The following is a 55,809-nucleotide window of genomic DNA, read 5'->3' as shown; positions in this document are numbered from 1 at the left end:
CGACGCTGGTGCGGCGTCTGATGGCGACCGACGGGGTGAGCGTCGAGACCTCCGGGTCCGGCGAGCTCACCGTCGAAGGCCGCACCGCCGCCGAGATCGGAGACCTGGCCCACCACTGCCGGGTCCGGTTGCACCGGCTGAGCGACGTCCGCGTCTCGCTGGAGCAGGCGTATATGGACCTGACCGCACGCAGCGTCGAGTACACGACGGGGGGCAGCGCAGCGGATTCGAGGGGCAGCAGCACCGCGGACACGGCTGCCGCGCTCGCGGCGTCGAATGAAGGGGGACGACCGTGACCATCCCGACGACACCCGTCAGGCCCGCGGACCTGCCGCACACCGGCCCTGGGACTCCGGGGCGGGGCGCACCCGGTGGATTCACCGGGGCCGTCGCCGCCGAGTGGACCAAACTGTGGTCCGTCCGAGCCGCCTGGCTCTGTCTTCTGACGGGCCTCGCGATCACCGGTGTCTTCACCTACTACTACGCTTCGATCGCCCGTATCAACGAGCATCCGGTGCAGCCCGTCGGGAACGCGGCGGCCTCCTCCGCCGTCCTCGTCCAGTTCGCCGTCGTCGTCCTGGCCACGGTCGCGGTCACCTCCGAGTACGCGACGGGGAGCGTGCGCGCTTCCCTCTTGTCGGTTCCTCGGCGGCACCGGGTCCACGCCGCGAAGGCCCTGGTGGCGGCCGTGGTGGCGTTCGTCGCCGGCACAGCGTTCGCCGTCGTGGGCACGGCGGTGGCCTGGGTGGGGTTCGACGGGCGGGCCTCCTTCGCGGCCGGCCCGGTCCTCGGACAGGTCCTCGCGGTCGGTCTCTACGAGGCGTTGGTCGCTGTGCTCAGCGTCGGGGTGGCGTTCGCCACGCGTCATCCGGCCGGCGCGCTCTCGATCCTCGTCACGCTCCTGTGGGCGCTGCCCAGCATCCTCCTGGGCCTAGGAGGCCCGGCGCTCGCGGACCTCAACGACCTGCTGCCGCACGGCGCGGGGGACCGCTTCATGCACCCCGCCGCCGAGGGACCGTACGGGCCGGTGACGGGGGTCCTGATCGTGGCGGCGTGGGCCGCGGCCGGGCACCTGACCGGCCTGTACGTGCTGCGTCGACGGGACGCCTGACTCCGGCGCCGGTGGCGGCCCGAGGTCCTCGCCGGGCCCACTCCCCTGCCGGGCGTCCGGGCCCGTCCCACAGAATCGACCTGGAAGGGTGAGGACATGCACCAGAAGGACGGTCGACACACCATGCCGTACACACACAGGCCCCCGGTCGGAGTCGTGTGCGGTGATGTGGCCCTGTGGAGCGTGCTCGCCGCTGCCACCGGCTACGGGTTCAGGGACGCGGGCGCGGCGGCCTCGCCGGTCGAGGACCTGTGGCTCCCGCTGGCCGTCCTGGCGGTGGCCGTGCCGCTGTCCCGCCGTCGGCCGGGGACGGCGGTCGTCCTGGTCAACGCACTGTGCGCGCTGGGCATGGCCGATCCGGCGACCCCCGCCAACGCCCATGTCCTCTCGCTGGCCGCCCTGAGCTGTCTGCTGGGGGCCCGGGTCGCCGAGGCACGACGCCCGCTCCTGGTACTGGCCGGCTGCCTCGCCCTCGATCTCGCGATGTGCGCGGTGCTGCGGACGCCGGCCGTGTGGTGGTTCTACGCACTGACCGTGCTGCCCGCCGCTCTCCTGCTGCCCTGGCTGGCCGGACGGCACTGGCGCGGGCGACGCGAGCTGGTGCGGGAGGGCTGGCGGCTGGCCCGGAGCCTGGAGGAGCGTCAGCACCTGGTCGCGGAGCGGGCGCGGCTGACCGAGCGCGCGGACATCGCGGCCGACATGCACGACTCCCTCGGGCACGTGCTGAGCCTGGTCGCGCTGCGTGCCGGTGCTCTGGAACTCTCGCCCGACCTCACCGACCGCGACCGCACCGATCTCGCCGAGCTGCGCGGGACGATAGCGGATGCCGTGGAGCAACTGCGCGAGACCGTCGCGGTTCTGCACGACCCGGCCGGAACGGAACCGGGTGCGGGTCTGCCCGTCACCGACACCGTCGAGGACCTCCTCGGGCGGGCGGTCGCCTCCGGGGTGCCGGTGCGCTGGGAGCGGCACGGGGCGATTCCTGTGCTGTCCTCCCTGGTCCAGCGGGGCCTGTACCGGGCGGTGCAGGAGGCACTCACCAACGCGGTGAAGCACGCGCCCGACGGTGAGATCCGGGTGCGGATCGCACACGGGGCCGACCGTACCCGCGTGAGCGTCGTGAACGCCGCTCCGCCGGCCGGCCGATCGGAGTTCGCGCCCGAAGGCCCGACGGGCGGCGCCGGTGGCAGGGGTCTGACGGGGCTCAGGGAGCGGGTGGCGGTACTCGGCGGCTCCTTGTGGACCGGCCCGTACCAGGGCGGATTCCGTGTCACCGCGGTCCTCCCCCACCAGGTCGCGGCCTGCCCGGGGATGCCGACGCCGCGACCGGAGGCGTCGCCCGCACTCCGCAGGCCGCACGCGGGGGCCGCTCACCCGGCCCCCGGTACGGACACCGCCGCACCGGAGTCCGTCACACGGCTCGCCTCCGTACGGAATGCCGCCCGCCGCCGCTCCGTCGCCGCCTTCGCGGCTCCTGTCGTCGCAGCCGCCTTCTTCGTACCCGCAGCCGTCTACCTGGCCTGGCAGTTGACGACCAGCGTGCTGCCGCCGTCGCGGTTCGACGAGCTGACCATCGGTCGCCCGCGCGCCGAACTCGCTCCCCTGCTGCCGGACCACGCCTACCCGTACCCGCCCGACCACGCCCGTTCCGCACCCCGACCACCCGGCACCCGCTGCGAGTTCTACCGGTCCGGCCGCGACCTGTTGACCGAGGTCGACCTCTACCGGCTCTGCTGGTCGGACAACACGCTGGCGACGAAGGACACCGTGCCCGCGAGCCGGCCGACGGCCTCGTGGCCGCCTTCCGGACCGTCGAGGAGGAGCTGAACCGCGGCGATCCAGGACCGGTGGAGGTCAATGCCGACCAGCAGGTCGAGCTGCGTCGAGCGAGAGGAAGAGAACCACGTGGATGTGTACGAAGCCGTGGACGGCCGCCGGGCCGTGCGGGCGTTCAGCGACGAACCGGTGTCCCGAGAGGTCCTCGAACGCGTGCTGACCGCGGCGACGCGGGCCCCGTCGAGCGGGAACCTCCAGCCGTGGCGTGCCTATGTCGTGGCCGGCGAGCCGCTGGCCGAACTGAAGAGGCGCGCGACGGCCAGGGCGTTGGCGGGCGACCCGGGCGACGAGCGGGAGTATCCGATGTACCCGGCCGAACTGGTCTCGCCGTATCTGGACCGCTTCGCCGCCGCTGCCGCCCAGCGGTACGAAGCGTTGGGCATCGAGCGCGACGACCCCGACCGGCCCAGGAAGATCGCCGCGTTGAACTCGGAGGCGTTCGGGGCGCCGGTCGTGCTGTTCTGCTACCTCGACCGGACGATGGGACCCGGGCAGTGGGCGGACGCGGGGATGTACGTGCAGACGGTCATGCTCCTGCTGAGGGCGGAAGGGCTGCACAGCTGCCCCCAGGTGATGTGGACGGTGTACCGCGAGACCGTCGGCCAGATGGTCGGGGCCGACGACGGGCTCGTGCTGCTCTGCGGTGTCTCGGTGGGATTCGAGAAGGAGGGCGCGCCACCGCTGCGCACTGGGCGAGCGGCCATGGCGGAAACAGTGAGCTTCATCGGAATGTGACGATCAGACGGTCAAGACCCGCAGGATCAGCAAGCGCGACCCCTTCCATGTCCTCGTACTCGCCGACCGGGATCAGTAGCACGTCGGCCCTCTCAAGGTTCGGAGCAATGACAACACCTCCTCCTCTCAGCGCCTTCGACTCACTCCGCCTCGACGCCGTGCCCGACCAGGAGACCCTGCGTCGGGTCTACGATCTCCCCAGCGACGCGGCCGTACGTAAGCAGATGACCGAACTCACCGACCAGACAAGGCGGTTGATCGGCTGTTCCTCGCTGGTCCTGGTCGCCAGCGCGGACACCGAGGGCAACTGCGACGTCTCCCCGCGCGGCGGCCCCGCCGGGTTCGTCTCCGTCCTGGACGCGCGGACGGTGGCGATACCGGACGCGACCGGCAACAAGCGTCTGGACACCCTGCGGAACGTGATCGCCACCGGGCGGGCCGGGCTGCTGTTCGTCATTCCGGGGCGCACCACGACGCTCAGGGTGAACGGCCGGGCCTGCGTCTCCACCCGCCCGGAGCTGCTGTCGCAGCTGACCGCCGTGGGCAGGCCGCCGGCCAGTGCGCTGGTGGTGGGGATCGAGGAGGTCTACCCGCACTGTCCGAAGTCGCTCCTGCGCAGCGGGGCCTGGAAGCCGGAGCAGTGGCTGCCGGCGGACGCCCAGCCGACCTCGGCGGAGGTGACGCTGGCGCAGCTGCGGATGCCGGAGCTGACGATCGCCGACATCGAGCAGGCGGAGGCGGACTCGCTGAAGTACCGGTACGAGTGACCGGCCGGCCGACGTCGGCACGCGGTGGGCCCGGCGCCGCCGAAGGTCCTCCGCCCCCGAACAGGACACCAGGGGATCAATGGATAAAATCACCCTGTGTACGACAGCCCTCGTGATCCCTATGTCCGTGTCCGCGGTGCCCGTGAGCACAACCTCGCCGGGGTGGACGTCGACATCCCCCGCGACGCGCTCGTCGCCTTCACCGGCGTGTCCGGCTCCGGCAAGTCGTCGCTGGCCTTCGGCACGATCTACGCGGAGGCCCAGCGGCGCTACTTCGAGTCGGTCGCGCCGTACGCGCGGCGGCTGATCCACCAGGTGGGTGCGCCCGCCGTCGGAGAGATCAGCGGGCTGCCGCCGGCGGTCTCCCTGGAGCAGCGACGGTCCTCGCCGAACGCCCGCTCCTCCGTCGGCACGGTGACGACGCTCTCCAACTCGCTCCGCATGCTCTTCTCGCGCGCCGGCAGCTATCCGCAGGGCTCGCCGCGCCTCGACTCCGACGCCTTCTCCCCCAACACGACGACGGGCGCGTGTCCTTCGTGTCACGGCATCGGACGGATCCACGAGACGAGTGAGGAACTCCTCGTACCCGACCCGGAGCTGTCGATCCGTCAGGGCGCCATCGCCGCCTGGCCCGGCGCCTGGCAGGGGAAGAACCTGCGGGACGTACTGGACACCCTCGGGTACGACGTCGACCGGCCGTGGCGCGAGCTGGCCGCGAAGGACCGGGAGTGGATCCTCTTCACGGAGGAGCAGCCGGTGGTCACCGTGCATCCGGTGCGGGAGGCGGGGCGCATCCAACGCCCCTACCAGGGAACGTACATGAGCGCCCGGCGGTATGTGATGCGGACGTTCGCGGACTCGAAGAGCGCGACGTTGCGGGCGAAGGCGGAGCGGTTCCTGACGAGTGCGCCCTGCCCGGTGTGCGGCGGCAGCCGGCTGCGGCCCGAGGCGCTCGCGGTGACCTTCGGGGGCCGGACGATCGCCGAGCTGGCCTCGCTTCCGCTGACGGTCCTGGCCGGGCTCCTGTCGGCGACGCCGACGGACGGCGCGGAGACGGCGCGTGTCCTCACCGAGGATCTCGTCGCCCGGATCGGGACGGTCACCGAACTGGGTCTCGGCTATCTCAGTCTGGACCGGGCCACGCCCACCCTCTCCAACGGCGAGCTCCAGCGGCTGCGGCTCGCCACCCAGCTGCGCTCGGGGCTCTTCGGCGTCGTGTACGTGCTCGACGAGCCTTCCGCCGGTCTGCACCCGGCGGACACCGAGGCGCTGCTGGTGGTCCTCGACCGGCTGAAGGCGGCCGGGAACTCGGTCTTCGTCGTCGAGCACCACCTCGACGTGGTCCGGCATGCCGACTGGCTCGTGGACGTCGGCCCGGGTGCCGGGGTCCACGGCGGCCGGGTGCTCCACAGCGGGCCGCCGGGCGGGCTGGCCGCCGTGGCGGCGTCCGCGACCCGGCGCTTCCTCTTCGACCGGGTGCCCGCACCCGCACGGGAGGTACGGGCCCCGGCTGGGTGGCTGCGGACGGGGCCGGTCACCCGCCACAACCTGAGGGAGGTCGACGCGGCCTTCCCGGTCGGCGTCCTGACCGCCGTCACGGGCGTGTCCGGCTCCGGGAAGTCGACGCTCGTGGGCGCGCTGACCGCCGAACTCCCGGGTGCGGGGCGCCTGGTGACGGTGGACCAGCGGCCCATCGGCCGCACTCCGCGCTCCAACCTGGCCACGTACACCGGTCTCTTCGACGTCGTGCGAAAGCTGTTCGCGGAGACGGAGGAGGCACGGGAGCGCGGCTACAAGGTGGGCCGCTTCTCCTTCAACGTGCCCGGCGGGCGCTGCGAGACCTGTCAGGGCGAGGGCTTCGTCTCGGTGGAGCTCCTCTTCCTCCCGAGCACCTACGCGCCCTGCCCCGACTGCCACGGCGCCCGGTACAACCCCGAGACGCTCCAGGTGAGGCTGGACGGGCTGACGATCGCCGAAGTCCTGGACCTCACCGTCGAGTCGGCGGCGGAGTTCTTCGAGGACACCCCGGCCGCCGCCCGGAGCCTCGGGACCCTGCTGGACGTGGGCCTCGGCTATCTGCGGCTCGGGCAGCCGGCGACGGAACTGTCCGGCGGCGAGGCGCAGCGCATCAAGCTGGCCTCCGAGCTCCAGCGTCCGCGCCGCTCCCCCACCCTGTACGTGCTCGACGAGCCGACGACCGGTCTGCACCCGGCGGATGTCGAGGTGCTGATGCGTCAGCTCCACGGTCTGGTGGACGCGGGCCACTCCGTGGTCGTCGTCGAGCACGACATGGACGTGGTCGCCACCGCCGACTGGGTGGTCGACCTCGGTCCGGGCGGGGGTGACGAGGGCGGCCGGGTGGTGGCGGCCGGGCCGCCGTCCGAGGTGGCCGCCTCGCCCGTGAGCCGTACGGCTCCGTACCTTGCGCGGGCGCTCGCGGGCGGCTGACCGGCCTGGACGGGACGGCCCCCGGCGGTCGACCGCCCCGTCCGCATCCCCGCTGCTACCCCTTCACCTTCCGCCGCGCCCGCAGCCACTCCTTGTTCATCGCCGCGATCGACGGCAGCGGGATGCCCTTCGGGCAGGCCGTCGCGCACTCGCCGGTCAGGGTGCAGCCTCCGAAGCCCTCCGCGTCCATCTGGGCGACCATGTCGAGGACCCGGGTCTCGCGCTCCGGCGAGCCCTGGGGCAGCACGTTGAGGTGGTTGACCTTGGCCGAGGTGAAGAGCATCGCGGAGCCGTTGGGGCAGGCCGCGACGCAGGCCCCGCAGCCGATGCACTCGGCGTGCTCGAAGGCGGAGTCGGCGTCGGCCTTGGGGACCGGGGTCGCGTGCGCCTCGGGGGCCGAGCCGGTGGGAGCGGAGACGTAGCCGCCGGCCTGGATGACCCGGTCGAAGGCGGAACGGTCGACGACGAGGTCCTTGACGACGGGGAAGGCGGACGCCCGCCAGGGTTCGACGTCGATCGTGTCGCCGTCGCGGAAGGACCGCATGTGGAGCTGGCAGGTGGTGGTCCGCTCGGGACCGTGGGCGTCACCGTTGATGACGAGGCTGCACGCGCCGCAGATGCCCTCGCGGCAGTCGTGGTCGAAGGCCACGGGGTCCTCGCCGCGCAGGATGAGGTCCTCGTTGAGGGTGTCGAGCATCTCCAGGAAGGACATGTCGTCGGAGACGCCGTCCACGTCGTAGGTGGACATGGCGCCGGGGGCGTCGGCGTTCTTCTGGCGCCAGACGCGCAGGGTGAGCCTCATGCGTAGCTCCGCTGGGTGGGGTGGACGTACTCGAAGGTGAGGTCCTCCTTGTGGAGGACGGGAGCCGCACCGGTTCCGCCGAACTCCCAGGCCGCCGCGTAGGCGAACTCCTCGTCGCGGCGGGCGGCTTCGCCGTCGGGGGTCTGGGACTCCTCGCGGAAGTGGCCGCCGCAGGACTCGGCGCGGTGGAGCGCGTCGAGGCACATCAGCTCGGCGAGTTCCAGGTAGTCGACGATCCGGTTGGCCTTCTCCAGCGACTGGTTGAACTCCTGGCCGGTGCCGGGGACCTTGATGCGGCTCCAGAACTCCTCGCGGATCTTCGGGATCCGGTCGAGGGCGGTGCGCAGACCGCTCTCGGTGCGGGCCATCCCGCAGTACTCCCACATGAGTTCGCCGAGTTCGCGGTGGAAGGAGTCGGGGGTGCGGTCGCCGTCGACGGAGAGGAGGAGGTGGAGCCGGTCCTCGGTCTCCGCGAGCACCTCGCGGACGGCGGGGTGTTCGTCCGTGACCGGTTCGGCGTGGGGGTGGCGGGCCAGATAGTCGTTGATGGTGGCGGGGAGGACGAAGTAGCCGTCGGCGAGGCCCTGCATGAGGGCGGAGGCGCCGAGCCGGTTGGCCCCGTGGTCGGAGAAGTTGGCCTCGCCGACGGCGAACAGGCCGGGGACGGTGGTCTGGAGGTCGTAGTCGACCCAGAGTCCGCCCATCGTGTAGTGGACGGCGGGGTAGATCCGCATCGGGACCTCGTACGGGTTCTCGGCGGTGATCCGCTCGTACATGTCGAAGAGGTTGCCGTACTTCTCCTCGACGGCCGCCCGGCCCATCCGGCCGATCGCGTCGGCGAAGTCGAGGTACACGCCCTGCCCGCCCGGACCGACGCCGCGCCCCTCGTCGCAGACGTTCTTCGCGGCGCGGGAGGCGATGTCGCGGGGGACGAGGTTGCCGAAGGAGGGGTAGACGCGCTCCAGGTAGTAGTCGCGCTCGTCCTCGGGGATGTCGGCGGCGGACCGGGTGTCGCCCTTGGCCTTCGGCACCCAGATGCGGCCGTCGTTGCGCAGCGACTCGCTCATCAGGGTCAGCTTGGACTGGTGGTCGCCGGTGCGCGGGATGCAGGTGGGGTGGATCTGGGTGAAGCAGGGGTTGGCGAAGTACGCGCCGCGCCGGTGGGCCCGCCAGACGGCGGTGGCGTTGGAGTTCATCGCGTTGGTGGAGAGGTAGAAGACGTTCCCGTAGCCGCCGCTGGCGAGGACGACGGCGTCGGCGTAGTGGGTGGAGATCTCGCCCGTGATCAGGTCGCGGGCGACGATGCCCCGGGCCCGCCCGTCGACGACGACGAGGTCCAGCATCTCCGTACGGGCGTGCATCTCGACGTTCCCGGCGGCGATCTGCCGGGACAGCGCCTGGTAGGCGCCGAGGAGGAGCTGCTGCCCGGTCTGGCCGCGCGCGTAGAAGGTGCGGGAGACCTGGACGCCGCCGAAGGAACGGGTGTCGAGGAGTCCGCCGTACTCGCGGGCGAAGGGGACGCCCTGGGCGACGCACTGGTCGATGATCTCGACGGAGATCTGGGCGAGGCGGTGGACGTTGGACTCACGGGCGCGGAAGTCGCCGCCCTTGACCGTGTCGTAGAAGAGGCGGTGGATGGAGTCGCCGTCGTTGCGGTAGTTCTTGGCGGCGTTGATGCCGCCCTGCGCGGCGATGGAGTGGGCGCGGCGCGGGGAGTCCTGGAAGCAGAACTGGACGACGTGGTAGCCCTGTTCGGCGAGGGTGGCGCCTGCGGAGCCGCCGGCGAGGCCGGTGCCGACGACGATGATCCGGTGCTTTCGGCGGTTGGCGGGGTTGACCAGCTTCGCCTGGAAGCGGCGGGTGTCCCAGCGCTCGGCGATGGGGCCGGCGGGGGCCGTGTGATCGACGACCGGCTCACCGGTCGCGAAGTCGAGGAAGCTCATGTCAGCTCACCACTCCGGTCATGACGGCTACGGGTACGGAGATGAAGCCCGCGGTCAGGACGAGCGCGAGGGTGTTGGCGGTGGCCCTGAGGAGGCGTTCGCGGCGGGCGTTGCCGACGCCGAGGGTCTGGGCGGCGCTCCAGAAGCCGTGGCGGACGTGGAGGCCGACGGCGAGCATGGCGACGATGTAGATGACGTTGCCGTACCAGGTCGAGAAGGTGTCGACGATGTTCTGGTAGGGCTTGCCCTCCTCGAAGCCGCCGGGGTGGACGGTGCCGGTGGTGAGGTCGAGGACGTGCCAGACGATGAAGAGGGCGAGGATGATCCCGCCCCAGCGCATGGTGCGGGTCGCGTAGGACGAGCCCTTGCGGCGGTGGACGTACGCCGTGGGGCGGGCCTTCACGTCGCGGCGGCTGAGCTGGTACGCGGACACGGCGTGGCCGGCTACGGCGGCGAGGAGCACGATCCGGACGAGCCAGAGGGCCCACTCGTGGTGGAGGACGGGGGCGCCCATGACCCGCAGCCAGTGGGCGTAGGCGTTGAACTCCTCGGGGCCGAAGAAGACCTTCAGGTTGCCTGCGACATGGGCGACGAGATAGCCGAGCATGATCAGCCCGCTGACGGCCATGACCGTCTTCTTGCCGAGGGTCGATGACAGGAATCCGCGTGACGGTGTGGGGGACGGCGGGCGGCCCGTCGTCCGGTCCCTCGTGGGTGCCAGAGCCATGCTCATGACGCTAGGGCCGAAGGGCCCGAGAGGTCCAAGACATGGTCCGGCTGATCTCGATAGGCGGCGCCTATTCATGTCCCCTACCCTGGGACCATGCAGTTCCAGCAGCTCCTCTACTTCGTCGCCGTGGCCGAGACCCGTCACTTCACTCGGGCCGCCGAGCGCGTCCATGTCTCTCAGCCCTCCCTCTCCCAGCAGATCAAGGCGCTCGAACAGGAGCTGGGCGCCGAGCTGTTCAGCCGCGCCCGGGGCAACATCACGCTGACCGACGCGGGCGAGGCCCTGCTGCCGCTCGCGCGCCGGATCCTCGCGGACACCGAGACGGCCCGGATCGAGGTGCAGGAGCTGGCCCAGCTGAAGCGGGGCCGGGTGCGGCTCGGCGCGACCCCGAGCCTGTGCACGGGCCTCCTCCCGGACGTCCTGCGGGTCTTCCACGACCTCCATCCGGGGATCGAGCTGCTCATCGAGGAGGGCGGCTCGCACGACCTCGTACGGGAGCTGGCGCGCGGCGCCCTCGACCTGGCGCTGGTGGTGCTCCCGCTGCCGACCCCGTCACCGGCGCTGACGACCGTGGAGCTGCTGCGGGAGGACCTGGTGGTGGTCTCCGCCGCCTCGGCGCCCGGGCCACGCCGACCCGTGCGGATCAAGGACCTGCGCGACCAGCCGCTCGTGATGTTCCGGCACGGCTACGACCTGCGGGAACTGACCGTGGCGGCGTGCCGGGCGGAGGGCTTCGAGCCCACCTTCACGGTCGAGGGCGGCGAGCTGGACGCCGTCCTCGGTTTCGTACGGGCCGGCCTCGGGCTCGCGGTCGTCCCCGCGATGGTGGCGGCGCGCGGCGGCCGGGACCTCCGGGTGACCGCCCTGGCCCGGCCGGGCCTGCGCCGGACCATCGCGCTGGCGCACCGGAGCGATGTGGCTCCGCCGAGGGCGGCGCGGGAGCTCCAGCGGATCCTGCTGGCCTCGCGGCGCGTCGGCCCGGAGGGACCGGAGGGACCGAGCGGGCCGGAGAGGCCGGGCGGGCCGGGCGGGCCAGCGGTCGCCGGCTGAGGCACATCGCCCGGTGGTCGGCCGGTTCGCCCGTCGGCCGCACCCGCCCCCGGGCTGCGAAATCCGCGTGCGGCCGGCAGTGCGCGGCTGCGAGCATGCCCCCATGGTCCACGCTCTCGAACATCTGGTCGTCCGGCACTCCCTCCGTCTCCCCGTCCCCACCGGCCCCGCCGGGGACGGGACCGCCGCCGCGCGCCGGTTCGACGCGGCCCTGATGACCGCCGGGTTCAAGCTGTCGGCCGAGCTGATCGAGCGCCTCTCGGGCCTGGCCGGGCCCACGGTCGTCGAGACCGCCGTCCGCACCCTCGCCACGGTCCGCGGACTCCTCGGCGACCAGGTGCGGCACAACGTCCACTTCGTCGACTTCCCGGCCAACGTGCCGGACACGCTCGACTTCTGGATGGCCTGCGTGGCCGAGGCCATCGAGGACGGCGCCGTCGGCACCGGGGTGCTCGACCGGCTGCGCGCTGGCGTCCTCGATCTGCTGACCCTCCCGTCGTACGGACGCTACCGGCACACGTACGAGGAGATGCTCGCCGCCCACGACGAGCTGATCGCGGCGGCGGGTGACCGGCTGACCGTGCTGCATCTCGGCGGGGACGCGGAGGCCGAGGTTTCGGGGCTCTATCTGGCCCTGGCCGGCAGTACGACCCCGCTCGGCGAGGAGCACCTGCGGGACCTGGCCGTGCTCGCCGAGCACTGCGCGGACGGCCCCCAGCCCGAGACGATCACCGTCCGGGAGAATCGCGCCGTGGTCAACCGCGCCCGGCTGCGGGTGGCCGCCGCGCCGCTGCTCGACACCGTGACCGACGTCCTGCGGCTGGCCTGCGCTCTCGCGGAGGGCGATGTCACCCTGCGCGAGCCGACCCGTTTCCGCGCGCTGTCCCGCCCGTACCGCCGCGCCCTGCTCACGGGGCTCGACGCGGTGGTGGCCGCGTCCCCTGCCAAGCTCGCGGACGTGTCCGCGCACGCGGAGGCGTGGAAGCGGCTCGGGGAGCGGCTGCACCCCCACGAGTACCCCCATCTGCCGCACGCCGCCGAGGTGTTCGCCGTCGCCAGGGGCGAGCGGAAGGTTCCGTCGGTCGACAGCCGGGTGGAGGAGCTGCTCGTACGGGGTGATGTCACGGGCGCGGCGGAGTTGCTGGCCTCGGCGGCCCCGGGGCGCCTGTTCCGCGCCCTCGACCGGCTCCTTCGCGGCGCCGCGGAGGGCAAGGAGCAGGATGCTGTACTCGCCGCCGCCGAGCGGGCCGCGCCGGAGGTCTCGGGCCGGGTCGTCCTGTCGGTGCGCGAGCACGTCCAGAACCGCGCGGGCGGGAGTCCCGAGCGCCGTGTGTTCGTGAACCGGGAGGGCAAGGCCTGGGTCACCGCCGACACGCGCGCACCGCTGGGGGACGCCGTCCGCGAGCGGCTCGTCGAGATGCTCGACGCGGAGACCCGACGCCGGCTGCCGGACCCCGGACACCTCCTGATCGATCCCGAAGTCCTTGGCGTCGCGCTGCCGTTGAGCGGCCGGGCCGCCACGGCGGGGTTCGGTGTCCTGCCGCGCGGCTCGGTCTCACCGGTCGAGGGCGAGCTGCTGCGCTTCTTCACGTACTGGAGGGAGGCCGGGCGCACCACCGACCACGATCTGTCGGCGCTCGTCCTGGACGAGAACCACGCGACGGTCACCTGGCTCTCGTACACGGCGCTCACCGACGTCGAGGGCAAGCACTCCGGTGACATCACCTCGGCGCCCGACGGGGCTTCCGAGTTCATCGATCTGCGGCTCGGCGCGGTGCGCGGCACCTTCATCGTTCCGCAGGTGCACGTCTTCTCGGGCGAGGGCTTCGACGAGGCGGCCGAGTGCTTCTTCGGCTTCATGCTGCGTGAGTCCGCGCAGGCGGGCCGGCCGTTCGAGCCGCGGACCGTCCGGATGAAGTCGGATCTGCGGGGGCCGGGCCGGGTGGCGCTGCCGCTCGCGTTCCGGCGGGACGACGAGGGCCGCTGGCACGCCCACTGGCTGCATCTGTACCTGCGGGGCACACCGTCGGCGAACCGGGTCGAGGAGCACCGGGTGTCGATCGCGGTCCTGCTGCGCGGTCTGCTCGGCCGGACTCCGCTGACGGTTCGTCATCTGGTCGCGCTGATGCGGGAGTCGGGGACGCCGGTGACCCTGTGGGACGGTCGTGCGCTGCCGGACGCCCCGGTCACGTACATCGGTCTGGAGCGTCCGGACGGCCTCGCTCCGGGCTCGCGCGTGCTCACCCCGGAAAATCTGCGCGACCTGCTGCCCGCCTGAGTGCTACGGTCGTTCCGGGGCGAGGCCATGGAGAGGCTTCCTTCTCACACTCCATGAATTAGCCTCTCCGCTTTCCTCCCCCGTACCTCTTCCCGGCCTCCCCGCTTCGTGCGGGGAGGCCGGTGTCGTAGGCCCGGCTTCGTGGGGGGAGGCCGGTCCCGTACGCGTACGCCCGGGTCTCAGACCGCGTCCGCCAGCAGCAGCGAGTGGATCCGGTCCGGGGCGCCGGGGCGGGCGTAGTACCAGCCCTGAGCGGTGTCGCAGCCGAGGTCCCGCAGCTGCCGGGCCTGCGCTCCGGTCTCCACGCCCTCGACGGTGACGGCGAGTTCCAGGCTGTGGGCCAGCGAGACGATCCCCTCGACGATCTTGAGGTCGACCGGGTCCACCGGGTGCTGCTGCATCCCCCGGGTGAAGGAGCGGTCGAGCTTGAGGACGCTGACCGGGAGCCGGCGCAGATTGGCCAGGTTCGAGTAGCCGGTGCCGAAGTCGTCGAGCGCGATGTCCACGCCCATCTCGGCGAGCTGCCGCAGCGGCTTCAGCAGGTCCTCGTCGGCGCCGATGAGCGCCGATTCGGTGACTTCGAGGCAGAGCGCGCCCGGTTCGAGCCCCGACCTTTCCAGGACGTCGACGGTGTCGGCGACCAGGCGCGGGTGGTGGAGCTGGGTCGGGGAGAGGTTCACGTTGATCCGCAGCGGGCCGCCGTCGGAGTGCCGGGTCTGCCAGAACCGGGCCTGGCGGACGGCTTCCTGGAGCACCCAGCGGCCGAGCGGCACGATGAGCCCGGTGTCCTCGGCGAGCGGGATGAATCGGTCGGGGCCGAGCACCCCGTGCTGCGGGTGGCACCAGCGGACGAGCGCCTCCGCGCCGTGCACGCTGCCGTCGTCGAGGTGGACGAGCGGCTGGTACTCGATGAAGAACTCGCCGCGTTCGAGCGCGGTCGGCAGGGCCGTGGTGAGTCCGTGCCGGGTGATGGCGCGGGCGTCGGCCTCCGGGTCGGCGAGCTCGAAGCGGTTGCCGCCCGCGGACTTGGCCCGGTACATGGTGATGTCGGCGCTCCGCAGCACCTCGGCCGCGGTCCGCTCCCCCGCCGGGCCCTCGACCACACCGAGGCTGCCGCGCACGGTGAGTTCGCGGCCGTCGATGCGGAGGGGGGTGGCGAGCGCGGCGAGGATGCGGTCGGCCAGTTCCGTGACGTCCCGCTCGCCTCCGGGGGCGGTGGTGAGGGCGACGAACTCGTCACCGCCGAGCCGGGCCACCATCTCACCGGAGCCGGTGACACAGCTCTGCAGCCGGTCGGCGACCTCCACGAGCAGCCGGTCGCCGGTGGAGTGGCCGAGACTGTCGTTGATGACCTTGAACCCGTCGAGGTCCAGGTAGCAGAGGCCGAACCGGGCGTTGTCGCCGGGTGCGAGGGCCTTCTCCAGGCGCTCGAAGAACAGGGTCCGGTTGGGCAGTCCGGTGAGCGCGTCGTGGGTGGCCTCGTACCGCAGGCGCAGATGGAGCAGACGCCGTTCGGTGGTGTCCTCCATGAGCGCCAGCTGGTACTGGGGCGTGCCCTCGGCGTCGCGGAGCAGCGAGACGGTGAGGTTGGTCCACAGAACCGTTCCGTCACCCCGGTAGTAGGGCTTCTCGACCCGGTAGTGCTCGCGGTCGCCGCGGACCAGCTCCTCGTACAGCTTCCAGACGTGCGGGCCGTCCTCGGGGTGGACCCACTCGTTCACCTTGCGGCTGCGCAGGGGGCTCTCCATGCCGCCGAACATCCGGGTGAGGGTCTCGTTGACCTCCAGGACGTTGCCGTCGAGGTCGGCGATGCCGATCCCTATGGCCGCCCCGTCGAAGACCGCGCGGAAGCGGCTCTCGGTGGCGTGCAGGGCGATCTCGGCGGCGCTGCGGGCGCTGAGCGCGGAGCGGGCGATGGCCTCCTGCTCGGCGCGGGTCCGCTCGCGGAGTGCCTGCGCGTAGCCGGTGGCCATGGCGTGCTGGAGGCGGGAGCAGCGGGCCCTGAGCTCCTCGGCCGGCAGGTCCGAATCCGTACCGCAGTACAGCACCAGGTACGAGTCGACGACGCCGAGGCTGCGCCCGAGGGCGTCCGGGTCGGTGCAGTGGGCGGCGATGAGCGCCGCGCCGGTGCGCTGGGCCGGTGCCGTGTCGAAGGGCCGCGCGTGCAGGGCGTCGCACAAGGTGCGGGCCAGCGGCAGCAGATGCCCCTCGAACTCGGCGCGGGTCAGTGAGGTGGCGGTCACCGGGAAGATCGCGCGGCTCCAGATGGTGACGAACCGCCTGAGTCTGTCCTCCGGGCCGTCCGCTTCGGCGACGGCGCCCGACGGCTGCGACGGGACCTTCACGCCTTGCGCCCCACCCCTGCGAAACCGGAGAAGGCGTACGGGTCCTCCTCCTCGACCGGGCTCTCCGGTCGCCAGTCGGGCATCGGGACGAGACCGGGCTCGACCAGTTCGGTGCCCGCGAAGAAGCGGCTGATCTCCTCGCCCGACCGCATCACCAGCGGGTTGCGGATGTTGCGGTAGACGCCGACGGTGCCGCCCGCCTGCTCCTCGGTGAGCGGGATGCCCTCGTACGAGGCGTGGGTGACGACGAGCAGGCTGCCGGGCGCGAGCGCGTCGACCAGCTCGGCGACGGCCTCGTGCGGCCGGTCGCCGTCCTCCAGGAAGTGCAGGACGGCGACGAGGAGCAGCGCCACCGGCCGGTCCAGGTCGAGGAGTCGGGTGACCTCGGGACTGCGCAGGACCTCGGCCGGCTTGCGCAGGTCGCCGGCGACGACGGCGGCACCCTCGTCGCCGTCCAGGACGGCGCGGCTGTGGGCGACGGCGACCGGGTCGTGGTCGACGTAGACGACGCGGGCCGCGGGGTCGGCGGCCCGGGCGACCTCGTGCACGTTGCCGAAGGTCGGTATGCCGGAGCCGATGTCCAGGAACTGGGTGACGTCGTTGTCAACGGCGTGCCGGACGGCCCTCCGCATGAAGGCACGGTTGGCCTGCATGATCTTGGGCAGGCCAGGCATGAACTCCATGGCCTTGCGGGCCGCTTCCCGGTCCACTTCGAAATTGTGCGAGCCGCCCAGATAGAAGTCGTACATACGGGACACGCTCGGCACCGAAATGTCGATACCAGGCGGAGCCCAGGCGGGACGCTCCATCAATGTCTCCAACAAGTCGCCATGGGGGATGCGGCCCTGTGTTCGTGGCCGGTGTTCGAGGTGAGGCTACTGATCGCCCGCCGAGAGAGCGAGTGGAAACGGAAATTCGCGGTCCGTTCTTGGTCACACGCCATTGGCACGTGCTCGTGGAACGAAGAGTTCACGCCTTCAGGCTGTGCACATTCACGTGCATCTGATCGTGCGTCGACTCTTCGGCGGACCTCCGGTGCACCTGGTGCGCTCCCAGGTCCCGCCCGCACCTCGGCCGTTGCCGCCGCCGGGGCCCGGTCGCCGGTGCAGGATGCCCCGTTGACCGCCCCGTCCGACAGGGCGACAACCGGACAGATATCGTCCCTGGGGCCGGAACGGGCCGACTCGACAGACTTCGGTAAACGTGCCGTCCGTCGATACCCGGGCATTGCGGCGAATCCGCCTCCGGGGAGGCGAAACGTCAAACCAGCGCATCCGGAGAACCCCTCCATCCGGCGAATCCCGGCCGTTTCCACCCCGGCGCGCCGCCGCACTGATCAAGCTCGTCGGCGTGTCTCAGTACGGATCACTCCTCGCGCGGCCGCTGGCGGCCCTCGCATTGGTGTGGCTCATTGCCACCCCCGTGCCGGTCGCCGCCGACGCCTGCGCCTACGCCTCGACCGACCAGGGCGGTTCCCACGTCGCGGTGGCGGTCGCCGGCGACCGCCACGACGGCGACGACCACAGCCAGGGGAACGACAACGGCCAAGGGAACGAGGGCCAAGGGAACCAGGGCCGGGGGAACGACGGCCACGGGAAGGGCAAGGGCCACGACCGGCACGGGAACGGCAAGGGCAAGGGCCACGGGCATCACCACCACCCGAACCCGTGCCACCCCGAGCCGCCCCCGCCGTGCCCCACACCCACGCCCACACCCACACCCACGCCTTCCCCGACGCCGACGCCCACGCCGTCCCCGTCCCCGTCGCCGTCGCCGTCCCCGAAACCGGAGCCGCCGTCGCCCACACCCCCGCCGCGCCCACCCCGTCCGGCCCCGAAGCCACCGGCCGCCGAACCCACGCCCCGTCCGGCGCCGCCGTCCCCCGCGCCTCCGGCCCCGAGGCCGCCGGAGCCCGCTCCCGCGCCGCCGGCACCGCCCTCCCCGACGCCTCCGCCGACCGTACGGCCCCGGCCCCCGGCCCCCACGCCCGTGGCCCTGCCGCACTACCGCCCCGCCACGCACACCAAGCCCAAGGGCGGCACATCCGTCGTCACCGCGACGCTGATGATCACCGCCCCGGCCGTGCTCGCGACGGCGATCCTGCGCCCCCGGTCCAAGTGACCCGGCCGCACCAGACCTCACCGCACCGCCCCCTCACCGTCCCGCCGCCCTTCCGGGCCCTCCCGCTCACCGGCCGGCCGCCCCACCGTCCCGCCGCCCCACCGCTTCGTCGCGGCACCGCTTCACCGCTTCGTCGCTTCGTCGCCGCACCGATTCGCCGTCCCGCCGTATCCCGCCGAAGGATCTCCATGTCTGAATGGCTCGTTCTCACCCTTGCGATGGCCGCCGCGTGCGCCGTCGTCCTCGCCATCGTCGTCATCAACAACCGCCGCATCCCCGAGGACGACGACCCCAGCGAGACCCCCGACGTCATCGAGTACATGACGATGATGATCGGCGTGATCTACGCGATCGTCCTCGGTCTGGCCATCGCCGGTGTCTGGGAGGCCCGTGGGGCCGCCCAGGAGACCGTGCGGCAGGAGGCGCAGGCGATGCACGAGATCTCCGCCCGCGTGGAGGTGTACCCGCAGGACGTCCGCGCCCGCATCCGCGCCGATGTCGACGCGTACGTCTCCTACGTGGTCAACGACGAGTGGACCCACATGAGTGAGCACGGCGAGCTGAGCGAGCAGGGCACCGCGCTGCTCGACCGGGTGCGGCGCAGCGTCACCGACTACCAGCCGGCCAACGACTTCGAGGGGCAGGCCTACCAGCCGCTGGTGGACCAGGTCACGCTGGCCGACGACGCCCGGGGTGCCCGCGGGCAGAACGCCGGGGAGACCATGCCGGGGGTGGTGTGGTTCGGTCTGATCATCGGCGCCCTGGTGACGGTCGGCCTGATCTTCACCCTGCAGATCCGCAGGACCGGGCGGGAGTTGCTGCTCGCCGGGCTCTTCAGCGTGCTGATCGCGTTCCTGTTGTTCCTCATCTGGGACTTCGACGCGCCGTTCGGCCGGGGCATCTCGGCCACCGCCGCGCCGTTCGTCGACCTGTTCCCGCAGGTCACCCGGTGACGCGACCCCCGGGAGTGGGCCGCACGGGGGACATCGGTGCCCCATTCGCACGTCTGGGATCGCGGCTGTGGTAGTGCGCTCCTAGCGTTTCGGGCATCGAGGTGCACGCACGGTATTCGGCGGAAACCCCCTTCCGCGGCTGCCCCTCGGGACCCGGAGGATTCACCATGCGCGCGATACGTGCCGCGTCCACTGCCCTGCTGGGGGCGGCCGCCCTCGCCCTGGCCGCCCCCGCCGCCGTCGCGGCGGACGGCGCCCCCGCACCGAACCCGCGGGTGGCACGGGCCAAAGCACCGGGCGATTTCGTCGTGTCGCCCTCTCTGGTCGCTCCTGGCGGCCGGGTGACGCTGAGCGCGCCCGGCTGCGCCAGTACGGCCACGGCCTCGGCCGGCGTCTTCGACACCGCCACCATCGCACCGGGCTCGGCGGTGACCGCCACCGTGGACCAGGACGCCCGGCGCGGGGCCGTGTACACGGTCTCCTTCAACTGCACGGGCGGCGAGCAGGACACCGTCGCCCTGACGGTCAGCGGCGTCCCCACGGCCACGCCGACGATCAGCTCCACCGTGCTCACTCCCCCGCGCGGGGTGCGGGGCGGCCTCGGCGGCTCGGTGGGCGACGGCCTCGATCCGGTCGAACTGGCCGCGGGTGCCGCGCTCGTCCTGGCCGCCGCGGCCGGTGGCGCGTACGTGCTGCGCCGCCGTTCCGCCCGTACACGTCGCCACTGAGGCGGCGGAGCGTGCCGGACCGGAGCGGCGGGCGCCCTCGCCGGGTCCCCGAGGGGATCCGGACGCCCGTCGCCCCCGGGTCCCTGCGGGGACTCGGGGGCGACGGGCGTTGCGGGCCGACCGGGAGATACGGCCGGTCAGACCGCACCGGTCGTACGACGGCGACGGGCGATGAAGAGCCCCCCGCCGAGCGCGGCGGCGGCGACCAGGCTGCCGCCGACGGCCATCTCGGTGGAGCTGGGAGCGAGCGAGCCGCCGAGACCGCCCTGTGCGCCGCGGCCCGGGAGGACGCGGAACGGGTGCGTGACCACCGCGGAGTTGTCACTGCACTTCACGGCGAGGTTGTAGCTGCCCGGGGTGGCATTGTCGTGGACACGGGCGATGGCGCTGGAGAGCCCGTTGGAGTTGACCGAGAGGCTGGTCTCGGGGAAGGCGTTGGACGTCACCGTGCCACCGTGACCGCACCCCTTGGCGGTGATCGTGATCGTCGACCCCGCGTGGACGTCGAAGGGGTTGACGGTGACGTTGCTCGGACCGTTGGTGGCGACGGCGAGGGGGGCCGCGAGCCCGACCGCCGCGATTGCGGTGGCGGTCACCGCCAGAGTGCGTGCAGCACGCATGGTTGAACCTCCAGTGGAAGACGCCCCAAAGCGGTGCTCCGGGAGTTTCGACGAGTACGCCTTCCATGACGAACCATCACAAGCCGGGGCGAGCTGTGCATGTCGACACTGGTCCACCCCGGTGAGGCGACACGCCCGGGATCGACCCCCTGGAGCGGACGGAACAGCAGGTCAGAGGCTTCCGGGTCGCTTATCTGACGATTACTCGGATGGGTCAGCGCCCTGTCACCCGCCTGTCGCGGCCGGTGAGCCGGCGGGCCGGTCCGCCGTGCGCCCCGAAGACCTCCGTCCGGCGGCCTCCCCCACCCGTTCGGACCGTCCGGAATGACGGTCCGTCAGACCGGATCTACCGTTCTGACGACGCCATGAAGGGAGAACCATGCCCGCGAAGGACTTCCGCGTCTTCGAGCGCAGGAGACGCCGACCCTGGGGCGTCCTGGCCCTCGCCATGCTGTCGGGGCTCGCGATGATGCGCAACGGAGTGGATGTCGCGCTCGGTCCCCCGCAGCCCGCCGCGGCCGCCCGTCCGGTGGCCCGGACCGTCACCCCGCCGCCACCCGGCGCGAGCAACGGACTGGAACCGCTGACCTTCGCCCCGGCCTCCCGGATCAGGATCCCGGCGATCCAGGTCGCCGCGCCGATCATGGACGTGGGCCTGGACGCGGACGGCTGGGTGGCGGCCCCGCCGCCCCAGGACACCAACCTCGCCGGCTGGTACCAGAACGGCATCTCCCCCGGCCAGCGCGGCACTTCGGTGATCGTCGGCCATGTCGACAACGCGAAGGGGCCAGCGGTCTTCTACGGCCTGGGCTCGGTGGAGAAGGGCCAGCACATCGAGGTCGACCGGTACGACGGCCGGGTCGCGGTCTTCGAGATCTACGGGGTCGAGGTGTACGCGAAGAACGACTTCCCCGGCGTACAGGTCTATGCAGACAACGGTCAGCCCGAGCTGCGGGTCATCACCTGCGGGGGCGGCTACACGCGCGCGCGTGGCTACGACGGCAACGTGGTCGTCTACGCCCGCATGGTGGCCTCCCGCTAGTCGGGGCACATCGGAAGGGGCCCCGCCACCTCAGGGTGCCGGGGCCCTTGCCGTACGCGCGGGGCCTTCCGTCGGGCGCGGAGCCGTCGCCGTACGCGCCGGATCCTCAGCGCCGCGGAACGGTGATGTGGTAGCCCGCGTCGAGGAGTTCGGGCAGATAGCGGCGGAGGGCCGCGACGCTCTGCGAGCGGTTGCCGCCGGCGTCGTGGGAGAGGACGACGGCGCCGGGGGCGGCTCCGTCGAGGGCGCGGCGGACGATGGTGTCGGTGCCTGGCTCCGTCCAGTCCAGGGTGTCGACGGTCCAGGCGAGCGGCTCCATGCCGAGTTCGGCGCCGATCTCGAAGGAGTGCCGGTTCCACGCCCCGTAGGGGGCGCGGTACCAGAGCGGGGCCGCCCCGAGGGCCCGTTCGACGACCTCGCTGGTGGAACCGAGTTCGTCGCGGATGCGGGAGGGCCGCAGTGTGGGGATCAGCGGGTGGGACCAGGAGTGGTTGCCGACGACGTGCCCGTCCGCGGCCATCTCCCGCAGCAAGTCCTGGTTGTCGACGGCCATCTCCCCGCAGACGAAGAACATCGCGCGGCAGTCATGGCGGCGCAGGGTCTCCAGGACGGCCGGGGTGTAGCGCGGGTCCGGCCCGTCGTCGAAGGTCAGCACCATGGACCGGCCGACGCCGGACATGCTGAGGAAGGGCCGCTGCCGCACCGGCGGCACCGCGCGCCGGAAGGCCGGGGGCGCGTACGCGGTCATCGGCTGGAGCCGGTACGAGCTGGGGCGCAGCCGCGCGGCCTGTGCCTGTGCCCGCGGCCCGGCGGCGGGCCCCGCTGCGCCGCCTCGGTGGGGCGGGACCGGGGGCGCGGCGCCCGGGGCCGCGCCTTCGTGGCCGGAGAGCCGGTCCACCGCGAGGGCTCCGACGGTGACGGTGGCGCCGAGGGCGGCTGCGAGCCGTAGCACCGCCCGGCGCCCCTGAGGCATCTGATCGTTTTTCATGACCAATGGTTCGTACGGATGAGGGTCCGCGCAGCTCACCGACACCGGCCACCGGTCCGAAAGCACTCGATGAGCCGATAGCCTCCCGAGGTGACCGAACAGCAGCCCGACCGGTTCGAACGCGGCACCGACGGCCCGAAAGTGATCATGGCGGGAGTCGACGGCTCCGCCTCCTCCCTCCGCGCGACGGCGTACGCGGCGGGGCTCGCCCGGCGCCAGAACGCGCTGCTCGCGCTCGTGTACGTCCAGCCGGTGATCGCGGCGGGCGCGGCGATGGGCGTGGCCGTGGGCGGGACCACGGAGGAGATCGCGGAGGGCCTCGTCGAGGAGATCCGTACGTCCGCCGAGCGGGTGAAGGACCTCTGGCGGATCCGCTGGGAGTTCCGCACCTTCCGGGGCGACGCCTACGCGGGCCTGGTCCGGGCGGCCGGGGAACTGAAGGCGGACGCAGTGGTGGTGGGCGCCTCCGAGTCGGCGGGACACCGGCTCATGGGCTCGGTGGCGGTCCGGCTGGTGAAGGCGGGCCGCTGGCCGGTCACCGTCGTACCGTGACCGGCCGCGCGCGACGCCGGGCGGCCGTGCCGAGTCCGGCACCGCCCCTCCCCGGCCGGCCGCAGCGGCCCGGGGCAGGGCCGGGCTACTTCCCCATCACCAGCCCGTCCTTCGCCGCGCCCCTGCCGAGTACCACCTGCCGGATCGCGTCGCGGATGTCGGACCGGTTCTGCGAGGTCCCGTCGTCGGCGCCGAGGTTCACCACCCGGCCGCGCCCGGTGTCGAACCACTGGGGCACGAACTCGGCCCTGGTGACCTCCCAGCGCGCGCCCGGGGTCCGGGGCGGGGCGAAGGTGAAACGGCCGATGCTGCCCTGGTTGCCGCGCGGGTCGAAGGCGCCCTCGTGGTTGATCATGTCCCCGGCGATCTGGTCCCCCATCCCGTAGATGATCCAGGTGCCGTTGACCTTCTCGTACGCCTGCGGGACATGGGCGTGGGTGCCGATGATCAGGTCGATGTCGGGGCGTCCGCCGCTCTGCGAGGCGGTGAGCGCGCGGCCGAGGGAGAGCTGCCGCTCGTCGGGCTCGGTCTGCCACTCGGTGCCCCAGTGGACGCTGACCACGACCACGTCGGCGCCGGCCGCGCGGGCGGCGCGGGCGTCGGCGATCACCTGCCGCTCGTCGAGCAGCCGGACCGCCCAGGGCTGCCCCTCGGGCATCGGATAGCCGTTGGTGTCGTACGTGTAGGCGAGCTGTGCCACGGTGGCGCCGCCCGCCTTGAGCAGGGTGGGCTTCGCCGCCTCCGCCTCCGTACGGGCCGATCCGGCGTGCCGGACACCGGCCCGGTCGAGTGCGTCCAGGGTGCGGCCGAGGCCGTCGGCGCCGTCGTCGAGGGTGTGGTTGGAGGCGGTGGAGCAGGAGTCGTACCCGGTGGCCTTGAGCGCGGCGGCGACCTCGGGGGGCGACTTGAACGCCGGGTATCCGGTGTAGGGCCCGCCGCCCTTCCCGTAGACGGTCTCCATGTGGCAGATGGCCAGGTCGGCCCCGGAGACGACGGACTTCACCCCGGCGAACATCGGGGCGAAGTCGTAGCCGTCGCCCTCGGAGTCCGCCGCGGCCCGGCGGATGATCGAGTCGTGCGGGAGGACGTCGCCGGAGGCGACGAGGGTGAACCCGGTGGGCGCGGAGGCGCCGCCGGGCGCCGCGGACGGGACGGCAGGGCCCGTCTTGGTGACCCTGGGGGTGGGGGCTCCGCCGGCCGGAGCGAGCCCGCCGGCGCAGCCGGTCGCCCCCGCGAGCAGGACGGCGGCGAGGGCCGCCACCCCCGCGGGTCCTGAACGTGAGGTCATGGACGGCACTCCCCCGATTCGTGGGATGAACATGTGTTCACACGAATTGATCTCGCGGGAAAGCCTCAGTCAAGGGTCAAGGCCGCAGAGGGCCATGAACCCCGCTGAAACGGACGCAGCGACTCCGGCTGACCGCTCGCCGTGCCATTCGTCGCTCGGTGCGACCGTTCGTCGCAGACCGATGTCCGTTCCCTGTCGCTCGCCTTCCGGATGCGCTCGTATACGCCCCGGACGACGAGCGCGGGAGAGGCGGGAAGCATGACGACGGCGACCACCGACGAACGGACCCTTGAGGAGCTCCAGCGGGACCACGGCCCCGCGCTGCTCTCCTTCCTGCTCGGGCTCACCTACGGGGACCGCCAGCGGGCCGAGGACCTCGCCCAGGAGACCCTGGTACGGGCCTGGCTCCACCCCGAGGCCTTCGACGGCCCCTACGGGTCGATGCGCCCCTGGCTCTTCACCGTGGCCCGTCGCCTCGCCATCGACGCCCGGCGCTCACGCCTCGCCCGGCCCGCCGAGATCGGCGACGGCGTCCTCGCCGTCACCCCCGACCCGGCCGACGCCACCGCCTCGGCCGAGGCCGCCCTCGACGTACGGGCGGCGGTCCGCGAGCTGAGCCCCGAGCACCGCGCGGTCCTCGTCCGGCTCTACTTCCACGGCCTCACCGTGAACGAGGCCGCCGTCGAACTCGGCATCCCCGCGGGCACGGTGAAGTCCCGCTCCCACTACGCGCTGCGCCAGCTCGGCCGGTCGCTGCCCGGCTACCGGCCGCACCGCGCACCCGTTGCCCGGCCCCGCGCGGGGGCCGCACGATGACCACCGTCCAGCAGTCCATCAGCTTCCAGCGGGCGGTCGTCGGCGCCGACGTCCTGGTGCGGGCCCGGCTCACCAAGGCGGGGAAGCGGATGGCCTTCGCCGACATCACCATGACGGCCGAGGGCACCGAGGAGACGGCCGCCCACGCCACCGCCGTGTACGCCCTGCTCGGCTGACGACCGGACGCCCGACGCGGTACGGGCCACGGACTGGATCGAGCAGCACACCCCTCAGGCCATCGGTACCCCTGCGTCTCATCCGCATCACCGGTACCGATCCGGCCGGGAAACGTATCCGAATCCACACGGGCGAGTTGAGCAAAGCGGGACACACGGGCGCCCTTCTCGGAGGAAGCTCTCCCCGGGTCCCGCACATCCGGGTCCCCGATCTCCGGGAGAAGGTGGGAACGTTGCTGCCCGAGAGCACGAACGGCGCCGGCGGCACGAGCGGCGGCGGTCTCGCCGTACCGATGGCCTGGCTGTGCGCCGAGTACCTGGCCGACGAGGTGCTGCGGGCCGCCGCACTCGTGGCGCCCGGCTCGCTGGAGTACCGGGCGGGTCTCCAGGCGCTCTCCCTCACCGTCCTCCTCTCGGAGGAGCCGGGAGGGCCGACGGGCGGCCGGGCCGACGGCCGGATCGACGAGTGGCTGCGCCATACGGCGTACGACCGGTCCTGGCCGCCCTGGGTCGAGGAGCGGCTCACCGCCCGGCGTACGGCCGGCGGCGGCGCCCCCGACCTGGCGCTGGCCGAGACCGCGTGGCGCAGCCTGCGGGACACCTGGGTGCGCGCCGCCGACCTCGATGGCAGGGCCGGTCCCGACTCCCCCGTCGACGAGGACGACCAGATCTGGCTGCCGGCCTGGAAGCTCGGCCTGCCGCTCGCACACCTCTCGCTGCACCTGCGCTGAGCCGCCGCCCCGTTCAGGGTGCCGAACGATGCACTCCTGGGCGGTACTTGGGAACGCGTACGGTCACCTTCATGCCCGCCCGGACGCCCGTCTCGATGACGAGCCCGTACTCCGCCCCGTACACCTGGCGCAGCCTCTCGTCCACGTTGGAGAGGCCGATGCCGGAGCCCGCCGGGTGCTCGCCGCGCAGGACCGCGCGCAGTAGTTCCGGGTCCATGCCGATGCCGTCGTCCTCGACGGTCACCACGGCCTCCGCGCCCGCGTCCCGGGCGGCGATGGTGACCCGGCAGCCCCGCTCCCGGTCCTGGAGGCCGTGCTTCACCGCGTTCTCCACCAGGGGCTGGAGGCAGAGGAAGGGCAGGGTCACCGGCAGCACCTCGGGGGCGATCTGGAGGGTCACCTTGAGCCGGTCTCCGAAGCGGGCCCCCGCCAGGGCCAAGTACTGCTCGACGGACCGCAGTTCGTCGGCCAGCTGGGCGAACTCGCCGTGCCTGCGGAAGGAGTAGCGGGTGAAGTCGGCGAATTCGAGCAGGAGTTCCCGGGCCTGCTCCGGGTCGGTGCGGACGAACGAGGCTATGGCCGCGAGGGAGTTGAAGATGAAGTGCGGGGAGATCTGGGCGCGCAGCGCACGGATCTCGGCCTCCACGATCCGGGTCCGCGAGCGGTCGAGCTCGGCCAGTTCCAGCTGTACGGAGGCCCAGCGGGCGACTTCGGTGGCGGCCCGCACCAGGACGGCGGACTCCCGCGAGCCGTAGGCGACCAGCGCGCCGAGCACCCCGTCCTCCCCGGTGAGCGGGGCGATCACCGCCCACCGCAGCGGGCACGCCGGATCGGCGCAGCCGGTGGGCGCGGACCGGCTGCGGCCCGACTCCAGGGTGTCGGCCGCCTGGTGAGGGACGTGCGCCCGGTGGTGTTCCTCGCCCGGTCCGTCCCAGGCGAGGACCGCACCCCGGTCGGTGAGGCAGAGCGCCTCGGTGCCGAGGAGCGAGCGGAGGGTCCCCGCCGCCTTGCGGGCGGTCTCCTCGGTGAGTCCGGCCCGGAGCGGCGGGGCCGCGAGCGAGGCGGTGTGCAGGGTGTGGAAGGTGGCCCGCTCGACGGGCGTGCCGAGGTCGGGGTCGGCGGCGGGCCCGCCGCGCCGGGCCGCGTACCGGCCGAGGACGAAACCGGCGGCGAGCAGTACGGCCGCGGCGGCGAGGGCGATGCCGCTCATCGGTGCACCTCCGGGGGTCCGCCCGTGGCGGGGGCGCGTGGGTTCTGGGCGGGCGGGAAGCCCGCGGCCTCGCCCGTCAGCCCGGTGATCTCCTCCGGCAGGTGGAGGCGTGCGAGGAGGGCCGGTGTGCCCGGCGGGATCCGGCGGGGGGTGGCGAGCGAGACGAGGACCATGGTGAGGAAGCCGAGCGGCACCGACCAGACGGCCGGCCAGGCCATCAGCGTGTGCGGCCACCCCTCGGGCGCGAGCCCTGCCCGGGTCGCCATCACCGCCGCGAGGGCGGAGCCGCCGCCGAGCAGAAGTCCGGCCATGGCGCCGGGCGGGGTCAGCCGCCGCCACCAGATGCCGAGGACGAGCAACGGGCAGAAGGAGGAGGCGGAGACGGCGAAGGCGAGGCCGACGGCGTCGGCGACCGGCACCTTCGAGGCGGCCACGCCGACGGCGAGCGGGACGGCGGTGGCGAGGAGGGTCGCGAGGCGGAAGTGCCGTACGCCCCGGGAGGGCAGCACGTCCTGGGTGAGGACTCCGGCGACGGACATGGTGAGCCCGGAGGCGGTGGAGAGGAAGGCGGCGAAGGCGCCGCCCGCGAGGAGCGCGCCGAGCAGGTCCCCCGGGAGGCCGCCGAGGATGCGGTCGGGGAGCACGAGCACGGCGGCGTCGGCGGAGCCGGTGAGGGCGAGTTCGGGGGCGTAGATCCGGCCGAGGGCGCCGTAGAGCGGGGGCAGCAGGTAGAAGGCGCCGACGAGGCCGAGGACGACGAGGGTGGTGCGGCGGGCGGCGCGGCCGTGCGGGCTGGTGTAGAAGCGGACGGCGACGTGCGGCAGGCCCATGGTGCCGAGGAAGGTCGCCAGGATGAGCCCGTAGGTGGCGTACAGCTGGTGGCCGTCGCGTCCGCCGGCCAGCGGCTGGGACCAGCCGAGCGGATCGGTGCCGCTCACGGCCCGCTCGGGGAGCGCCGTGCCCGGGGCGAAGGCGAGCGAGGTGCCGGCGAGGACGTGGTGGGTCCCGGGCGCGAGCGTCAGGGTCCGGTGCTCGTACGGGACGGAGTCGACGCTGCCGGTGACGGTGAGGGTGAGCGGCTCGTCCAGCCCGATCCGTACGGTGTCGGCGACCGTGACGACGGTGTGGCCGCGCAGCACGGCCGGGGCGTCGAAGCGGGCCCTGGGTGCCCCGTCGCCGTACCAGGCGGCGAGCAGGAAGAGGGCGGGGACGAGCAGGGCGGTGAGCTTCAGCCAGTACTGGAAGGCCTGGACGAAGGTGATGCTCCGCATCCCTCCGGCGGCGACCGTGCCGGTGACGACGAGCGCCACGAGCAGCCCGCCGACCCAGTCGGGGGCTCCGGTGAGGATCTCCAGGGTGAGCCCGGCGCCCTGGAGCTGAGGCAGCAGGTACAGCCAGCCGATGCCGACGACGAAGAGGCTGGCGAGCCGGCGGGCCTGCGGGGATTCGAGGCGGGCCTCGGCGAAGTCGGAGAGGGTGTACGCCCCCGAGCGGCGCAGCGGGGCGGCGACGAGGACGAGGAGCACGAGGTATCCGGCGGTGTAGCCGACCGGGTACCAGAGCATGGCGGGGCCCTGGACGAGGACGAGTCCGGCGATGCCGAGGAAGGAGGCGGCGGACAGGTACTCGCCGCTGATCGCGGCGGCGTTGAGCGCGGGCCGGACGGTGCGGGAGGCCACGTAGAAGTCGGAGGTGGTGCGGGAGACGCGCAGGCCGAGGGCGCCGATGAGGACGGTGGCGAGGACGACGGCGGTGACGGCCGCGACGGCGTAGGTCTGGTTCACGGAGGGGGTTTCAGCGTTCGACGAGGCGGGTGAAGTCGCGCTCGTTGCGTTCGGCCCGGCGCACGTACCAGTGGGCGATGGCCCAGACGACCGGGTACACCCCGACGCCGAGGACGATCCAGACGATCGCCTCGGGGGCGGGGACGGCGAGGACCAGCGGCAGGGAGCCGACGAGCAGGGCGAGAGCGCCGAGAGCGGTGAGGGCGGCGCGCAGCTGGCTGCGCATCAGGGAGCGGACATAGGTGTGGCCGAGGGTGGTCTGCTCGTCGATCTCGGAGCGGGCGGGCGGGTGGACCGGGCGTCGCCGCGCGGGGCTCGGCCCCGCGCCGGTGCCGTGGGCGGAGGCGTAGGTGACGGTCTCGCGGCGGGGCCTGCGCTGGGGGTCCCCCCGGCCGAAGGCCGGGTGAGGGTGCTGCTCGGGCATCGGCGTCCGCTTCCCTCGGCGGTGGCGGCCCTCGGCCGTTTCCGGAAAGTCCCTCCTGGCCTCGGGCCCGGGACGCGTGGAGTCTACGCAGGTGGGAGCACCCGCGGTAGGGGGCGGACCGGAGCCGTGCTCAGCCCCCGGCGCGGCGCATCAGGAGGTCCCGCAGCGGGCGGGCGTGCCGGCGGCTGACCGCCAGATCGGTGTCGCCGACCCGTACGGAGGTGGCGCCGCCGTCGAGCCGGAGTTCGTCGATCCGGCCGAGGGCCACGAGGTGGCTGCGGTGGATGCGGACGAAGCCGCGGGCGGCCCAGCGCTCTTCGAGGGTGGAGAGCGGGATGCGGACGAGATGGCTGCCGTGGTCGGTGTGGAGGCGGGCGTAGTCGCCGTGGGCCTCTACGTAGGCGATGTCGTCGACGGACACGAAGCGGGTGATCCCGCCGAGTTCGACGGGGATCTGCTCGGAAGCGGCGGGCGCGGCCGGGGCGGGGAGTGCGGTGGCGTGCACGAGGTCGTGGACACGGCGGACGGCTTCGGCGAGGCGTTCGCGGCGGACGGGCTTGAGGACGTAGTCGACCGCCTTCAGGTCGAAGGCCTGGAGCGCGAAGCCCTCGTGGGCGGTGACGAAGACGACGAGCGGCGGCCGGGCGAAGCCCGCGAGCAACCGGGCCACGTCGAGTCCGGTGAGGCCGGGCATGTGGATGTCGAGGAAGACGACGTCGATCGCCTGGTCGCCCTCGGGTCCGGTCTCCAGCGCGCGTCCGATCCTTCGCAGGGCGGCGGTGGCGTCGCCCGCGCCTTCGGCGGTACGGACGCGGGGGTCGGCGCGCAGCAGGTAGAGCAGCTCTCCGAGGGCGGGTTCCTCGTCGTCGACGGCCAGTACGCGCAGCATGCGCCGCAGTCTATTTGAGCCGGATCGGTCGAGTGTTGTCGCGGTTTCGGGTGTTCCTAGCCGGTGCGGCTCTCTTCCGAGTCCGCGGTCTTCGTACCGGTCGCGGTCGAGTCCGGGTTCTCGTGGGGGGCCTCGTGTGCGAGTCGGCCGGGCCACCAGACCGTAGGGCCGATGTCGCGTACCAGAGCGGGTACCAGGAGCGACCGCACCACGATCGTGTCGAGGAGTACGCCGAAGGCGACGATGAACGCGATCTGGGCCAGGAAGGCGAGCGGAATGACGATGAGGGCCGCGAAGGTCGCGGCGAGGACGACTCCCGCCGACGTGATCACACCGCCGGTGGCGATGAGGCCGCGCAGCATGCCCTGCCGGGTCCCCAGCCGCAGGGTCTCCTCGCGTACGCGGGACATGAGGAAGATGTTGTAGTCGACCCCGAGGGCCACGAGGAAGACGAATCCGTACAGAGGTACGGAGGCGTCCGTTCCGGAGAAGCCGAAGCCGTACTCGAAGACCAGTCCCGCGATGCCGAGCGTCGCCAGGTAGTTCAGGCCGACGGTGGCGACCAGGAGAACGGGCAGGAGCAGGGATCGGAGGAGGACGATCAGGATGACGAGGATGATGGACAGGACGACGGGAATGATCAGGTTCTTGTCGTGTTCCGCGGTGCGCTGCGTGTCGTACTGCTGCGCCGTGTAGCCGCCCACCAGGGTGCTCGCTTCGGCGGTGTGCACGCGTTCGCGCAGGTTCTGGACGGTCCGCTTGGCCGCGTCGCTGTCGGGGGCGTCGGCCAGCGTGGCGTCGAGGCGGACTCTGCCGTCGACGACCAGGGGCTGCCCGCCGGGGGTGCCGGTGGTCACCCGCACGTCGGCCACTCCGGGTGTCGCGATGGCCGCTTCGCGCACCGCGGCCTGGGATTCGGCCTCGGCGATGATGACCACGGGCTGGCCTGAGCCGCCGGGGAAGTGCCGGCCCAGCGTCTGCTGAGCGGCGACGGACGGAGCGTCGTTGACGAACAGTTCGTCGAGAGGGACGCCCTTCGACTGGAGGGCGGGGAAGAACGCCGCGCCGGCCAGCAGGATCCCGGTGGTGATGATCCACAGCGGTCGGGGGCGCGTGTCCACCCAGTGGGCGACGCGCCGCCAGATGCCGTGACCGCCCGTTTCGGCGTCGGCCGATCTCGGCTGCGCCGGCCAGAAGGCGGCCTTGCCCGTCAGGGCGAGGACGGCGGGGAGGAACGTGAGAGTCGTCAGTACGGCGCAGACGACGCCGATCGCGCCGACCGGTCCGAGGGCCCTGTTGTTGGTCAGGTCGCTGAGGAGCAGGGCCAGGAGGCCGAGGGCGACGGTCGCGGCGCTGGCGGTGATGGCACCGAAGGATCCCCTGGTGGCGGCCCGGGCAGCGGTGAAGCGGTCACCTCCGGCGGCGGTCTCTTCGCGGAAGCGGGCGGTGAGGAGGAGTGCGTAGTCGGTGGCCGCGCCGATCACCAGGATGGACAGAATGCCCTGGACCTGGCCGTCGACCCGGACGATGCCGTGGTCGGCGAGGACGTACACGATCGCACTGGCGACCCCGAGTGCGAAGACGGCGCTGATGATGATCAGGAAGGGGAGCAGGACACTGCGGTAGACGAGCAGCAGGATGAGCAGGACGGCGGCGAGCGCCACCCCGAGCAGAAGTCCGTCGATTCCCGCGAACGCTTCTTTCAGATCCCCCTGGGTCGCCGCCGGCCCGGCGAGCTGGGCACGCGTCTCCGGCACCCCGGCCGCCGCGCGCTCGACCTCGTCCAGAACCTCACCGAGCCGTTCCCCGAGGTCGGGCGAGAGGGGCACGACGCCCTGCAGAGCCTTTCCGTCCTCGGAGCGGAAGGCCGGAGAGGGCGCCCCTTCGACACCTTCGGCCCGCGCCAGCGAACGCAGCGCGGCAGTGGCCGCCTTCTGCTGGGCTTCCGAGACGTCGGCGCCCCCGTCCGCTGTCCAGACGACGACGGCGGGGAGGGTTTCCTGCTGGTTGAAGGCCTTCTGCTGGGCGATGACGCGGGTGGACTCGGCGTTCTGGGGCAGGAAGGCCGCCTGGTCGTTCGTGGAGACCTCGCCGAGCTTGCCCGCGTAGGAGCCGAAGGCGCCTCCCAGGCCGAGCCAGACAACCAAGAGTACGAGGGGGACCAGCCATCGGACCGGTCGGCGCGCGCTATTCATCGACTCCCTAACGGGGCGGGCCGGCAGAGGTATCTCAAGGAGAGAGTATCTCAATGATCAAGCAATATTATGCTTGACGTATGCAGTCACCTTCACCGGACGCCGCCGGCGGGCCCAGCGACCTGTTCGCGTACGCCGTCCTGCTCCGCACGCTCAACCGTGAGCTGAACCGGAGCACGCTGGACTTCGCCCACAGGAGCGGTCTCCACGCGACGGACATCCACGCACTGTCCGTGATCATGGATTCCGCCGCCGACTCGGACGAGCCCGCCACCCCCACGCGCCTGAAGGAAGAGCTGCGTCTGACATCCGGGGCCGTCACGGCATGCCTCGACCGGCTGGAACGCTCAGGGCACATCAGCCGCGTACGCGACAGCGCGGACCGCAGAGTCGTTCACCTCGTCTACAACTCCGAGGCCCGCGAACTGGCCCGCGAGTACTTCAGCCCACTGGCGCGAGCCACCGAGACCGCACGCGGCCGGTTCACGCCCGCGGAGCTCGCGACGATCGCCTCCTTCCTGCGCACGCTCAACACCGAACTCGCCGCGGCGCACGAGGTGTAGGCCCCGGCTACTTGAGAAGGCGGGAAAGCCTTCTGTCGGCGAGGATCTTCCCGCCGGTCTGGCAGGTGGGGCAGTACTGGAGGGAGGAGTCACTGAAGGAGACCTCGCGGATGGTGTCCCCGCAGACCGGGCAGGGTTCGCCGGTGCGGCCGTGGACGCGCAGGCCGCTCTTCTTCTCGGCCTTGAGCCTGCCCGCGGCGAGGCCGTGGGAGCGTTCGACGGCGTCATGGAGGGTGGTCCTCATCGCGGTGTAGAGGGCGGCCGTCTCCGCCGGGGTGAGGTGCGCGGTCGGTTTGAAGGGGGAGGTCTTCGCGGCGTGCAGGATCTCGTCGCTGTACGCGTTGCCGATACCGGCGATGAGGCTCTGGTCGCGCAGGGCGCCCTTGATCTGGCGGCGTTCCCCGTCGAGCAGGGCGGCGAACTCCTCGGGCCCGAAGTCCTCGGCGAGCGGGTCGGGGCCGAGACGGGCCACGCCCGGCACCTCCTGCGGATCGCGCACCACGTACACGGCGAGGCGCTTCGTGGTGCCCGCCTCGGTGAGGTCGAAGCCGTCGCCACCGGTGAGCGCGGTGCGCAGGGCGAGCGGGCCCTTGCCCGGCTTGGGCGGTCCGGAGGGCAGCGGGTCCTGCCAGCGGAGCCAGCCCGCGCGGGCGAGGTGGACGAGGATGTGAAGCTCGCCCGCGGGTCCGGTGGTGACGAGGTCGAGGAACTTCCCGTGCCGCCCGACGCCGGTGACCTCGGCGCCCTCGACGGCGCTCAGGGGCGGGTCGTAGGTCTTGAGGACGCTGATCGCGACGGGCAGCACACGGGCGATCTCCTTGCCCACCAGGTGGGTGTCGAGGAACGCGCGCAGCGCTTCCACCTCGGGGAGTTCGGGCATGCCTCCACCCTGCCGCACGGGCGGCGGGGCCGCGCGGCAGGCACGTCGGCGGGTCGGGTGGGGTCACTCGCGCGTCGGCGGGTCGCGTGGCCGACCGCGTCGCCGGTTCGGGTCGGGTGGCCTGCGGGTCGCGTCGGCGGTTCGGGCGAGCGGTTCGACGACGGGCCCTAGTTCGCCGGTGGGTCGAGCAGGTCGAGTTCGGCCGTGAGGGCCTCGGCCAGCGCGTCGAGGTCGGGGACGGCCTCGCCGTCGGCGACGAGGCCGATGTGGACCCGGCCGTCGTACGGGGACATCGCGACGGCCAGCGACTGGCCCCGGGCCAGCGGGGCCATGGGGAACAGCGCGCGGAGCGGGGCGCCGCCGAGGGAGAGCGCGGAGCGGGGCAGCGGGACCTGGGTGACGAGGAGGTCGAAGAGGAGCCAGGCGGCGCCGGAGGCGAGCGGCGCGCCGAAGCGGTGGGCCAGCGGGGGCAGTCGGTCGGCCAGGAGGGCGACGGCTCCGGCGCCCCGGAAGGGGCCAGCGGCCTTGTTGCGGTCCATGGCCGTACGGACGGCGGCGAGCCGGGCGGTCGGGTCGGGTTCGGTGACGGGCAGGTCGACGAGGTAGCCGGAGAGGCTGTTTCCGGGGCCGGGCGGGGTGCCGGGGCGGCGCCGCGAGACGGGGACGAGGGCGCGCGGGTCGGCGCCGGGGAAAGGCAGTCCGCGCCCGTCGAACCAGCGGCGTAGGGCTCCGGCGACGACGGCGAGGAGGACGTCGTTGGCGGTTCCGCCGGTGGTGCGGCGGACGCGGTGGACGCGGTCGAGGGGCAGTGTGACGGTGGCGATCCGGCGGGTTCCGCTGGACTCGGCGGCGAGGGCGGGGCGCCCGTCGAGCCGTCCGGCGCGGACGACGGAGGCGCCGACGACCGAGGCACCGACCTCGACGGCCCGGCCGAGGTCGCCGATCCGGTCGCGGGCCATGCCGAGGAGCCGTCCGGGGCCGGGGAGCCAGGAGCGCGGCGGGACCGGCCGCTGACGGTTCGCGGGGCGGCGGCCCACGGCGATCTCGTCGAAGATCCCGGCGCCGATGGCGACGGCCCGCATGCCGTCGGCGAGGGCGTGGTGGAGCTTGACGAGGACGGCGAAGGAGCCGTCGGGGGCGCCGCTCAGCAGGTACATCTCCCAGGGCGGCAGACCTCGGGCGACGGGGCGTTCCATGAGTTCGGCGGCGAGCCGGGCGGTCTCGGCCGGGAAGTCGGCGCCGGGGACGGCGATCTCGTGGACGTGGTGGCGTACGTCGAAGTCCGGGTCTGCGGTCCAGGCGGAGCCGCCGACCGGGAGCAGGACGTCGCGGACGCGCATGCGGAGCCGGGGGACGGCGGCGGCGCGCCGGGCGAGCAGGCTCAGGACGTCGGCCGGCTCGTGCCCGGTGGTCACGGGCAGGGGTCCGAAGTGGGCGAGGGCCCCGAGGTGGAGGGGGTGGGATGGGGATTCCAGGTGCCAGAAGGCCAGGTCCAGGGGTGCCAGTAGCTCACTGCTCACGGTGTCCTCTTGTCCTGAGCTTGTCCTGCGCGGAGAGCCGGGTGAGCGAAGTCAATCGCGTACCGTCAGTTACGGTCAAGTACGATCAGTTCACACTCGGTTAACAGCTTCAGTGCTCCACGGTGAACTCGCACCACACACACTTGCCGCCACCCCTCGACTCCACGCCCCACTCGTCGGAGAGCTGGTCGACGAGCAGCAGGCCCCGGCCGGACACCCCGGCCTCCCCCGCCTCCCGGCGCCGGGGCAGGGCGCTGGAGCGGTCCTCCACCTCCACCCGGAGCCGCCGTCCGGGCCCGCCCAGGGCCCGCAGGGTCACGATCGCCCCGCCGTCGGTGTGCATCAGGGCGTTGGTCATCAGCTCGTCGGCGACCAGTTCGATCTCGTCGGCGCGCTCCCCGGCGCCCCAGGACCGTACGGCCGCCCGGATCATGTGCCGGGCCGAGCTGAGCGCCTCGGGGTCGCTCTGCGCCACGTGCTGCTGGAACCGGCCCGCGCCCTGGCCCCCGGGCGCGCCCTGGCGACGCAGGAGGAGGATCGCGACATCGTCCTCCCCGCCCCGGTCGGCGACCACGTCGCAGAGGAGGTCGGCGAGTTCCTGGAGGTCGGCGGGGCCGCGCCGGACGAGGGCGGAGAGCCACTGGAGGCCCTCGTCGAGGTCGGAGCCCGGCTTCTCCACCAGACCGTCGGTGTAGAGCATCAGGGTCTGGCCGGGGTCCAGTTCCAGGGTCGTCACGGGGTAGTCGAGCCGGCCGAACTCGGCGGAGAGCCCGAGCGGCAGCCCGCCCTCCACCGGGACGCGCCGGCAGCTGCCGTCCGCCTCCCTGATCAGGGGGTCGACATGGCCGGCGCGGACCACCTGGACGACTCCGGTGCCGAGGTCGGCCTCCGCGTAGGTGCAGGTGGCGAAGCGTTCGGTGTCGAGTTCGTGGAGGAAGACGGAGGCGCGCGCCATCACGGTGGCGGGGGTGTGCCCCTCGGCGGCGTAGGCCCGCAGCACGATCCGCAGCTGTCCCATGACGGCCGCGGCGTGGGTGTCGTGCCCCTGTACGTCCCCGATGACGGCGCCGACCCGCCCGCCGGGCAGCGGGATGATGTCGTACCAGTCGCCGCCGATGTCACGGCCGAGGCGGGCCGAGCGGTAGCGGACGGCGGTCCGCGCGCCGGGCACCTCGGGGATGCGGCGCGGCAGCATCGCCTGCTGGAGCCCCTCGGCGAGGTCGTGCTCCTGCTCGTACAGCATGGCGCGCTGGAGGCTCTGGGCGATGCTGCTGCCGAGGGCGACGAGCAGGGTCCGCTCGTCCTCGCTGAACCCCGTCCTGTCGCTGTAGAGCAGCCCGAGCGCCCCGATGGGCCGGGCCTGGGCGACCAGCGGCAGATAGGCGGCGGCGGTGATGCCGAGTCCGCTGATGTGCGGCCAGAGCACGGGGAAGGAGTCGGCGAAGTCCCGCGGCGAGTCGATGAACCGGGGGCGCAGGGTACGGATCACCTCACTCATCGGGTACGGCTCGTCCACCCGGGTGAATCGGGTGCCCGGCACGAAGGCGCCCTCGGGACCCTCGGCGACCAGATGGATCCGGCCGGCGTCGAGGAGACCCACGACGAGGCTCGCGGCGCCGAAGTGTTCGAGGGCGTGCGAGTCGTTGAGCAGGTCGATGACGTCCTGCACGGTCCGCGCGTACGCGAGGGCGGCCGTGGTGCCCTCGACGACCCCGGCGCGCCTGCGGCGCCCCTCGTCGAGGCCGAGCCGGGCGGCGGACTCGGTGAGTTCGTGCGTGGCGTCGCGGACGACGCCGATGATGCGCACCGGGCGGCCGGTGTCGTCGCGGTGGACGATCCCCTGGGTGTGGGTCCACTGGTGTCCGCCGTCTCTGCGCCGGATGCGGAAGTACGCGCCGTACTGCTCGCTGCCGTCCTTGAGCGCCTGGGCGACCAGGGTGTCGAGACGGCGGCCCTCGTCGGGCAGCACCCGTGAGCCGAGAGTCTCGGGCCGGCCGTCGTAGTCCGCGCGGTCCATGTCGAAGACGTCGAGCGAGGCGTCGTCCATGACCATCGTGCCGGCGACCAGGTCCCAGTCGAAGCCGCCCATACGGAAGGCGGAGCCGTACGCGGACAGGATTCCGGCCGCGCCGGGCACCGGCCCCAGCCGCACCCGCGCCGGCCGCCCGGTCGACTCGCCGCCCCCGCTGCCCACGTTCATGGGGCCACGCTAGGCGGAGCCCCGCCCGCGCGCACCATGAAGATCCGTTTCACCCCTCGAAGGTCTCGGGCCGGTCCGGGACCGGGCCCGCCGGGAAGAGCTGCTCGGGCGGCAGCTCGCCTTCGGGCACGGTGGGCGGCACGGAGAAGGGGTCGGGGAAGGGTTCCGTACGGGGGTCGGCGTACGGGTCGGCATAGGGGTCCGCGTAGGGGTCGTGGCTCCCGTCGGGGTTCCGGTCGGGGTTCCCGTCCGGGATCGGCGGGGTGTCGGGGACGGGGTGGGGGTTCGGGTCCGGGTTCGTGGGGGCGGGCTCGGTGCCGGTGCCACCGGTTCCGGAGGCGTCGGGGCCGACCGGGAGGGGGGCCGAGGGGTCGGACGGCACGGGCGCGGGCGGGACCGGGGAGGCGGGGGCCGGGGAGGTACGACGATCCGGGGCGCCGGTGTCGGGAGCTCCGGTGTCGGGCGTGGCCGGGGCGGGAGTGCCGGTCCCGGTGAGGGCGCAGGCGTCGGGGTCGCAGGCCGGAGCCACGGCGGGTGCGCGGTCCTCGCGGCCGTCGCTGCCGGTCCGCCGTTCGATCCAGCTGCGGTCGGTGGCGTTCACGATGACCAGGCTGGTGACGACGGTGGTCGTGGGCCGGACGACGATCACACGGTCGGGGTCGAACTCGTCCCAGGGCTCGCCCCGGTGGACGCCGGACGGGGTCGCCTCCGGGGTGCGCAGGGGGTTGCCGCAGGCGCAGCGGACGCGCGGCGACCCGTACTGGTCGACGAGGACGGCCGTACCGGACTGCAGGACGGACTGGAAGGCCGTGGCGCGGCCCTCGCGGTAGCCGTGGTTGGTGACCCTGACGTCCGCGCGCAGGACCACCGGGGTCAGCCCGCGCAGCCAGCCGGCGACCTTGCTCTCGGGGATGCCGGCGGCCTCCGCGAAGGCACGGGTCTTGCCCGGGTCGGTACCGAGGAAGGCGACCTGCCGTTCGACGTCGCAGCTGCCGACCGACCGGGTGCCCCCGTAGAGGCCCGGGGTGGAGCCGATGACCTCGCGGACCTGCTCGGCCGGGGCGCTGGGGTCCCGCCCGGGGGACGGCGGCCGTACGGCGTTGCGGACGGTGGAAGCGGTGAAGGGGTCGGGGCCCTGGGCCGCGAGCGGCTGGAGGAACACGTCCTCACCGCCGCCCGCCGCGGCGGGCGCAGCCCCGCCGCGCGAGCCCTCCCAGACGGAGGAGCAACCGGCGAGCAGCAGGGCGGCGGCGAGGGCGGCGGCGGAGCGCGCGGCGGTACGGGTGGACACGGCGGCGGGCGTGGCGGCGGGAGCGCGCGTCGGCGCCTCCCCGCGCGTCTGTCCTTCGGCGCGCGTCTGTGCCGCGGCGGCGGTGGGGTTTCGCCGCGTCCGGCGGAGGGCTGAGCGCACCTGGTGTCTCCCGCTTTCTCGTCCGGGGTCCGGCGCCCGGGTTCCGGCCGGCCCTCCGGCCAGTCCCTCCAGCCGGTCCCTCATGTCTGTCGCAGCACGCGGGGCACCGCAAGCGGAGGGCGGCCGACCGGGTAGGCGACCGGAGACAAGGGACTTGAACACGTTCAAGAAAGCCTCTACGCTCGAAATCGCCAAGTTGAACGCGTTCAAGCGGGGGGAGGGGCACATGACCGCACTGTCGGTCCTCGTCGCCTCGGTGGTCACGATCGGCATGTTCTGGGTGGTCCCGACGGGGCTCGCGCTCCTGGACGGCCCCCGGCCACCGGGCGGGGACCTGCTGCGGCGGGCCTGGCCGCTGTTCGCCGTCCCCGGCGCCGCGGCCCTGTGGCTGCCCCGCTCCGGGCTCTCGACCGCGCTCGCCGCCGTCTACGCCCTCGCCACCCTCGCGCTCGCGCTCCAGGCCCCGGCGAGGCTCTTCCTCACCCGCTCGCTGCGCCCGGCGGAGACGGCCGTGCTCACGGCCCTCGTCGCGCCCTCCGTCGCCGGTCTCGCGCTCGTCGCCGAGCGGGCCTCGTACCCGCTGTTCGGCTTCGACCTGGACCTCCTCACGCTGACCGTCCCGCACTTCCACTTCGCGGGGTTCGCCGCCGCCCTGGTCGCCGGGCTGCTCTGCCGCCTCGACGACGGTCCCGCAGCCCGCTTCGCCGCGCTCAGCGTCCCCGCCGGGACACTGCTCGTCCTGCTCGGCTACTTCGTCGACGACTGGGCCGAGCTCGCCGGGGCGGTCGTCCTCACCGCCGGAATGACCACGGTCGCCGTCCTGACCCTGCGCGAACGCCGGGCCGTGGGCACCGACCGGATCACCCGCGGACTGCTCGCCGTCTCGGCCGCGGTCCTCTTCGTCACGATGCTCCTGGCGCTGAGCTGGGCGCTCGGCGAGGCGACCGGCCTGCCGCACCTCAGCCTGACCTGGACGGCGGCGACCCACGGCCTGGGCAACGCCCTCGGCTTCACCGTCTGCGCCCTCCTCGCCCACCGCCGCCTCGCCGCGGAGCGCGAAGCCCCCACCGACGCCTCCCCGAGCCCCTCCCCCACGACCCACCCGCGAACGGAGCTTCCGGCATGACCCGCTTCCTCAGCAGCCTCTCCCGGCCCGCGCGCCCCCGTCCGTCCCTCAGCTACCGCGAGGTCGGGGCCACCGGGACCCCCGACCACCTCCCCGAGGGCTATCACCACCTCCGGCACAGCGCGGTCGTCGGCCACGGCCGGGCCGCCTTCGAGGCCGCCGGCGAGGCCGTCACCACCTGGCGGATGCACCGCGCCTCGGGGGCCGCCGTCCGCGCCGGGGCCGACCGCGCGGCCCCCGGCGTGACCCTGGAGGTGTCGGTGGGCCTCGGCGGGCTCAGGCTCGGCGTCCCCTGCTCGGTGATCTGGACGGCGTACGAGGAGCGGCGCACCGGCTTCGCCTACGGCACCCTCACGGGCCACCCGGAGTGCGGCGAGGAGTCCTTCGTCGTCGGCCTCGAACCCGACGGCACCGTCCGGTTCACGGTCACCGCGTTCAGCCGCCCCGCCACCTGGTACACCCGGCTGGCCGGGCCCGTGGTCCCGGTGCTCCAGCGCGCCTACGCCCGCCGTCTCGGCCGTACCCTCCGGCGTCTCGTCAGGGGCTGATCCCGGGCCGATACTGGAAGCGATGGAGTGGTTCACGGCGCCCGACCTGTGGCTGGGCCGGATCGTCTTCCAGCGAGGTCTCGCCGCGCTGTACTGCGTGGCGTTCCTGTCGGCCGCCCTCCAGTTCCGGGCGCTGATCGGGGAGCGCGGCATGCTCCCCGTACCGGAGTACCTCCGGGCGACCCGGGCGCGGCACACGCCCTCGCTGTTCCACTGGCGCTACTCCGACCGGATGTTCGCCACGGTCTCCTGGTCCGGCGCGGCGGGGGCCCTCGCGCTGGTGGCGGGCGCCGGGGACGCGGTGCCGCTGCCGGTCTCGATGCTTCTGTGGCTGGTGCTGTGGGGGCTGTACCTGTCGATCGTGAACGTGGGCCAGACCTGGTACTCCTTCGGCTGGGAGTCGCTGCTCCTGGAGGCCGGGTTCCTGGCGGTCTTCCTCGGCAACGACGACACGGGACCGCCGGTTCTGGTCCTCTTCCTGCTGCGCTGGCTGCTCTTCCGGGTCGAGTTCGGTGCCGGGCTCATCAAGATCCGCGGCGACCGGTGCTGGCGGAACCTGACCTGCCTCTACCACCACCACGAGACCCAGCCGATGCCCGGCCCGCTGAGCTGGTTCTTCCACCGCCTCCCGCGCCCGCTGCACCGGGTGGAGGCGGCGGCCAACCACGTCGTACAGCTGTTCGTGCCGTTCCTGCTGTTCACCCCGCAGCCGGTCGCCACTTTCGCGGCCGGGCTGATGGTGGCGACGCAGCTGTGGCTGGTGCTCTCGGGCAACTTCGCCTGGCTGAACTGGATCACCATCGTGCTGGCGCTCTCCGTCGTGGACGCCTCGTCCCTCACGGGCGCGCACCCGCGGCCGGACCCGCCGCTCTGGTACGTGGTCGTGGTCGTCGCGCTGACCGTGTTCGTGCTGGTACGGAGCTACCGCCCGGTGCGCAATCTGCTCTCCCGGGACCAGGCGATGAACCGCTCGTACGACCCCTACCACCTGGTCAACACCTATGGGGCGTTCGGCACGGTCGGCCGGATCAGGGACGAGATCGTGATCGAGGGGACCGACGACCCGGTGCCGCACGCGGGCACGGTGTGGCGGGAGTACGGCTTCAAGGGGAAGCCCGGTGATCCGCGCCGGATGCCCCGGCAGTTCGCCCCGTACCACCTGCGGCTCGACTGGCTGATGTGGTTCGCGGCGCTCAGCCCCGGGTACGCGCGCGCGTGGTTCGGGCCGTTCGTCGAGCGGCTGCTCGACGGCGACCGGGACACCCTGCGGCTCCTGGCCCACAACCCCTTCCCGGACGCGCCGCCGGTCTTCGTCCGGGCCCGGCTGTACCGGTACCGCTACACGACCTGGCGCGAGCTCCGCGCGACCGGGGCCTGGTGGCACCGGACGCCGGTACGGGAGTACCTGCCGCCGACCCGGCTGCGGGAGCCCGCGCGCGGGCCCCGCTGAACGCGCCGGTGCCCCCGCGCCGCGAGCGGCGGGGGGGCACCGGGGTGACCTGAGGGGGCTCAGTCGATGCCGGGCAGGATGTGGGGCTCGGCGAGGTCGTCCTCGTAGCCCGCGAGCCGGATCGGGGCCGCGTGGGCCCAGACCTCAAGGCTCCCCAGCTCGCCGTTCCGTCGCGGCCGGTCCTTGTGTTCGACCGGTCTCGGTTCCTGCTTCGTCAGTTCGGGTGTCACCGCGCACTCCTTTGTGTCGCGTACCTGTAGGACATTGCCGGTCGGTCGCGGTGGCGCCGGTCGTCGGGCGGGACCGCGGCCTTGGTGGAAGGCCTGTCCCTGGAAGGCCGTGAGGACGGTGTGTCTCCTCGGTGGCCGACCGTGGACATCAGAGTAACCAAATGAGCGCGCCCGCGCTCTACCGGGCTCCAAAGTGTGACGCGATCGGGTGAACCGAGCCGCAAGAGCGCCCCACCGAACCGGTGGGGCGCTCTTGCGGTGGCCTGGACGCGGGCCGGCGGGGACTACCAGTTGGCGGGGGCGTAGTCCTTGAGGAAGCAGCCGTACAGGTCATCGCCGTCCTCGCCGCGCACGATCGGGTCGTAGACGCGGGCCGCGCCGTCGACCAGGTCGAGCGGGGCGTGGAAACCGGCCTCGGCCAGCCGCAGCTTGTCGAAGTGCGGACGCTCGTCGGTGATCCAGCCGGTGTCGACCGAGGTCATGAGGATGCCGTCGGTGGTGAACATCTCCTCACCGCTGGTCCGCGTCACCATGTTCATGGCGGCCTTGGCGGCGTTGGTGTTCGGGTGCCCCGCGCCCTTGTAGCCGCGGCTGAACACGCCCTCCATCGCGGAGACGTTCACGACGTAGGAACGCCCGCTGGACGCCTTGCGCGCCGCGTCGGCCATGGCCGGGCGCAGCTTGCTGATCAGGATGAACGGCGCCGTGTAGTTGCACAGCTGGGTCTCCAGCAGCTCCACCGGGGAGATCTGCTCGATGCTCTGCACCCAGGTGTTGGAATCGACGACGTCCGGCACGAGGCCGCCCGCGTCGATGGCGGTGCCGTCGAGGTGCCGGGCGATGCTGGCGTTGCCCGCGACCAGGGCCAGGTCCGCGACCTGCTGCGCCTCCAGGTCGCGCACGCCCGCGGGCAGCTCGGACGAGCCGACGAGCTCGCCGACCGCGCCCGAGTTGAACGCGCCGATGACATGGTGGGCGGGCAGCTCGCCGGCGGGCAGCGGCGCGCTCTCGCCGTCGACGAGGGCGGCGTAGGCGGAGGGCAGCCGGCGCACGGTCTGCGTCGCGTTGTTGATCAGGATGTCGAGCGGACCGGCCTCGGTCATCTGGTCCGCGAGCGCCACCGCCTGGGCGGGGTCGCGCAGGTCGATGCCGACGACTTCCAGGCGGTGCATCCAGTCCCCGGAGTCCTCCATCGCCTTGAAGCGGCGGATGGCGTCCTTGGGGAAGCGCGTGGTGATGGTGGTGTGGGCGCCGTCGCGCAGCAGCCGCAGCGCGATGTACATGCCGATCTTGGCCCGGCCGCCGGTGAGCAGGGCGCGCTTGCCGGTGAGGTCGGTGCGGGCCTCGCGCTTGGACCGGTTCAAGGCCGCGCAGTTCTGGCAGAGCTGGTGGTAGAAGTAGTCGACCTCGACGAACCGCGTCTTGCAGACGTAGCAGGACCGGGGGCGCTGGAGTATCCCGGCGATCCGGCCCTCCTCGGTGACGGAGGAGGGCAGGATGCCCTCGGTCTCGTCGTCGATGCGCTGCGCGGAACCGGTGGCCGTGGCCTCCGTGACCGCCTTGTCGTTGGCGGTCTTCGCGGCCCGGCGCTCCTGGCGGCGGCGCTGCTTCACCGTCCGGTAGATGCCGGCGGTGGCGCGCCGGACGCGGATCGCGTCCGGGTGGTCGACGTCCAGCTTGTCGAGCTCGTCGAGGACGCCGAGACAGACGGCCAGGCGTTCGGGGTCGACGCCCGGCCCGTAGTCCTGGGTTTCTTCGGTCACCGTCATGGCCTTCGGGTTCCTCGTTCGCTCGTACGCCGTTCGTGGGCGGGTCGCCGTTCGCGGGCTTTCGAAACTGCAACTTTACGGAGCGGGGGGCCGCGCCTCCAAACCCGTTCGGGGGGCGTGGTCGAAGACACAGTCTCCGCAGAGTCCGGCCCCGGGACAGCGGTAGTAGAGGCAGCAGCTGACGCGGCGCAGCCGGGGACCCCGTACGGTGCCGGCGAGGTCGGGGTGGTCCAGCAGTCCGGAGACCAGGGCGGCGGCCCGCTCGGCCACGTCCGGGCGGCCGTGGGCGCGGGCCCACCGGGTCAGTTCGCGCAGCGCCCCGGCGAGGGCGGAGCCCGCGTTCCCCCAGAGCAGGCGGCGGGAGATCCGTCCGTCGCGGCCGAGGGCCGCGTGCAGCGGTACGAGATGGGCCTCCTGGACGGCCGCGCGGAGTGCGTCCACGGTCGCGGGGCGGGTCCCGGAACCGGACCACCACAGGTCGTCGGGTGAGGACAGCGCCCCGTCCCAGTGCAGCCCGGCGGGGTCGAGGTCGGGGAAGCGGCCGTGCAGGGCGGCCGGGCCGAGCGCCGTCGACCAGAGGCGGGCCGCGAGCCCGAGGTGGGCCACCGAGGCGCCGACGCGCCGCTCGGGGGCGCCGAGGCGGGCGGCGACCCGGTCCACGCGCGCGTGGAGGGGGCCGTCCTCCCCCGCGTACAGGAGGGCGAGGGGGCGGTGCGCGCCGCCGGTCTCCGGCGGGGTGGTCCGCAGGGCGAAGAAACCGCCCACCGATCCGCTCTCGACGAGATCCACCAGCGGTCCCCCTGCCTGTCTGCGCGTCTGTGCGTCTGTCTCTGGCTGTGCCGGATTCTCCGCCACCGTAGCCCGCCCTCCCCGGCCCCCGATACGGCTCGAAAAAGACGCTTTGCACCCGTTCCGACCTGCGCGGGTGTACATCTCCGGGCGTACGCGGGGCCCGCGTACTACGTCGGTGGTATCCGCGAAGACGTCCCCTGGGACGACGACGCGATCGGCCGGGAAGAGAGATCGTGGAAGGTATGAGTCCCCTCGTGCTGTCCGTCCTCCTGGCCCTGGTCTCGGCGGTCGCCTACGCGGGCGCGGCGATCGTGCAGGAGCGGGTCGCCGCCTCCGTCGGCGGCCCGCGCTACGCGCCGCTGCGCAATCCGGCCTGGTGGGGGTCGGTCCTGCTCAACGGCGTCGGCGCGACCCTGCACGTCGCGGCCCTCGCGTACGGCCCCCTGAGCCTGGTCCAGCCGATGGGCGCCCTCACGATCGTGTTCGCGCTGCCCATGGCGGCCCTTTTCGTCGGCCGCAGGGCCGGCCGGCCAGCCTGGCGCGGCGCCGTCATGGCCACGGCGGGCCTCGCCGGACTCCTGAGCCTCACGAGCGGCGCCGAGGGACGGACCCTGGCCGACGGGGACCGGTGGCTGCTCACGGCCTGCACCTTCGGCGTGGTGGCCGGCCTGTTCACGGCGGCGCACCTGGTGGGCCGGTCGGCGCTCCGGAGCATCGTCCTCGCGGCGGCGGCGGGCGTCTCCTTCGGCATCGCGTCGGTCTTCACGAAGGCGGTGGCCGAGGAGTGGACGCCCGAGGCGCCGTTCGCCGAGTGGACCGGGCTGCTGGTGCTCTCGGCCCTGGCCGTCACCGGTCTGTTCCTCTCCCAGGCCTCGTACCGGGGCGCCGGTCTCGCCGCCCCGCTGGCCACCGTCACGGTGGTCAATCCGGTCGTCGCCGCGGCCGTGGGTCTGACCCTGTTCGGCGAGAGCTTCCGCTACGGCGCCGCCGGCACGGTCGCGGCGCTGATCTGCGGCGCGGTGGCCGCGGGCGGCCTGGTGCAGCTGACGCTCGACCGGATGACGGACCCGGCCGAGTCGCTCGCGGCGTCGGATCCGGCGCGGAGCCCGGGGACGGGACCGGGCGCGGGATCCGGCACCGGACCGGGCCGGATCGACGACACCACTCCCAGGGCGTCAGAAGGTGACTCCACGGGCCCTGAGGTAGGCCAGGGGGTCGATGTCGGACCCGTACCCGGGACCCGTCCGCACCTCGAAGTGGAGGTGCGGTCCCGAGCTGTTGCCGGTCGACCCTGAGCGGCCGATGCGCTGGCCGGCGTGCACCCGCTGGCCTTCGCGGACGGCGAGCGCGGAGAGGTGCGCGTACTGGCTGTAGCGGCCGTCGTCGTGGCGCAGGACGATCTGGTAGCCGTACGCGCCGCCCCAGCCGGCGGAGACGATCCGGCCGCCGGACACCGCCTTGACGGAGGTGCCGGTGGGCACGGGGAAGTCGACGCCGGTGTGGTAGCCGCTGGCCCAGGAGGAGCCGGGTTTGCCGTAGCGGGTGCCGATGCCCGCGGAGACGGGGGCGGAGTAGCGGTCCTCGTCGGTGGTGGCGGGCCTGGGTCTGGGCTTGGGCTTGGCGGCCGGCTTGGCCACCGGTTTGGCGGCCGGCCTCGTGGGCCGGGTCACCGGCTTCGTGGCGGGCTTGGTCACGGGCCTCTCGACGGGCTTCGTCGCCGGGTGCACGGCGGCGGGGCGGGTCCGGGGCACGGTGGGCCGCGCGGAGGGCCGTACGGGCGGAGCCGTGGCGGAGGGAACCTTGGGGAGAACCGTCCTCGCGGCGACGGCGGACTTCACTTCCGGCGTCTTCCCGGCCTGCGCGGGCTTCTTGGCCTGCGCGGGCTTCTTGGCCTGCCCCGGCTTCGCCGCCTGTGCGGACTTCTCCCCCTGCCCCGGCTTCTCGGCCCGGGCGGGCTTCTTCGGTGCGGCGATGCGCAGGGTCAGGCGCTGGCCGGGGAGGATGAGGTCGGGGTCGTCGCCGACGACGGGCCGGTTGCTGTCGTACAGCCCCTTCCAGCCGCCCTGGACCCGCTCTTCGAGGGCGATCTTCGACAGCGAGTCGCCGGGCGTCACCGTGTACATCTCACGGACGGTGGGTACGGCGGTCGGGCCGACGTTCCTGGCCTGGTGCGAGGCCTCGGCGGATAAGGCCCGCTGCCCCGGCATGGAGGCGGTCTTCATCGTGTTCCCGCCGCCGGACGGCTTCGCCGCCGTCCTGCCGTCAGGGGTGACGTCGGGTGCCTCCCCGCCCCGGGCGAGCCCCGCACGGGGGCCGCACGCGGGCCAGGCGCCGGGCCCCTGGCCCTTGAGGACGCGTTCGGCGATCGCGATCTGCTGGTCCTTGGAGGCCAGGTCGGCGCGCGGGGCGTAGTGGGTGCCGCCGTACCGCTCCCAGGTGGACTGGCTGAACTGGAGGCCGCCGAAGTAGCCGTTGCCCGTGTTGATCTGCCACTGGGAGGTCGACTCGCAGGACGCGACCTTCTCCCAGACGTCGAGCGAGGCGGCGTGCACGGTGCCCGCGCCGATCAGCGGCAGCGCCATGCCGGCGCCTCCCGCGGTGACGGTGAGCGAGGCACGGTTGATCCGGCTCGGCTGGTGGCGGCGGTGACGTCCGCGTACGGCCATGGGCCCCCCTTGAACACAGCGACAGCCGTCCAAGTTAGGGGTGAAACACGCTCCGTGACAAGCGATACGCGAAACCTCAAGGGCCTTGACTCAGCTCGGCATTCACGCGGGACGCCGGCCGGCGGGGCCCGGCTGGGGCTGAGGCTCGGGTTCCGGTACGGGCCCGCCGGGCTGAGGAGCCGGGGAGGGATCGGGGTCCGGAGGGACCGGGACCGGGCTCGGCGGCGGCACCGGAGGCGGCGAGGGGGCCGGCGGGGGGATGGGCGAGGGCGGCAGCGGATCGGGGAACGGGTGAGTCATGGCGGGACCTCTCGGTCGACGGGTTCCGTCCTTCTCCAGGGTGGCCCGCCGGGCCGGACGGCGCCCGCCGGGGCCCGCCCTTCGGGTCGGAACGGGGTCAGTCCCGCCCCGCGCGAACCGCGGCCGAGGCGGCGACCGCCTCGGCCGCCGCCGCGAGCCCGAGGCGTGGACTCGCCAGAACGGGCCGCCGGGTGGACATCCGCTCCACGGCGTCGGCCATCGACGCCTGGGCGAGGACGACGACGCTGTCCTCCGACAGGGGCGCGCGGTCCACGGAGGCCGCCACGGCGTCGAGGTAGCCGTCCCGGTCCCCCGCCTCGAACAGCTCCCACGCCCCCTCGACCACGACGGTGCTCACGAACGAGGGCTCCGGTCCGGACTCCTCCGCGATGAGGGAGACGGTGGGCTCCAGGGTGGAACGCAGGGCGGCCACCACGACGACGCGGCGGTACCGGGCGGCCTCGGCGGCCATCGGGCGGTCCACGCGCAGCACGGGTACGCCGAGCGCGCCCGCTTGGCGCTCGGCGGTCCCGCCGATCGTGGAGCAGGTGCAGAGCACGGCGTCGGCGCCGTCCGCGACGGCCGCGGCGAGCGCGGCGGCCACCGGCCCGGCGACCGCGTCGGACCCGGAGGACCGGGCCCGACGCAGCAGCTCCTCGTCGACGAGATGACGCAGGACGAGCCCGGGGTGGTACCGGTCGCGCAGCCCGTCGAAGACGGGGACGTGGACCGGCGAGGTGTGGAGCAGCGCCAGGGTGCCGGCCGGAGTCACCACAGGTCCGGGGTGGCTTTCAGCTGGCGCTTCGCCTCGCGGACGACGTCGGACGGGGGCACCGGGGCCTCGTCCGGGTGGCGCTCCGCCCATACGGCGGCGTACGGGCAGAGTGGTACGACGGGGACGCCCTCGGCGGCGGCGATGGCGTAGAACTCGCGTACGAGCGCCCCGGCGATCCCCTTCCCCTCGTGCGCCTCCTCGACGATCGTGTGCACGGCCACGAGGGCGTGGGGTTCGACGTCGAGGACGAAGTAGACGACGACACCGACGAAGGTGTCCCCGTCGAAGGCCTCAAGACGTCCGTTCGGGCGGTCGTCGCGGATGTTCGGCTCGGCCATGTGGCGGTGCTCCCTGGACTCGGTCGGACGGGACCCGTACGCGAACCCGCGCTCAGACCCGTACGGGTACGGACTCCGAGGCGCCGGATTCCGCGGCGGGGGCGGGCACGGCGTGCGGACCGCGCACGGTGTCGCTCCCGGGGACGGGCGCGGACGCGTCGGTCCCGAGTTCCACGATGCGGTTGTCGCCGTCGACGTGCACGACGCGCGGGACGAACGTCCGGGCCTCCGCGTCCTCGACCTGCGCGTAACTGATGAGGATCACGAGGTCGCCGGGGTGTACGAGGTGCGCGGCGGCGCCGTTGATCCCGATGACACCGGAACCGCGCTCACCCTCGATGACGTAGGTCTCCAGCCGGGCCCCGTTGTCGATGTCGACGATGTGCACCAGCTCACCGGGTAGCAGGTCGGCCGCCTCCATCAGCTCGGCGTCGACGGTGACCGATCCGACGTAGTGCAGATCCGCTTGGGTCACGGTCGCACGGTGAATCTTCGACTTGAATATCGTTCGCATCATCGAGGTACTCCTGGACATAGGCTCCCTGCCTGCGTTTTTGCAGGTCAAGGGCTGTTTCATCACCCTACAACGAGTCGCATGTTCGGGCAGCGTTCCCCAGGTCTTTCAGGACTCATGCTGACCACTTGCTGACTTTCCTGACACGTCATCAGGCAGGAGCGAGGGGGCTACCCCCACCCCTCCGGACCCGACCACGGCGACCCCACAAGCCTACGCAGCAGTCGTCCACGGGCCCCCGTGATCGCCGTCACCCCGACGGACCGACGACGCCCCGCCCCCTGCATCCGCGAGGGAACCTCCCGCCACCGCAGGACCCTCCAAACGGCGCGGCAACCTAGCAGCGAATCCCGGGCCAGCAAAGCCGACGATCCTCATGACCATGGCCATAGCCCGCCCCGTGACTCTTGTAGTGACACAGGGCGGCCGCCAAGAACTTTCGGAATCCGGCCAGAGCACAGCACGACCCGCCACTGCGATCAGCCACAGGCCAGCCTCAAGGAGCCCTCTCAACCATGGAACCGCAGCCGCACCCCTCCGAAAACAGCCGACCGCGCAGGCTCCAGCCCACCGAGCCCGCCCTTATGGACACTTCCGACGTCGCCACGATGCTCAATATGTCCACGAGCTGGGTTTACAGGGAGGCGTCGAAGCTGGGCTTGAAGGGATACAAGCTCGGCCGAGGCAAGAATGCCAAGGTCCTGTACAAGAGGGCTGAGCTGCGCGTCAACGGCGGCGCGCGGAAGACCCCCGCGCGGGCGGGGACGACGAGTGTTCGGCGTACAGGCGGCGGATGCGGACACCTTCCCGTCCGCGCAGTTGCTGCATGGTCAGTTGGGAGACGTCCTCGCCCGGGAACCGTTTGGCGTACATTCTGCGGGCGACCTGGAGGCGTTCTTTGGGTCGGGTGACCAGCCATGCCTGGCGGAGTACGAGTTGGGATCCGCGGCTGGGGCCGATGCCGGCCGCATCCATGCGTACGCCATGCTGACCGACCCAGCACACGGCGGTGCCTGAGCCGGCGAGCAGGGCGACGGCGGCGTGGGTAACGCGGGTGCCAGGGCCGATCAGCAGGACTGCGAGAAAAGCTGCGGGGACGCGGACGGTGCGTTCCTTGTTGACCAGGATGACGGCGTTGTCGTCCCGGTCGATGTAGCAGCGTTCGGCGTAGAGGCTGGAGACTCGATCGTCCATCCGGTGCGGGTCCTGGGGGCCGGCTCTCCACCAGGGGTCAGCCATGGGGCCGCTCCTCGGGCAGAGGGGCCAGGGTGAGCAGGCCACAGCCGTCGTGACTGACCACGAAGATCCACCTCGCGGCCGACGGCCGGTGCCGGCCACTGGCGTTCGTCCTCACCCCCCGTCAGGCCGGCGACGCACCCGCCTTCACGGACGTCATGGTCCGGCTGCGCGTTCCCCGCCCTTTTGGACGGCCCCGCACCAGGCCGGACCTGGTCCTGGCCGACAAGGCGTATTCCTCCCGCGCGATCCGCGACCACCTGCGCGGACGCAGCATCCGCACGGTGATCCCGGAACGGGCCGACAAGCAGGCCAACCGCATGCTGCGCGGAGTGCGAGTATCTCAACAGGGTTTCTTCCGCTGGCAGTTAGGGAGATGGCGCGTGATTGAGACGGTGGTTCAGATAGTCACTCAGGTCGCTGGGGGGGCGCTGACCGTGGTGGGGACCGGGGTGGGGCAAGCGGTGTCGGATCTGGTGCGTGAGCGGCTTGGTGGTAGTGAGGGTGGCCGCTCGGCGATTCAGGCCGTCGAAGCCCGGCCGACGGACCCGGGGGCCGCGGCAAGGCTCAGGGCCTCCCTCCAGGCGGAGATGGACGCCGACCCGGAATTCACGCGGCGGATCGCCGCGGCGCTGGCCGCCGGGCCCCCGCCGGCCGAGCTCCCGAAGGTGACGTCCGGCAGCATCACCATCGACGGCTCAACGGTCAGGGGCCGCAACACCATCTCTTTGGGGCCCGTTACCGTCAATATCACCCGCAACAACCGCTACTCCCTGCTCGCCGCAGCACTGGTGCTGGTCGCCCTGCTGGCCTTGGGCCTCTACGGCGGAGCTCGGCTCATCGCGGGTGACGACGCCGGGCAGCGGAAGTCCGTGACCCCGCTGAGTGATGCCGTCGCCCTGCACGTGCTTCCGGACCTGGCCAGCCTGCCGGCGGGTTGGACCCAGCCCAAGGCGCCCGACATCGGGGGAGCGCAGGTGCCGGAAAGCGCGGGGCTTTCCTACTTCGCCTCCGTCGATTTCCTCATGGGCGATCCCGACGCCGACCTTCACATACGCGTCGCAGCGTTCACCAGTGCGCAGAAGGCCCACGCCTTCCACCGCAAAACCGAGGAAGCCGAGAGTGAAGGCGGTGGTGGGCCCGCAGGATCGCTGCCCCGTGTCGGAGACGAAAGCTTCGCCGGGTCGTTTCCCAGCACGAACGGAGAGGCGGCCGGTTCCGCCATGTCTTTCCGCGTGGGCACCGTCCTCATCCTCGTTCAAGGTGAGGACACTGACGGACGGCCGTTCAACGGCACTTGGCTCAAGGGCCTCGCCACCATGATGGCGGAGCGAGCGCAGCAGGCTCAGAACGGCCAGGAACCCTCAGCGTCCGTGCGCAATACCTAGTGCTCTGACCGGGAAGGTTCGCCGGGTTGCTCGTGGTGCTGGTTGGAAATGCCTTCCCGGACCAGTGGGGAGGAGGGATGGCGCAACCGGTCCGGGTTCGTGGGCTGACCGAGCAGGAGAGGCAGAAACTGCAGCAGGTCGTGCGGCGGGGCAGTACCAGCTCGGTGCGGTTCCGGCGGGCGATGATGCTGCTGGCATGCTGGCGACCTGCACCGAAAGGAATATCACCCGCCAACTAGGGCGTTTCCTTCGGATCATCTGATCGTTGGTTGATGTGTGTCGTTGACTGACGCCCAGTGGGCGAGGATCGAGCCGTTGCTGCCGGATCGGACTCCGAAGCGGGGTGGGCGGTGGCGGGATCACCGGCAGGTGATCGACGCGATCGCGTTCAAGTACCGCACCGGCACTCCGTGGATGGACCTGCCCGAGCGCTTCGGCTCGTGGAAGGGGGCCCACAACCGGCTGCGGAAGTGGGCGGCCGACGGAACTTGGGAGAAGGTCTTCACCGCCCTGCTCGCCCAGGCCGACGCCGAAGGCGACCTCGACTGGGTCGTCTCGGTCGACTCCACCATCGTCCGGGCTCATCAGCACGCCGCCGGAGCCCGTCAAAAGGGGCCCCGGCCGGCGAGCCGGACGGCCATGCCCTCGGACGCTCCCGCGGCGGGCTGACCACGAAGATCCATCTCGCCGCGGACAGCCGATGCCGGCCCCTGGCGTTTCTCCTTACGCCGGGGCAGGCCGGTGACGCACCGGCGTTTCCCGAGGTCATGGCCCGACTGCGGGTGCCGCGGCCGATCGGCCGACCCAGGACCACCCCGGAGGTGGTCCTGGCCGACAAGGCCTATTCCTCTCGTGCGATCCGCGCCCATCTCCGCCGACGTGGGATCCGGGCGGTGATCCCGCAACCTTCCGACCAGGCCGCGAACCGCAAACGGCGTGGCCAGTTCGGCGGCCGTCCGCCGGCCTTCGACCGCGAGGCCTACAAACAGCGCAACACCGTCGAGCGGTGCATCAACAAGATCAAGCAGTGGCGCGGTCTGGCCACCCGTTACGACAAGACCGCCACCATCTACCTCGCAGGACTCCACATCGCCGCCATCTTCATCTGGTCAGCGAGATGAGCCGAAAGAAACGACCTAGGCCGCATACGTCGGCCTGGGAGGGTGAGGGTGCCCAGGCCGCGTACGTCGTGACGCGGGAGGCCGGCCAGGGCCCCGGCCGGCGAGCCGGCGCATCGTGCCCTCGGACAGTCCCGCGGCCGACTGACCACGAAGATCCACCTTGCCGCCGACGGCCGCTGTCGCCCGCTCGCCTTCGTCCTCACGCCCAGCCGGGCAGGCGACGCACCCGCGTTCCCTCAGGTCATGGCTCGTCTGCGGGTGCCATCCTCATCCGGTCGGGCGGATGACCCGGCGGTGCGGCTACCCTGCCCGTTCGAGCGTGACGTCGATCTCGATCGGAGCGGACCGCCACAACGCGCTCAGGAGCGGGTCCTCGTCGATGAAACGGCGTGTGGCCGCGAGCGCATCCGCTCTGGGCTTGCCGATGGCAGCGTCAACGAAACCCGTGTCCCCACCACCACTGATGTGCAGGTCCGCCCAGGCGGGATCCTCGGCGAAGCACGCCTGGAACTCCACCTTCCAGTACAGCGGCTGCCAGTACGGATCCTGCCGGTCGCCGTACTCGTTGACCGTCAGCAGTCGTCCGAGGGACAGTGCGGGCCGGTTCCCGGTCCAGTCCCAGACGCCCCATCCCACGATGAAGACGTCTCCGCCGTCCTCGGGCCCCTCAATGCCCTCGACCGGTACCTGTACGAACTCCCCAAAGGCAGCCCAAGCCGCCTCCATGGTGCAGGCGCCAGCGGCGACGCCATGTCGACCCAGTATCTGCTCGAACGCTGCGGCGCTGGACCGCCAGGAGATGGACATGCCGCCAGGCTAGCTGCACCGATCATCCCCTCCAGATGCACTACAGAGGTCCCCGCTTCCCTTCGTGATCCACAGGAACGGCCTAGCCCTCAACGCCACACTCGGCTGGTCCTGGGCCGACCCCATCGCCGCCCTGGTCATCGCCGCCATCGCGGTCAAGGAAGGCCGCGACGCCTGGCAGGGCAAGGGCTGCTGCGCACCCACCACCCACACCCCGGCGCCCGCCGGGGCCGAGGCGGACGCGTGCGGCTGCAAGCCGGGCTGCATCTGCTGCTCATGAACTTCTAGTTGCCGGTTCGCGCTCCCCACACCCGATCCGTCGACGGTGAATGACTGGGAAAGAGCCAGCGTTCCAACCGTGCACTATTCGCTGCGAGAGGCGGCCGGCGCGGTCGTGCCTACTTCGGGTCGCGGTTGAACTGTGCCGTCGACCAGCGGTAGCCGAGGGCGATCAGGCCGACGCACCAGGCGAGGGCGAGCCACCCGTTGTGGCCGATCTCGGTGCCGAGGAGGAGGCCACGGAGGGTCTCGATGGCCGGGGTGAAGGGCTGGTACTCGGCGATCGGCCGGAACCAGCCCGGCATCGTCTCGGCCGGGATGAAGGCGCTGGAGATGAGCGGCAGGAGGATCAGCGGCATGGCCATGTTGCTTGCCGCCTCCGGGTTCGGGCTGGCCATGCCCATGCCGACCGCGATCCAGGTGAGGGCCAGGGCGAACAGCGCGATCAGACCGAACGCCGCCAGCCACTCCAAGGCCGTGGCGTCCGTGGACCGGAAGCCGATGGCCACGCCGACGGCGCCGACGAGGACCACGCTGGCGACCGACTGGAGCACGCTGCCGGCGACGTGCCCGACGATCACCGAGCCGCGGTAGACCGCCATCGTGCGGAAGCGGGCGATGAGGCCCTCGGTCATGTCCATGGAGACGTACACCGCGGCCCCGATCACGGTGCTGCCGACGGTCATCAGCAGAATGCCCGGGACGATGTAGGCGATGTAGTCGGAGCGGTCGGCGCCGCCGCCGGCGATGCCCGCGCTCATCACGTCGCCGAAGATGTAGACGAAGAGCAGCAGCATCATGATCGGCGTGAGCAGCAGGTTCAGGGTCCCCGACGGGTAGCGCCACGCGTGCAGCAGATTGCGGCGCAGCATCGTGTGCGAGTCGCGGACAGCGAGGGAGAGAGCACTCATCGGGCGTCCTTCCTGAGCTGGTCAGGGACGTTGCCTTCGCCGGTCAGGGCGAAGAACACGTCGTCGAGGTCGGGGGTGTGTACGGTCAGTTCGTCCGCCTCGACGCCGACGGAGTCGAGCCAGTCGAGAATGGAGCGCAGTTCGCGCTGACTGCCGTCGCTGGGAATGGACAGCGACAGCGCCTCGTCGTCCCGGGTGACCTCGCGCAGGGTGTCAGCGGCGGACTGGTAGGCGCCCGGGTCGGTGAAGCGGAGTCGGATGTGCCCGCCCGGGATCAGCCGCTTGAGCTCTTCGGCGGTGCCCTCGGCGGCGATCTTGCCGTCGTTCAACACAGCGATGCGGTCGGCGAGTTCGTCGGCCTCCTCCAGGTGCTGGGTGGTGAGAAAGACGGTGACGCCGTCGGAGACGAGGCCGCGGATGATG

At 72.5% G+C, this 55,809-nt stretch carries 47 protein-coding genes and 7 pseudogenes (2 of these 54 running past the window's edge); 26 read left to right on the top strand and 28 right to left on the bottom strand.

What is annotated here, in order from left to right:
- The 6 genes from V4Y03_RS30490 to V4Y03_RS30465 form a co-directional block, all read left to right on the top strand.
- A protein-coding gene (locus V4Y03_RS30490) for an ABC transporter ATP-binding protein (RefSeq protein ID WP_332437046.1) crosses the window boundary here: on the top strand, nucleotides 1–296 show its end. Its footprint begins 700 nt before the window's first position; only the last 296 of its 996 coding nucleotides appear in the window; the start codon falls outside the window, past its left edge; the stop codon is at nucleotides 294–296.
- A complete protein-coding gene (locus V4Y03_RS30485) occupies nucleotides 293–1,111 on the top strand; it encodes an ABC transporter permease (RefSeq protein ID WP_332437045.1) in 819 nt (272 codons plus the stop codon). Before V4Y03_RS30490 ends, V4Y03_RS30485 begins: the two co-directional genes overlap by 4 nt.
- A 123-nt stretch (nucleotides 1,112–1,234) precedes the next feature.
- Nucleotides 1,235–2,938 (top strand): sensor histidine kinase, encoded by a 1,704-nt coding sequence (locus V4Y03_RS30480; RefSeq protein ID WP_332437043.1) that lies wholly within the window; start codon nucleotides 1,235–1,237, stop codon nucleotides 2,936–2,938.
- A gap of 78 nt (nucleotides 2,939–3,016) precedes the next feature.
- Complete coding sequence (locus V4Y03_RS30475) at nucleotides 3,017–3,682, top strand: nitroreductase (protein WP_332437042.1); 666 nt, start codon at nucleotides 3,017–3,019, stop codon at nucleotides 3,680–3,682.
- Nucleotides 3,683–3,789: 107 nt separating this feature from the next.
- Nucleotides 3,790–4,449 carry an MSMEG_1061 family FMN-dependent PPOX-type flavoprotein gene (locus V4Y03_RS30470; RefSeq protein WP_332437041.1) on the top strand — a complete coding sequence of 220 codons (660 nt, stop codon included), beginning with the start codon at nucleotides 3,790–3,792 and terminating at the stop codon, nucleotides 4,447–4,449.
- Between the two features lie 96 nt (nucleotides 4,450–4,545).
- Entirely contained in the window at nucleotides 4,546–6,897 is a 2,352-nt protein-coding gene (locus V4Y03_RS30465) for an excinuclease ABC subunit UvrA (protein WP_332437040.1), read from the top strand.
- 55 nt (nucleotides 6,898–6,952) lie between these two features.
- Here V4Y03_RS30465 and V4Y03_RS30460 read toward each other — a convergent pair whose 3' ends face one another.
- Genes V4Y03_RS30460 through V4Y03_RS30450 form a run of 3 tightly spaced genes read right to left on the bottom strand, consistent with a single transcriptional unit; the run spans nucleotide 6,953 to nucleotide 10,369 of the window.
- A complete protein-coding gene (locus V4Y03_RS30460; protein ID WP_317875056.1) occupies nucleotides 6,953–7,699 on the bottom strand; it encodes a succinate dehydrogenase/fumarate reductase iron-sulfur subunit in 747 nt (248 codons plus the stop codon).
- Entirely contained in the window at nucleotides 7,696–9,642 is a 1,947-nt protein-coding gene (locus tag V4Y03_RS30455) for a fumarate reductase/succinate dehydrogenase flavoprotein subunit (protein ID WP_332437039.1), read from the bottom strand. Before V4Y03_RS30455 ends, V4Y03_RS30460 begins: the two co-directional genes overlap by 4 nt.
- Nucleotide 9,643: 1 nt before the next feature.
- The gene (locus V4Y03_RS30450; RefSeq protein WP_443079849.1) at nucleotides 9,644–10,369 is read right to left on the bottom strand and encodes a succinate dehydrogenase; all 726 of its coding nucleotides are present in this window, start codon (nucleotides 10,367–10,369) and stop codon (nucleotides 9,644–9,646) included.
- Between the two features lie 96 nt (nucleotides 10,370–10,465).
- Between V4Y03_RS30450 and V4Y03_RS30445 the strand changes: the two genes are divergently transcribed.
- Together V4Y03_RS30445 and V4Y03_RS30440 are read left to right on the top strand one after the other, a co-directional pair.
- Entirely contained in the window at nucleotides 10,466–11,422 is a 957-nt protein-coding gene (locus V4Y03_RS30445; RefSeq protein WP_332437038.1) for a LysR family transcriptional regulator, read from the top strand.
- Nucleotides 11,423–11,525: 103 nt separating this feature from the next.
- The gene (locus tag V4Y03_RS30440) at nucleotides 11,526–13,700 is read left to right on the top strand and encodes a hypothetical protein (protein ID WP_332437037.1); all 2,175 of its coding nucleotides are present in this window, start codon (nucleotides 11,526–11,528) and stop codon (nucleotides 13,698–13,700) included.
- 179 nt (nucleotides 13,701–13,879) lie between these two features.
- Here the strand turns inward: V4Y03_RS30440 and V4Y03_RS30435 are convergent, their stop codons facing one another.
- Both V4Y03_RS30435 and V4Y03_RS30430 read right to left on the bottom strand, forming a co-directional pair.
- On the bottom strand, nucleotides 13,880–16,045 hold the full coding sequence (locus V4Y03_RS30435) for a putative bifunctional diguanylate cyclase/phosphodiesterase (protein ID WP_317877852.1): 2,166 nt from the start codon (nucleotides 16,043–16,045) through the stop codon (nucleotides 13,880–13,882).
- A complete protein-coding gene (locus V4Y03_RS30430; RefSeq protein WP_332437036.1) occupies nucleotides 16,042–16,854 on the bottom strand; it encodes an SAM-dependent methyltransferase in 813 nt (270 codons plus the stop codon). Before V4Y03_RS30430 ends, V4Y03_RS30435 begins: the two co-directional genes overlap by 4 nt.
- 541 nt (nucleotides 16,855–17,395) lie before the next feature.
- Here V4Y03_RS30430 and V4Y03_RS30425 point away from each other — a divergent pair.
- The 3 genes from V4Y03_RS30425 to V4Y03_RS30415 all read left to right on the top strand — a co-directional run bounded on the left by V4Y03_RS30425 (nucleotide 17,396) and on the right by V4Y03_RS30415 (nucleotide 19,847).
- Complete coding sequence (locus V4Y03_RS30425; protein WP_332437035.1) at nucleotides 17,396–18,166, top strand: hypothetical protein; 771 nt, start codon at nucleotides 17,396–17,398, stop codon at nucleotides 18,164–18,166.
- 188 nt (nucleotides 18,167–18,354) lie between these two features.
- Nucleotides 18,355–19,119, top strand: coding sequence for a bestrophin-like domain (locus V4Y03_RS30420; protein ID WP_317879021.1), 765 nt, complete (start codon nucleotides 18,355–18,357; stop codon nucleotides 19,117–19,119).
- 167 nt (nucleotides 19,120–19,286) lie between these two features.
- Nucleotides 19,287–19,847 (top strand): hypothetical protein, encoded by a 561-nt coding sequence (locus V4Y03_RS30415; RefSeq protein WP_332437034.1) that lies wholly within the window; start codon nucleotides 19,287–19,289, stop codon nucleotides 19,845–19,847.
- 137 nt (nucleotides 19,848–19,984) lie between these two features.
- On the opposite strand, the gene V4Y03_RS30410 is transcribed toward V4Y03_RS30415, so the two are convergent.
- Nucleotides 19,985–20,467 carry a hypothetical protein gene (locus tag V4Y03_RS30410; protein ID WP_317878901.1) on the bottom strand — a complete coding sequence of 161 codons (483 nt, stop codon included), beginning with the start codon at nucleotides 20,465–20,467 and terminating at the stop codon, nucleotides 19,985–19,987.
- 379 nt (nucleotides 20,468–20,846) lie between these two features.
- Between V4Y03_RS30410 and V4Y03_RS30405 the strand changes: the two genes are divergently transcribed.
- On the top strand, nucleotides 20,847–21,509 hold the full coding sequence (locus tag V4Y03_RS30405; RefSeq protein ID WP_317878900.1) for a class F sortase: 663 nt from the start codon (nucleotides 20,847–20,849) through the stop codon (nucleotides 21,507–21,509).
- Nucleotides 21,510–21,615: 106 nt separating this feature from the next.
- Here V4Y03_RS30405 and V4Y03_RS30400 read toward each other — a convergent pair whose 3' ends face one another.
- Entirely contained in the window at nucleotides 21,616–22,497 is an 882-nt protein-coding gene (locus V4Y03_RS30400) for a polysaccharide deacetylase family protein (RefSeq protein WP_332437033.1), read from the bottom strand.
- A gap of 90 nt (nucleotides 22,498–22,587) precedes the next feature.
- On the opposite strand from V4Y03_RS30400, the gene V4Y03_RS30395 reads away from it, so the two are divergent.
- A complete protein-coding gene (locus V4Y03_RS30395) occupies nucleotides 22,588–23,049 on the top strand; it encodes a universal stress protein (RefSeq protein ID WP_317878069.1) in 462 nt (153 codons plus the stop codon).
- Nucleotides 23,050–23,134: 85 nt separating this feature from the next.
- Here the strand turns inward: V4Y03_RS30395 and V4Y03_RS30390 are convergent, their stop codons facing one another.
- Nucleotides 23,135–24,337 (bottom strand): CapA family protein, encoded by a 1,203-nt coding sequence (locus tag V4Y03_RS30390; RefSeq protein WP_332437032.1) that lies wholly within the window; start codon nucleotides 24,335–24,337, stop codon nucleotides 23,135–23,137.
- Nucleotides 24,338–24,595: 258 nt separating this feature from the next.
- Between V4Y03_RS30390 and V4Y03_RS30385 the strand changes: the two genes are divergently transcribed.
- The 3 genes and pseudogenes from V4Y03_RS30385 (at nucleotide 24,596) to V4Y03_RS30375 (ending at nucleotide 26,060) form a co-directional block, all read left to right on the top strand.
- Nucleotides 24,596–25,153 (top strand): sigma-70 family RNA polymerase sigma factor, encoded by a 558-nt coding sequence (locus V4Y03_RS30385; protein WP_317878067.1) that lies wholly within the window; start codon nucleotides 24,596–24,598, stop codon nucleotides 25,151–25,153.
- Nucleotides 25,129–25,329, top strand: a pseudogene (locus V4Y03_RS30380) (hotdog domain-containing protein); the annotation flags it as partial. The gene V4Y03_RS30385 and the pseudogene V4Y03_RS30380, both read left to right, overlap by 25 nt.
- A gap of 224 nt (nucleotides 25,330–25,553) precedes the next feature.
- Nucleotides 25,554–26,060 carry a hypothetical protein gene (locus V4Y03_RS30375; RefSeq protein ID WP_443079848.1) on the top strand — a complete coding sequence of 169 codons (507 nt, stop codon included), beginning with the start codon at nucleotides 25,554–25,556 and terminating at the stop codon, nucleotides 26,058–26,060.
- Nucleotides 26,061–26,073: 13 nt separating this feature from the next.
- Here V4Y03_RS30375 and V4Y03_RS30370 read toward each other — a convergent pair whose 3' ends face one another.
- The 5 genes from V4Y03_RS30370 to V4Y03_RS30350 form a co-directional block, all read right to left on the bottom strand.
- Entirely contained in the window at nucleotides 26,074–27,270 is a 1,197-nt protein-coding gene (locus tag V4Y03_RS30370) for a histidine kinase (protein WP_332437030.1), read from the bottom strand.
- Entirely contained in the window at nucleotides 27,267–29,054 is a 1,788-nt protein-coding gene (locus V4Y03_RS30365) for a sodium/solute symporter (RefSeq protein WP_332437029.1), read from the bottom strand. Before V4Y03_RS30365 ends, V4Y03_RS30370 begins: the two co-directional genes overlap by 4 nt.
- 10 nt (nucleotides 29,055–29,064) lie before the next feature.
- The gene (locus V4Y03_RS30360) at nucleotides 29,065–29,478 is read right to left on the bottom strand and encodes a hypothetical protein (RefSeq protein WP_317875485.1); all 414 of its coding nucleotides are present in this window, start codon (nucleotides 29,476–29,478) and stop codon (nucleotides 29,065–29,067) included.
- 130 nt (nucleotides 29,479–29,608) lie between these two features.
- Complete coding sequence (locus V4Y03_RS30355) at nucleotides 29,609–30,367, bottom strand: LytR/AlgR family response regulator transcription factor (protein ID WP_317875486.1); 759 nt, start codon at nucleotides 30,365–30,367, stop codon at nucleotides 29,609–29,611.
- Between the two features lie 56 nt (nucleotides 30,368–30,423).
- The gene (locus V4Y03_RS30350; protein ID WP_332437028.1) at nucleotides 30,424–32,562 is read right to left on the bottom strand and encodes an MMPL family transporter; all 2,139 of its coding nucleotides are present in this window, start codon (nucleotides 32,560–32,562) and stop codon (nucleotides 30,424–30,426) included.
- 80 nt (nucleotides 32,563–32,642) lie between these two features.
- Between V4Y03_RS30350 and V4Y03_RS30345 the strand changes: the two genes are divergently transcribed.
- Nucleotides 32,643–33,125, top strand: a complete 483-nt coding sequence (locus V4Y03_RS30345; RefSeq protein ID WP_332437027.1) for a MarR family winged helix-turn-helix transcriptional regulator — start codon at nucleotides 32,643–32,645, stop codon at nucleotides 33,123–33,125.
- Nucleotides 33,126–33,132: 7 nt separating this feature from the next.
- Here the strand turns inward: V4Y03_RS30345 and V4Y03_RS30340 are convergent, their stop codons facing one another.
- The 4 genes from V4Y03_RS30340 to V4Y03_RS30325 all read right to left on the bottom strand — a co-directional run bounded on the left by V4Y03_RS30340 (nucleotide 33,133) and on the right by V4Y03_RS30325 (nucleotide 39,016).
- Entirely contained in the window at nucleotides 33,133–34,005 is an 873-nt protein-coding gene (locus V4Y03_RS30340) for an Fpg/Nei family DNA glycosylase (RefSeq protein ID WP_317875489.1), read from the bottom strand.
- A 167-nt stretch (nucleotides 34,006–34,172) separates the two neighbouring features.
- Nucleotides 34,173–35,525, bottom strand: a complete 1,353-nt coding sequence (locus V4Y03_RS30335) for a wax ester/triacylglycerol synthase family O-acyltransferase (protein ID WP_332437026.1) — start codon at nucleotides 35,523–35,525, stop codon at nucleotides 34,173–34,175.
- A gap of 109 nt (nucleotides 35,526–35,634) precedes the next feature.
- The gene (locus tag V4Y03_RS30330; protein WP_317878403.1) at nucleotides 35,635–37,725 is read right to left on the bottom strand and encodes a SpoIIE family protein phosphatase; all 2,091 of its coding nucleotides are present in this window, start codon (nucleotides 37,723–37,725) and stop codon (nucleotides 35,635–35,637) included.
- A 49-nt stretch (nucleotides 37,726–37,774) separates the two neighbouring features.
- Entirely contained in the window at nucleotides 37,775–39,016 is a 1,242-nt protein-coding gene (locus V4Y03_RS30325) for a DUF6777 domain-containing protein (RefSeq protein ID WP_332437025.1), read from the bottom strand.
- A 355-nt stretch (nucleotides 39,017–39,371) separates the two neighbouring features.
- Between V4Y03_RS30325 and V4Y03_RS30320 the strand changes: the two genes are divergently transcribed.
- The 3 genes from V4Y03_RS30320 to V4Y03_RS30310 are packed head-to-tail and all read left to right on the top strand — an operon-like array spanning nucleotide 39,372 to nucleotide 42,260.
- The gene (locus tag V4Y03_RS30320) at nucleotides 39,372–40,262 is read left to right on the top strand and encodes a YndJ family protein (protein WP_332437298.1); all 891 of its coding nucleotides are present in this window, start codon (nucleotides 39,372–39,374) and stop codon (nucleotides 40,260–40,262) included.
- Entirely contained in the window at nucleotides 40,259–40,810 is a 552-nt protein-coding gene (locus V4Y03_RS30315; protein ID WP_332437024.1) for a DUF1990 family protein, read from the top strand. Before V4Y03_RS30320 ends, V4Y03_RS30315 begins: the two co-directional genes overlap by 4 nt.
- Nucleotides 40,811–40,832: 22 nt before the next feature.
- Nucleotides 40,833–42,260: a lipase maturation factor family protein gene (locus tag V4Y03_RS30310; protein WP_332437022.1), complete on the top strand. Its 1,428-nt coding sequence runs from the start codon at nucleotides 40,833–40,835 to the stop codon at nucleotides 42,258–42,260.
- A gap of 59 nt (nucleotides 42,261–42,319) precedes the next feature.
- Here the strand turns inward: V4Y03_RS30310 and V4Y03_RS30305 are convergent, their stop codons facing one another.
- From V4Y03_RS30305 to V4Y03_RS30295, 3 genes are all read right to left on the bottom strand, one after another.
- On the bottom strand, nucleotides 42,320–42,490 hold the full coding sequence (locus V4Y03_RS30305; RefSeq protein ID WP_317878164.1) for a hypothetical protein: 171 nt from the start codon (nucleotides 42,488–42,490) through the stop codon (nucleotides 42,320–42,322).
- Nucleotides 42,491–42,774: 284 nt separating this feature from the next.
- Nucleotides 42,775–44,259, bottom strand: a complete 1,485-nt coding sequence (locus tag V4Y03_RS30300; RefSeq protein WP_317878165.1) for an SDR family NAD(P)-dependent oxidoreductase — start codon at nucleotides 44,257–44,259, stop codon at nucleotides 42,775–42,777.
- Between the two features lie 75 nt (nucleotides 44,260–44,334).
- A complete protein-coding gene (locus V4Y03_RS30295; RefSeq protein WP_332437018.1) occupies nucleotides 44,335–45,048 on the bottom strand; it encodes a (2Fe-2S)-binding protein in 714 nt (237 codons plus the stop codon).
- Between the two features lie 245 nt (nucleotides 45,049–45,293).
- Between V4Y03_RS30295 and V4Y03_RS30290 the strand changes: the two genes are divergently transcribed.
- Nucleotides 45,294–46,346 (top strand): DMT family transporter, encoded by a 1,053-nt coding sequence (locus V4Y03_RS30290; RefSeq protein ID WP_317878601.1) that lies wholly within the window; start codon nucleotides 45,294–45,296, stop codon nucleotides 46,344–46,346.
- Here the strand turns inward: V4Y03_RS30290 and V4Y03_RS30285 are convergent.
- From V4Y03_RS30285 to V4Y03_RS30265, 5 genes and pseudogenes are all read right to left on the bottom strand, one after another.
- Nucleotides 46,227–47,717, bottom strand: a complete 1,491-nt coding sequence (locus V4Y03_RS30285) for a transglycosylase family protein (RefSeq protein ID WP_332437017.1) — start codon at nucleotides 47,715–47,717, stop codon at nucleotides 46,227–46,229. The two genes, V4Y03_RS30290 and V4Y03_RS30285, sit on opposite strands and share 120 nt — an antisense overlap.
- A 397-nt stretch (nucleotides 47,718–48,114) precedes the next feature.
- The gene (locus V4Y03_RS30280) at nucleotides 48,115–48,792 is read right to left on the bottom strand and encodes an aspartate/glutamate racemase family protein (RefSeq protein WP_332437016.1); all 678 of its coding nucleotides are present in this window, start codon (nucleotides 48,790–48,792) and stop codon (nucleotides 48,115–48,117) included.
- Nucleotides 48,786–49,136: pseudogene (locus tag V4Y03_RS30275) on the bottom strand (GNAT family N-acetyltransferase); the annotation flags it as partial. The pseudogene V4Y03_RS30275 and the gene V4Y03_RS30280, both read right to left, overlap by 7 nt.
- A 46-nt stretch (nucleotides 49,137–49,182) precedes the next feature.
- Nucleotides 49,183–49,647, bottom strand: a complete 465-nt coding sequence (gene panD, locus V4Y03_RS30270; protein ID WP_332437015.1) for an aspartate 1-decarboxylase — start codon at nucleotides 49,645–49,647, stop codon at nucleotides 49,183–49,185.
- A 765-nt stretch (nucleotides 49,648–50,412) separates the two neighbouring features.
- Nucleotides 50,413–50,883, bottom strand: a pseudogene (locus V4Y03_RS30265) (CRISPR-associated endonuclease Cas1); the annotation flags it as partial.
- A 53-nt stretch (nucleotides 50,884–50,936) separates the two neighbouring features.
- Between V4Y03_RS30265 and V4Y03_RS30260 the strand changes: the two are divergent.
- The 4 genes and pseudogenes from V4Y03_RS30260 to V4Y03_RS33965 form a co-directional block, all read left to right on the top strand.
- Nucleotides 50,937–51,212: pseudogene (locus V4Y03_RS30260) on the top strand (transposase); the annotation flags it as partial.
- Between the two features lie 1,133 nt (nucleotides 51,213–52,345).
- Nucleotides 52,346–52,465: pseudogene (locus tag V4Y03_RS30255) on the top strand (IS630 family transposase); the annotation flags it as partial.
- Between the two features lie 79 nt (nucleotides 52,466–52,544).
- Nucleotides 52,545–53,389 (top strand): IS5 family transposase gene (locus V4Y03_RS30250; RefSeq protein ID WP_443079847.1). Its coding sequence is split into 2 segments (ribosomal slippage): nucleotides 52,545–52,875 and nucleotides 52,875–53,389, totalling 846 coding nucleotides; the frame shifts between segments, so codons are not numbered across the junction.
- Between the two features lie 120 nt (nucleotides 53,390–53,509).
- Nucleotides 53,510–53,668, top strand: a pseudogene (locus tag V4Y03_RS33965) (IS5/IS1182 family transposase); the annotation flags it as partial.
- Nucleotides 53,669–53,689: 21 nt separating this feature from the next.
- Here V4Y03_RS33965 and V4Y03_RS30240 read toward each other — a convergent pair.
- On the bottom strand, nucleotides 53,690–54,196 hold the full coding sequence (locus V4Y03_RS30240; RefSeq protein ID WP_332437014.1) for a hypothetical protein: 507 nt from the start codon (nucleotides 54,194–54,196) through the stop codon (nucleotides 53,690–53,692).
- A 79-nt stretch (nucleotides 54,197–54,275) separates the two neighbouring features.
- Between V4Y03_RS30240 and V4Y03_RS30235 the strand changes: the two are divergent.
- Nucleotides 54,276–54,476, top strand: a pseudogene (locus V4Y03_RS30235) (cation transporter); the annotation flags it as partial.
- 118 nt (nucleotides 54,477–54,594) lie between these two features.
- Here the strand turns inward: V4Y03_RS30235 and V4Y03_RS30230 are convergent.
- Both V4Y03_RS30230 and V4Y03_RS30225 read right to left on the bottom strand, forming a co-directional pair.
- Nucleotides 54,595–55,386: an ABC transporter permease gene (locus V4Y03_RS30230; RefSeq protein ID WP_332437012.1), complete on the bottom strand. Its 792-nt coding sequence runs from the start codon at nucleotides 55,384–55,386 to the stop codon at nucleotides 54,595–54,597.
- A protein-coding gene (locus V4Y03_RS30225; protein ID WP_332437010.1) for an ATP-binding cassette domain-containing protein crosses the window boundary here: on the bottom strand, nucleotides 55,383–55,809 show its 3' portion. 575 nt of this gene lie beyond the right edge of the window; 427 of the gene's 1,002 nt are visible here — the last part of the coding sequence; its start codon lies off the right edge, out of view — the gene reads right to left on this strand; the stop codon is at nucleotides 55,383–55,385. Before V4Y03_RS30225 ends, V4Y03_RS30230 begins: the two co-directional genes overlap by 4 nt.

Origin of the sequence: Streptomyces sp. P9-A4, assembly GCF_036634195.1 — a bacterium.
Lineage (GTDB): Bacteria > Actinomycetota > Actinomycetes > Streptomycetales > Streptomycetaceae > Streptomyces.
Note: the sequence above shows the minus strand (reverse complement) of the source record. Positions and strands in the feature narration are given on the sequence as shown.

Excerpts from the sequence above, each read along its gene's own strand:
- V4Y03_RS30390 (WP_332437032.1), bottom strand. The coding sequence starts at position 24,337 with ATGACCTCACGTTCAGGACCCGCGGGGGTGGCGGCCCTCGCCGCCGTC.
- V4Y03_RS30230 (WP_332437012.1), bottom strand. The coding sequence starts at position 55,386 with ATGAGTGCTCTCTCCCTCGCTGTCCGCGACTCGCACACGATGCTGCGC.
- V4Y03_RS30315 (WP_332437024.1), top strand. The coding sequence starts at position 40,259 with ATGACCCGCTTCCTCAGCAGCCTCTCCCGGCCCGCGCGCCCCCGTCCG.
- V4Y03_RS30370 (WP_332437030.1), bottom strand. The coding sequence starts at position 27,270 with ATGAGCGGCATCGCCCTCGCCGCCGCGGCCGTACTGCTCGCCGCCGGT.
- V4Y03_RS30470 (WP_332437041.1), top strand. The coding sequence starts at position 3,790 with ATGACAACACCTCCTCCTCTCAGCGCCTTCGACTCACTCCGCCTCGAC.
- V4Y03_RS30410 (WP_317878901.1), bottom strand. The coding sequence starts at position 20,467 with ATGCGTGCTGCACGCACTCTGGCGGTGACCGCCACCGCAATCGCGGCG.
- V4Y03_RS30460 (WP_317875056.1), bottom strand. The coding sequence starts at position 7,699 with ATGAGGCTCACCCTGCGCGTCTGGCGCCAGAAGAACGCCGACGCCCCC.
- V4Y03_RS30290 (WP_317878601.1), top strand. The coding sequence starts at position 45,294 with ATGAGTCCCCTCGTGCTGTCCGTCCTCCTGGCCCTGGTCTCGGCGGTC.
- V4Y03_RS30300 (WP_317878165.1), bottom strand. The coding sequence starts at position 44,259 with ATGACGGTGACCGAAGAAACCCAGGACTACGGGCCGGGCGTCGACCCC.
- V4Y03_RS30405 (WP_317878900.1), top strand. The coding sequence starts at position 20,847 with ATGCCCGCGAAGGACTTCCGCGTCTTCGAGCGCAGGAGACGCCGACCC.
- V4Y03_RS30450 (WP_443079849.1), bottom strand. The coding sequence starts at position 10,369 with ATGGCTCTGGCACCCACGAGGGACCGGACGACGGGCCGCCCGCCGTCC.
- V4Y03_RS30430 (WP_332437036.1), bottom strand. The coding sequence starts at position 16,854 with ATGGAGCGTCCCGCCTGGGCTCCGCCTGGTATCGACATTTCGGTGCCG.
- V4Y03_RS30310 (WP_332437022.1), top strand. The coding sequence starts at position 40,833 with ATGGAGTGGTTCACGGCGCCCGACCTGTGGCTGGGCCGGATCGTCTTC.
- V4Y03_RS30330 (WP_317878403.1), bottom strand. The coding sequence starts at position 37,725 with ATGAACGTGGGCAGCGGGGGCGGCGAGTCGACCGGGCGGCCGGCGCGG.
- V4Y03_RS30400 (WP_332437033.1), bottom strand. The coding sequence starts at position 22,497 with ATGAAAAACGATCAGATGCCTCAGGGGCGCCGGGCGGTGCTACGGCTC.
- V4Y03_RS30480 (WP_332437043.1), top strand. The coding sequence starts at position 1,235 with ATGCCGTACACACACAGGCCCCCGGTCGGAGTCGTGTGCGGTGATGTG.
- V4Y03_RS30240 (WP_332437014.1), bottom strand. The coding sequence starts at position 54,196 with ATGTCCATCTCCTGGCGGTCCAGCGCCGCAGCGTTCGAGCAGATACTG.
- V4Y03_RS30345 (WP_332437027.1), top strand. The coding sequence starts at position 32,643 with ATGCAGTCACCTTCACCGGACGCCGCCGGCGGGCCCAGCGACCTGTTC.
- V4Y03_RS30445 (WP_332437038.1), top strand. The coding sequence starts at position 10,466 with ATGCAGTTCCAGCAGCTCCTCTACTTCGTCGCCGTGGCCGAGACCCGT.
- V4Y03_RS30340 (WP_317875489.1), bottom strand. The coding sequence starts at position 34,005 with ATGCCCGAACTCCCCGAGGTGGAAGCGCTGCGCGCGTTCCTCGACACC.
- V4Y03_RS30355 (WP_317875486.1), bottom strand. The coding sequence starts at position 30,367 with ATGCTGCGCGTACTGGCCGTCGACGACGAGGAACCCGCCCTCGGAGAG.
- V4Y03_RS30360 (WP_317875485.1), bottom strand. The coding sequence starts at position 29,478 with ATGCCCGAGCAGCACCCTCACCCGGCCTTCGGCCGGGGGGACCCCCAG.
- V4Y03_RS30415 (WP_332437034.1), top strand. The coding sequence starts at position 19,287 with ATGCGCGCGATACGTGCCGCGTCCACTGCCCTGCTGGGGGCGGCCGCC.
- V4Y03_RS30440 (WP_332437037.1), top strand. The coding sequence starts at position 11,526 with ATGGTCCACGCTCTCGAACATCTGGTCGTCCGGCACTCCCTCCGTCTC.
- panD (WP_332437015.1), bottom strand. The coding sequence starts at position 49,647 with ATGATGCGAACGATATTCAAGTCGAAGATTCACCGTGCGACCGTGACC.
- V4Y03_RS30385 (WP_317878067.1), top strand. The coding sequence starts at position 24,596 with ATGACGACGGCGACCACCGACGAACGGACCCTTGAGGAGCTCCAGCGG.
- V4Y03_RS30455 (WP_332437039.1), bottom strand. The coding sequence starts at position 9,642 with ATGAGCTTCCTCGACTTCGCGACCGGTGAGCCGGTCGTCGATCACACG.
- V4Y03_RS30285 (WP_332437017.1), bottom strand. The coding sequence starts at position 47,717 with ATGGCCGTACGCGGACGTCACCGCCGCCACCAGCCGAGCCGGATCAAC.
- V4Y03_RS30420 (WP_317879021.1), top strand. The coding sequence starts at position 18,355 with ATGTCTGAATGGCTCGTTCTCACCCTTGCGATGGCCGCCGCGTGCGCC.
- V4Y03_RS30350 (WP_332437028.1), bottom strand. The coding sequence starts at position 32,562 with ATGAATAGCGCGCGCCGACCGGTCCGATGGCTGGTCCCCCTCGTACTC.